General features: G+C 63.6%; 61 protein-coding genes, 2 tRNA genes and 4 pseudogenes (2 of these 67 cut by a window edge). 26 read left to right on the forward strand and 41 right to left on the reverse strand.

Annotation, left to right across the window (positions count from 1 at the left end; all coding sequences use genetic code 11):
• The 4 genes from H1343_RS08685 to H1343_RS08700 all read right to left on the reverse strand — a co-directional run.
• Positions 1–604 carry the 5' portion of a DNA polymerase III subunit delta' gene (locus tag H1343_RS08685; RefSeq protein ID WP_185982544.1) on the reverse strand. It extends 416 nt beyond the left edge of the window, so only the first 604 of its 1020 coding nucleotides appear in the window; it begins with the start codon at positions 602–604; the stop codon falls past the left edge of the window.
• Positions 601–1284: a dTMP kinase gene (gene tmk, locus H1343_RS08690; protein WP_246332880.1), complete on the reverse strand. Its 684-nt coding sequence runs from the start codon at positions 1282–1284 to the stop codon at positions 601–603. Before tmk ends, H1343_RS08685 begins: the two co-directional genes overlap by 4 nt.
• Entirely contained in the window at positions 1266–2414 is a 1149-nt protein-coding gene (locus H1343_RS08695) for a D-alanyl-D-alanine carboxypeptidase family protein (protein WP_425484655.1), read from the reverse strand. The genes tmk and H1343_RS08695 overlap by 19 nt, the downstream gene beginning before the upstream one ends.
• Positions 2415–2559: 145 nt before the next feature.
• Positions 2560–3705, reverse strand: a complete 1146-nt coding sequence (locus tag H1343_RS08700) for a septal ring lytic transglycosylase RlpA family protein (RefSeq protein ID WP_185982545.1) — start codon at positions 3703–3705, stop codon at positions 2560–2562.
• A 285-nt stretch (positions 3706–3990) separates the two neighbouring features.
• Between H1343_RS08700 and H1343_RS08705 the strand changes: the two genes are divergently transcribed.
• The 4 genes from H1343_RS08705 (at position 3991) to ppk2 (ending at position 6864) form a co-directional block, all read left to right on the forward strand.
• Entirely contained in the window at positions 3991–4386 is a 396-nt protein-coding gene (locus tag H1343_RS08705) for a hypothetical protein (RefSeq protein WP_185982546.1), read from the forward strand.
• 98 nt (positions 4387–4484) lie between these two features.
• Positions 4485–5636, forward strand: coding sequence for a Na/Pi symporter (locus H1343_RS08710; protein ID WP_185982547.1), 1152 nt, complete (start codon positions 4485–4487; stop codon positions 5634–5636).
• Positions 5637–5648: 12 nt separating this feature from the next.
• On the forward strand, positions 5649–5879 hold the full coding sequence (locus tag H1343_RS08715; protein ID WP_185982548.1) for a hypothetical protein: 231 nt from the start codon (positions 5649–5651) through the stop codon (positions 5877–5879).
• 70 nt (positions 5880–5949) lie between these two features.
• Complete coding sequence (ppk2, locus tag H1343_RS08720; RefSeq protein WP_185985575.1) at positions 5950–6864, forward strand: polyphosphate kinase 2; 915 nt, start codon at positions 5950–5952, stop codon at positions 6862–6864.
• Positions 6865–6875: 11 nt separating this feature from the next.
• Here ppk2 and H1343_RS08725 read toward each other — a convergent pair whose 3' ends face one another.
• Together H1343_RS08725 and H1343_RS08730 are read right to left on the reverse strand one after the other, a co-directional pair.
• The gene (locus H1343_RS08725; protein WP_185982549.1) at positions 6876–7811 is read right to left on the reverse strand and encodes a pirin family protein; all 936 of its coding nucleotides are present in this window, start codon (positions 7809–7811) and stop codon (positions 6876–6878) included.
• A gap of 167 nt (positions 7812–7978) precedes the next feature.
• Positions 7979–8872, reverse strand: coding sequence for a LysR family transcriptional regulator (locus H1343_RS08730; RefSeq protein ID WP_185982550.1), 894 nt, complete (start codon positions 8870–8872; stop codon positions 7979–7981).
• A 151-nt stretch (positions 8873–9023) separates the two neighbouring features.
• On the opposite strand from H1343_RS08730, the gene H1343_RS08735 reads away from it, so the two are divergent.
• From H1343_RS08735 to H1343_RS08745, 3 genes are all read left to right on the forward strand, one after another.
• Positions 9024–9686: a hydrolase gene (locus H1343_RS08735; protein WP_185982551.1), complete on the forward strand. Its 663-nt coding sequence runs from the start codon at positions 9024–9026 to the stop codon at positions 9684–9686.
• Positions 9687–9792: 106 nt separating this feature from the next.
• Positions 9793–10530 (forward strand): nuclear transport factor 2 family protein, encoded by a 738-nt coding sequence (locus H1343_RS16880; protein ID WP_210270017.1) that lies wholly within the window; start codon positions 9793–9795, stop codon positions 10528–10530.
• Positions 10531–10617: 87 nt separating this feature from the next.
• Positions 10618–11658 (forward strand): Atu2307/SP_0267 family LLM class monooxygenase, encoded by a 1041-nt coding sequence (locus H1343_RS08745; protein ID WP_185982552.1) that lies wholly within the window; start codon positions 10618–10620, stop codon positions 11656–11658.
• Between the two features lie 74 nt (positions 11659–11732).
• On the opposite strand, the gene H1343_RS08750 is transcribed toward H1343_RS08745, so the two are convergent.
• The 3 genes from H1343_RS08750 to H1343_RS08760 all read right to left on the reverse strand — a co-directional run bounded on the left by H1343_RS08750 (position 11733) and on the right by H1343_RS08760 (position 13523).
• Positions 11733–11822 (reverse strand) — tRNA-Ser (locus H1343_RS08750).
• 49 nt (positions 11823–11871) lie between these two features.
• Entirely contained in the window at positions 11872–12846 is a 975-nt protein-coding gene (locus tag H1343_RS08755) for a quinone oxidoreductase family protein (RefSeq protein ID WP_185982553.1), read from the reverse strand.
• Positions 12843–13523 (reverse strand): CDP-alcohol phosphatidyltransferase family protein, encoded by a 681-nt coding sequence (locus tag H1343_RS08760; protein WP_343048866.1) that lies wholly within the window; start codon positions 13521–13523, stop codon positions 12843–12845. Before H1343_RS08760 ends, H1343_RS08755 begins: the two co-directional genes overlap by 4 nt.
• 151 nt (positions 13524–13674) lie before the next feature.
• On the opposite strand from H1343_RS08760, the gene H1343_RS08765 reads away from it, so the two are divergent.
• The 3 genes from H1343_RS08765 (at position 13675) to H1343_RS08775 (ending at position 15568) form a co-directional block, all read left to right on the forward strand.
• Positions 13675–14931 carry a UbiH/UbiF family hydroxylase gene (locus H1343_RS08765; protein WP_425484656.1) on the forward strand — a complete coding sequence of 419 codons (1257 nt, stop codon included), beginning with the start codon at positions 13675–13677 and terminating at the stop codon, positions 14929–14931.
• Between the two features lie 135 nt (positions 14932–15066).
• On the forward strand, positions 15067–15408 hold the full coding sequence (gene hspQ, locus H1343_RS08770; protein ID WP_185982556.1) for a heat shock protein HspQ: 342 nt from the start codon (positions 15067–15069) through the stop codon (positions 15406–15408).
• Between the two features lie 83 nt (positions 15409–15491).
• Positions 15492–15568: transfer RNA gene (locus H1343_RS08775), tRNA-Pro, on the forward strand.
• A gap of 192 nt (positions 15569–15760) precedes the next feature.
• Here the strand turns inward: H1343_RS08775 and H1343_RS08780 are convergent.
• Positions 15761–16840, reverse strand: coding sequence for a restriction endonuclease, SacI family (locus H1343_RS08780; protein WP_185982557.1), 1080 nt, complete (start codon positions 16838–16840; stop codon positions 15761–15763).
• An 82-nt stretch (positions 16841–16922) separates the two neighbouring features.
• Between H1343_RS08780 and H1343_RS08785 the strand changes: the two genes are divergently transcribed.
• Entirely contained in the window at positions 16923–18179 is a 1257-nt protein-coding gene (locus H1343_RS08785) for a DNA cytosine methyltransferase (RefSeq protein ID WP_185982558.1), read from the forward strand.
• Between the two features lie 34 nt (positions 18180–18213).
• Here the strand turns inward: H1343_RS08785 and H1343_RS08790 are convergent, their stop codons facing one another.
• The 4 genes from H1343_RS08790 to H1343_RS08805 all read right to left on the reverse strand — a co-directional run bounded on the left by H1343_RS08790 (position 18214) and on the right by H1343_RS08805 (position 20548).
• Positions 18214–18843: an MAE_28990/MAE_18760 family HEPN-like nuclease gene (locus H1343_RS08790; protein ID WP_185982559.1), complete on the reverse strand. Its 630-nt coding sequence runs from the start codon at positions 18841–18843 to the stop codon at positions 18214–18216.
• Positions 18750–19340, reverse strand: a complete 591-nt coding sequence (locus H1343_RS08795) for a 3'-5' exonuclease family protein (RefSeq protein ID WP_185982560.1) — start codon at positions 19338–19340, stop codon at positions 18750–18752. The genes H1343_RS08790 and H1343_RS08795 overlap by 94 nt, the downstream gene beginning before the upstream one ends.
• Before the next feature lie 177 nt (positions 19341–19517).
• Complete coding sequence (locus H1343_RS08800) at positions 19518–20195, reverse strand: DNA methyltransferase (protein ID WP_185982561.1); 678 nt, start codon at positions 20193–20195, stop codon at positions 19518–19520.
• Positions 20196–20284: 89 nt separating this feature from the next.
• Positions 20285–20548, reverse strand: a complete 264-nt coding sequence (locus H1343_RS08805; RefSeq protein WP_185982562.1) for a hypothetical protein — start codon at positions 20546–20548, stop codon at positions 20285–20287.
• A 303-nt stretch (positions 20549–20851) separates the two neighbouring features.
• On the opposite strand from H1343_RS08805, the gene H1343_RS08810 reads away from it, so the two are divergent.
• Entirely contained in the window at positions 20852–21430 is a 579-nt protein-coding gene (locus tag H1343_RS08810) for a hypothetical protein (protein ID WP_185982563.1), read from the forward strand.
• Here the strand turns inward: H1343_RS08810 and H1343_RS08815 are convergent.
• Complete coding sequence (locus H1343_RS08815; protein WP_185982564.1) at positions 21409–21696, reverse strand: hypothetical protein; 288 nt, start codon at positions 21694–21696, stop codon at positions 21409–21411. The genes H1343_RS08810 and H1343_RS08815 overlap by 22 nt on opposite strands.
• A gap of 240 nt (positions 21697–21936) precedes the next feature.
• On the opposite strand from H1343_RS08815, the gene H1343_RS08820 reads away from it, so the two are divergent.
• Positions 21937–22155, forward strand: coding sequence for a hypothetical protein (locus H1343_RS08820; RefSeq protein ID WP_185982565.1), 219 nt, complete (start codon positions 21937–21939; stop codon positions 22153–22155).
• A 158-nt stretch (positions 22156–22313) separates the two neighbouring features.
• Positions 22314–22970 carry a helix-turn-helix domain-containing protein gene (locus tag H1343_RS08825; protein WP_185982566.1) on the forward strand — a complete coding sequence of 219 codons (657 nt, stop codon included), beginning with the start codon at positions 22314–22316 and terminating at the stop codon, positions 22968–22970.
• A gap of 1 nt (position 22971) precedes the next feature.
• On the opposite strand, the gene H1343_RS08830 is transcribed toward H1343_RS08825, so the two are convergent.
• Both H1343_RS08830 and H1343_RS08835 read right to left on the reverse strand, forming a co-directional pair.
• A complete protein-coding gene (locus H1343_RS08830) occupies positions 22972–23232 on the reverse strand; it encodes a hypothetical protein (protein WP_185982567.1) in 261 nt (86 codons plus the stop codon).
• Positions 23229–25025 (reverse strand): hypothetical protein, encoded by a 1797-nt coding sequence (locus H1343_RS08835; RefSeq protein WP_185982568.1) that lies wholly within the window; start codon positions 25023–25025, stop codon positions 23229–23231. Before H1343_RS08835 ends, H1343_RS08830 begins: the two co-directional genes overlap by 4 nt.
• Before the next feature lie 499 nt (positions 25026–25524).
• Here H1343_RS08835 and H1343_RS08840 point away from each other — a divergent pair, with 499 nt between their 5' ends.
• Together H1343_RS08840 and H1343_RS08845 are read left to right on the forward strand one after the other, a co-directional pair.
• The gene (locus H1343_RS08840) at positions 25525–26319 is read left to right on the forward strand and encodes a hypothetical protein (RefSeq protein WP_185982569.1); all 795 of its coding nucleotides are present in this window, start codon (positions 25525–25527) and stop codon (positions 26317–26319) included.
• A gap of 519 nt (positions 26320–26838) precedes the next feature.
• Positions 26839–27375, forward strand: a complete 537-nt coding sequence (locus tag H1343_RS08845; RefSeq protein WP_185982570.1) for a terminase small subunit — start codon at positions 26839–26841, stop codon at positions 27373–27375.
• A 185-nt stretch (positions 27376–27560) separates the two neighbouring features.
• On the opposite strand, the gene H1343_RS08850 is transcribed toward H1343_RS08845, so the two are convergent.
• Positions 27561–27857, reverse strand: coding sequence for a hypothetical protein (locus H1343_RS08850; protein WP_185982571.1), 297 nt, complete (start codon positions 27855–27857; stop codon positions 27561–27563).
• Positions 27858–27893: 36 nt separating this feature from the next.
• Between H1343_RS08850 and H1343_RS16885 the strand changes: the two genes are divergently transcribed.
• Together H1343_RS16885 and H1343_RS08860 are read left to right on the forward strand one after the other, a co-directional pair.
• On the forward strand, positions 27894–28166 hold the full coding sequence (locus H1343_RS16885; protein WP_210270018.1) for a hypothetical protein: 273 nt from the start codon (positions 27894–27896) through the stop codon (positions 28164–28166).
• A gap of 69 nt (positions 28167–28235) precedes the next feature.
• A complete protein-coding gene (locus tag H1343_RS08860; protein ID WP_185982573.1) occupies positions 28236–28418 on the forward strand; it encodes a hypothetical protein in 183 nt (60 codons plus the stop codon).
• A 53-nt stretch (positions 28419–28471) separates the two neighbouring features.
• Here the strand turns inward: H1343_RS08860 and H1343_RS08865 are convergent, their stop codons facing one another.
• A complete protein-coding gene (locus H1343_RS08865; RefSeq protein WP_185982574.1) occupies positions 28472–29287 on the reverse strand; it encodes a GIY-YIG nuclease family protein in 816 nt (271 codons plus the stop codon).
• Between the two features lie 129 nt (positions 29288–29416).
• On the opposite strand from H1343_RS08865, the gene H1343_RS08870 reads away from it, so the two are divergent.
• Positions 29417–29611: a hypothetical protein gene (locus H1343_RS08870; protein ID WP_185982575.1), complete on the forward strand. Its 195-nt coding sequence runs from the start codon at positions 29417–29419 to the stop codon at positions 29609–29611.
• A gap of 316 nt (positions 29612–29927) precedes the next feature.
• Here the strand turns inward: H1343_RS08870 and H1343_RS08875 are convergent, their stop codons facing one another.
• A complete protein-coding gene (locus H1343_RS08875; RefSeq protein WP_185982576.1) occupies positions 29928–30596 on the reverse strand; it encodes a hypothetical protein in 669 nt (222 codons plus the stop codon).
• Between the two features lie 18 nt (positions 30597–30614).
• Positions 30615–31274, reverse strand: coding sequence for an SOS response-associated peptidase (locus H1343_RS08880; RefSeq protein WP_185982577.1), 660 nt, complete (start codon positions 31272–31274; stop codon positions 30615–30617).
• A 797-nt stretch (positions 31275–32071) separates the two neighbouring features.
• Here H1343_RS08880 and H1343_RS08885 point away from each other — a divergent pair.
• Complete coding sequence (locus tag H1343_RS08885) at positions 32072–32230, forward strand: hypothetical protein (RefSeq protein ID WP_185982578.1); 159 nt, start codon at positions 32072–32074, stop codon at positions 32228–32230.
• Positions 32231–32422: 192 nt separating this feature from the next.
• Here H1343_RS08885 and H1343_RS08890 read toward each other — a convergent pair whose 3' ends face one another.
• The 4 genes from H1343_RS08890 to H1343_RS08905 all read right to left on the reverse strand — a co-directional run bounded on the left by H1343_RS08890 (position 32423) and on the right by H1343_RS08905 (position 35823).
• Complete coding sequence (locus tag H1343_RS08890; RefSeq protein WP_185982579.1) at positions 32423–33463, reverse strand: metallophosphoesterase; 1041 nt, start codon at positions 33461–33463, stop codon at positions 32423–32425.
• A gap of 64 nt (positions 33464–33527) precedes the next feature.
• Positions 33528–34073: a metallophosphoesterase gene (locus H1343_RS08895; RefSeq protein WP_185982580.1), complete on the reverse strand. Its 546-nt coding sequence runs from the start codon at positions 34071–34073 to the stop codon at positions 33528–33530.
• A gap of 161 nt (positions 34074–34234) precedes the next feature.
• Positions 34235–35385 (reverse strand): IS3 family transposase gene (locus H1343_RS08900; protein WP_185982581.1). Its coding sequence is split into 2 segments (ribosomal slippage): positions 34235–35118 and positions 35118–35385, totalling 1152 coding nucleotides; the frame shifts between segments, so codons are not numbered across the junction.
• A 261-nt stretch (positions 35386–35646) separates the two neighbouring features.
• A complete protein-coding gene (locus H1343_RS08905; protein WP_185982582.1) occupies positions 35647–35823 on the reverse strand; it encodes a hypothetical protein in 177 nt (58 codons plus the stop codon).
• Between the two features lie 124 nt (positions 35824–35947).
• Here H1343_RS08905 and H1343_RS16995 point away from each other — a divergent pair.
• Positions 35948–36442 (forward strand): annotated as a pseudogene (locus tag H1343_RS16995) (DDE-type integrase/transposase/recombinase); the annotation flags it as partial.
• Positions 36443–36482: 40 nt separating this feature from the next.
• Here H1343_RS16995 and H1343_RS08910 read toward each other — a convergent pair.
• The 10 genes and pseudogenes from H1343_RS08910 to H1343_RS08955 all read right to left on the reverse strand — a co-directional run bounded on the left by H1343_RS08910 (position 36483) and on the right by H1343_RS08955 (position 46334).
• A pseudogene (locus tag H1343_RS08910) lies at positions 36483–37629 on the reverse strand (IS3 family transposase).
• A gap of 109 nt (positions 37630–37738) precedes the next feature.
• Positions 37739–38728 carry an NAD(P)H-quinone oxidoreductase gene (locus tag H1343_RS08915; protein WP_185982583.1) on the reverse strand — a complete coding sequence of 330 codons (990 nt, stop codon included), beginning with the start codon at positions 38726–38728 and terminating at the stop codon, positions 37739–37741.
• Positions 38729–38738: 10 nt separating this feature from the next.
• Positions 38739–39554: an SDR family NAD(P)-dependent oxidoreductase gene (locus H1343_RS08920; protein ID WP_185982584.1), complete on the reverse strand. Its 816-nt coding sequence runs from the start codon at positions 39552–39554 to the stop codon at positions 38739–38741.
• Positions 39551–41059: a tripartite tricarboxylate transporter permease gene (locus H1343_RS08925; protein ID WP_185985577.1), complete on the reverse strand. Its 1509-nt coding sequence runs from the start codon at positions 41057–41059 to the stop codon at positions 39551–39553. The genes H1343_RS08920 and H1343_RS08925 overlap by 4 nt, the downstream gene beginning before the upstream one ends.
• Positions 41059–41520, reverse strand: coding sequence for a tripartite tricarboxylate transporter TctB family protein (locus H1343_RS08930; RefSeq protein ID WP_185982585.1), 462 nt, complete (start codon positions 41518–41520; stop codon positions 41059–41061). The genes H1343_RS08925 and H1343_RS08930 overlap by 1 nt, the downstream gene beginning before the upstream one ends.
• Before the next feature lie 61 nt (positions 41521–41581).
• Positions 41582–42577: a Bug family tripartite tricarboxylate transporter substrate binding protein gene (locus H1343_RS08935; RefSeq protein WP_246332882.1), complete on the reverse strand. Its 996-nt coding sequence runs from the start codon at positions 42575–42577 to the stop codon at positions 41582–41584.
• Between the two features lie 29 nt (positions 42578–42606).
• On the reverse strand, positions 42607–43320 hold the full coding sequence (locus H1343_RS08940) for an SDR family NAD(P)-dependent oxidoreductase (RefSeq protein WP_185982586.1): 714 nt from the start codon (positions 43318–43320) through the stop codon (positions 42607–42609).
• 2 nt (positions 43321–43322) lie between these two features.
• Positions 43323–44087 carry a citryl-CoA lyase gene (locus H1343_RS08945; protein WP_185982587.1) on the reverse strand — a complete coding sequence of 255 codons (765 nt, stop codon included), beginning with the start codon at positions 44085–44087 and terminating at the stop codon, positions 43323–43325.
• Positions 44084–45592 carry a class I adenylate-forming enzyme family protein gene (locus H1343_RS08950; RefSeq protein WP_185982588.1) on the reverse strand — a complete coding sequence of 503 codons (1509 nt, stop codon included), beginning with the start codon at positions 45590–45592 and terminating at the stop codon, positions 44084–44086. Before H1343_RS08950 ends, H1343_RS08945 begins: the two co-directional genes overlap by 4 nt.
• A 25-nt stretch (positions 45593–45617) precedes the next feature.
• Positions 45618–46334 carry an IclR family transcriptional regulator gene (locus tag H1343_RS08955; protein WP_185982589.1) on the reverse strand — a complete coding sequence of 239 codons (717 nt, stop codon included), beginning with the start codon at positions 46332–46334 and terminating at the stop codon, positions 45618–45620.
• 231 nt (positions 46335–46565) lie between these two features.
• Here H1343_RS08955 and H1343_RS08960 point away from each other — a divergent pair.
• Together H1343_RS08960 and istA are read left to right on the forward strand one after the other, a co-directional pair.
• Positions 46566–46853: pseudogene (locus tag H1343_RS08960) on the forward strand (transposase); the annotation flags it as partial.
• A 111-nt stretch (positions 46854–46964) separates the two neighbouring features.
• Positions 46965–47860 (forward strand): annotated as a pseudogene (istA, locus tag H1343_RS08965) (IS21 family transposase); the annotation flags it as partial.
• 35 nt (positions 47861–47895) lie between these two features.
• Here istA and H1343_RS08970 read toward each other — a convergent pair.
• Together H1343_RS08970 and H1343_RS08975 are read right to left on the reverse strand one after the other, a co-directional pair.
• On the reverse strand, positions 47896–48594 hold the full coding sequence (locus H1343_RS08970; protein ID WP_185982590.1) for a DarT1-associated NADAR antitoxin family protein: 699 nt from the start codon (positions 48592–48594) through the stop codon (positions 47896–47898).
• Positions 48595–48603: 9 nt separating this feature from the next.
• On the reverse strand, positions 48604–49686 hold the full coding sequence (locus tag H1343_RS08975; RefSeq protein WP_185982591.1) for a DarT ssDNA thymidine ADP-ribosyltransferase family protein: 1083 nt from the start codon (positions 49684–49686) through the stop codon (positions 48604–48606).
• 167 nt (positions 49687–49853) lie between these two features.
• On the opposite strand from H1343_RS08975, the gene H1343_RS08980 reads away from it, so the two are divergent.
• The gene (locus H1343_RS08980) at positions 49854–50048 is read left to right on the forward strand and encodes a hypothetical protein (protein ID WP_185982592.1); all 195 of its coding nucleotides are present in this window, start codon (positions 49854–49856) and stop codon (positions 50046–50048) included.
• A 309-nt stretch (positions 50049–50357) separates the two neighbouring features.
• On the opposite strand, the gene H1343_RS08985 is transcribed toward H1343_RS08980, so the two are convergent.
• Positions 50358–50501, reverse strand: coding sequence for a hypothetical protein (locus H1343_RS08985; RefSeq protein WP_185982593.1), 144 nt, complete (start codon positions 50499–50501; stop codon positions 50358–50360).
• Positions 50502–50936: 435 nt separating this feature from the next.
• Here H1343_RS08985 and H1343_RS08990 point away from each other — a divergent pair, with 435 nt between their 5' ends.
• Complete coding sequence (locus H1343_RS08990) at positions 50937–51575, forward strand: thermonuclease family protein (RefSeq protein WP_185982594.1); 639 nt, start codon at positions 50937–50939, stop codon at positions 51573–51575.
• Complete coding sequence (locus tag H1343_RS08995; RefSeq protein WP_185982595.1) at positions 51542–52129, forward strand: hypothetical protein; 588 nt, start codon at positions 51542–51544, stop codon at positions 52127–52129. The genes H1343_RS08990 and H1343_RS08995 overlap by 34 nt, the downstream gene beginning before the upstream one ends.
• Before the next feature lie 232 nt (positions 52130–52361).
• Here H1343_RS08995 and H1343_RS09000 read toward each other — a convergent pair whose 3' ends face one another.
• The 3 genes in view from H1343_RS09000 to H1343_RS09010 are tightly spaced (at most 1 nt apart) and all read right to left on the reverse strand, a layout consistent with a single transcriptional unit that may run on beyond the window.
• Positions 52362–52580: a hypothetical protein gene (locus H1343_RS09000; RefSeq protein WP_185982596.1), complete on the reverse strand. Its 219-nt coding sequence runs from the start codon at positions 52578–52580 to the stop codon at positions 52362–52364.
• 1 nt (position 52581) lies between these two features.
• Positions 52582–53346 carry a metallophosphoesterase gene (locus H1343_RS09005; protein WP_185982597.1) on the reverse strand — a complete coding sequence of 255 codons (765 nt, stop codon included), beginning with the start codon at positions 53344–53346 and terminating at the stop codon, positions 52582–52584.
• Positions 53343–53989, reverse strand: partial view of an abortive infection family protein gene (locus H1343_RS09010; protein ID WP_185982598.1) — the 3' portion only. Its footprint extends 7 nt past the window's final position; only the last 647 of its 654 coding nucleotides appear in the window; the start codon falls outside the window, past its right edge; the stop codon is at positions 53343–53345. The genes H1343_RS09005 and H1343_RS09010 overlap by 4 nt, the downstream gene beginning before the upstream one ends.

Here is a 53989-nt window from a genome sequence, read left to right on the forward strand (position 1 = left end):
CCGGAAGATCGGCCGCGAGGATGTCGGCGACCTCGGTCTCGTCGAGCGCTTCGAAGCGCAGCACCCGGCAGCGAGAGCGGATGGTCGGCAGGAGGCGGCCCGGCAGATGGTTCACGATGAGGAACACGCATCGCGCCGGCGGCTCCTCGAGGATTTTCAGGAGCGCGTTCGCGGCGTTCCGGTTCATGTCCTCTGCCGGGTCGATGATCGCGATCCGCCACCGACCGCCGGCCGTGGTCTGGAAGAAATGGTTGAGACGGCGCACCTCGTCGACCGTGATCTGGGTGCGAAATCCCCCTCTGTCAGCGGGGCCGCGTGCAATGTGCAGAAGGTTCGGATGCGCGCCCTGCGCGATCTGCCGAATGCCGCCAGGATCACCGTTTCCGACGAGGAGAGCGCGGGCAAAGTCGTAGGCGACGCTCGCCTTGCCGATCCCCCGCGGGCCTTGGAGAAGCCAGGCATGGTGAAGCCGTCCGCCCTGCGCTGCCGCAGCCAGTTCCGCCCGCTGCGCTGGATGGCCGACGATGCGCTCCCGTTCGGCTGGCGAGGGAACGCCGTCGATATCGTCGTGCTGGGGGACCGCTTCGCGGATGAAGGCGGTCATGATGCCAGAACGGGAAGGCGTTCCGAAAGTGCGGCTGCAACCCTTGCCGCCACGGTTCCCTCGTCTGCTGCGGCGTCGATGACGACGCAACGTTCTGGCTCGCGCTCGGCGATTTCCAGAAACGCGCGGCGTCGCGCGTCGTGCAGGTCGAGGCCCTCGGCCTCGAAGCGGTCGGCGGCATCTTCGCCTCTGCGAGCAGCGGCGCGCGACAGCCCCTCGCTTGCGGGAAGGTCGAGGATCAGCGTCAGATCGGGGCGCGTTTCCGCGATGGTCGCGTCCTCCAGGAGTGCCAGAAAGGCCGGATCCACACCGTCCGCCAGCCCCTGATAGACCCGCGTGGAATCTAGGAAGCGATCGCACAACACGGCCGCGCCCCTAGCCAGAGCGGGCCGGATCAACGTTTGAAGGTGGTCGGCGCGAGCGGCCGCGAAGAGAACGGCCTCGACATCGGCGCCGAGCGCCTTTGCCCGGCCACCAAGGATGATGCGCCGGATGGCGTCGGCGCCGGGGGAGCCGCCCGGCTCGCGGGTCACGACCACCTCGCGGCCCGTGTCGCGGAGCGCCCGTGCCGCGCGTGCGATCTGCGTCGTCTTCCCGCTGCCCTCGCCCCCTTCGAAGGTGACGAAGAAGCCGGCATGACCCGGCGCACCGTCTCCAGCCATCACAATGCGCGTATCCATCCGAAGGCCAGTTCCTGCGCCGCGCCCAGGGCGCGTTCGGTAAAGGTTCCCGGGACGACGTCCTCCTGCGCGTGCAACTCGTGGACGACGCTCGTCCGCCCGTCGACCCGGATCTCGATCCGCCCCACCTTGTCCCCGGCCGTAATCGGCGCACGGAGAGGCCCTTCGTAGACGAGGGCCGCTTCGACGCTCTCCGGCCTGTCCTTCGGGATGTAGGCCGCGACATCCTTGTCGACGCCGATGGCGACTTCTCCGCTCGCCCCGCCGAAGACGAGCGCGCTTCCCACGCGTTGTCCTGCAGTGAAGAGCGTGCGTGCCTCGAAGCTTTCCTGCGCCCAGTCGAGAAGCCGGCGCGTCTCGCTGGTCCGCTCCCTCTCCGTCTCGAGCCCCGCGAGCGCTGCAATGTTGGTGCGCCCCTCTCGCGTGGCAGAGGCGACGATCGCATAGCCCTGCCCTTCGGCGAAGCCGGTCGCGAGACCCGTGGCTCCGATCTCAAGGCCGAGCAGCGGATTGCGGTTGCGCTGGCGAATGCCGTTCCACTCGAAATCCGGTTGCGCGTAGAGCGCATACTGGTCCGGGTGGCTTGTCTGGATGTGCCGGGCGAGAAGCGCCATATCCCGGGCGGTCACGCTCTGCCCGTCCTGCGGCAGGCCGGTAGCATTGACGAAGGTGCTGCCGGTGAGCCCGAGTTCCTGTGCGCGGCGGTTCATCGCATGGACGAAGGCGTCCTCGCTGCCTTCCAGACCCTCGGCGAGGATCAGCGCCGCGTCGTTTGCCTGCTGGACCATCAGCCCCTGCAGGAGCGCCTCGACCGGAATGTCGGAGCGAACGGCGGCGAACATCGTCGCAGTACGGGAGGGCGCCCCGCCTGTTCGCCACGCGAAATCGCTGACGCGATAGGCCGTCTCGAGCGTCGCGCGCCCCTCGGCCAGCGCCTCCATAACCATTTCCGCCGTCATCAGCTTGGCCAGCGAAGCCGGCAGAAAGCGCTCGTCGGCATTGTGCTCGTAGAGGATGGCGCCTGTGTCAGCGTCCAAGATCAGAGCCTGGTGCGCGCTGGTCGCAAAGCCGTCGTCCTCCTCGGCCGGCTGTGCAACCGCTATGCCGGTCAGAAGCGCGAGTGCTGCCACGGTGTGAAGAAAGAGAGATCCCGCCGCCGTCAATGCGCGTCGCCTCGATGATGCATGTCCCTCGCCGCGATCCTAGCAGATCGCGGCGCATCGCGAAGGGGCGTTCTTCGAAAGATCGCCTCCCGCCTCCGTAAACTTCAACTGATCAGTCGCGAAGCACGAAGGCGTCGCTCACGCCTGCGTTCCAGAGCGCACGCAGGGCATCGTCCGTCTCGACGCCGGCCGAAACGACGAGCGACAGGCCCGCCCCCTCGCCTGCGCCGGCCTCGACAAGCGTTCCGCGCGTCTCGGCCACGGCATGGATGCGCAGCAGAAGATCGAGATCCTCGACCGGTCCGATCGCGATCTCCTCGCGTGCCGGCCCGCGGGTTTCGGACAGCTCGGCCAGCGCCTTGAAGGCGCCGGTCTGCGCCTGCGCAGGTGCGTAGGAAAGCGAGAAGTCACGCAGGGTTGGCATCGGCACGTCACTCACGGGATACAGTGAGCCTGTCGCCGGCTGCCGCGGCGCGAGACCGTCCGAGATGGCGCTCGACGCGCCGATCTGTCGGACGCCGGGAAGCGGCGTGGAACCGTTGAACGAGGCGAGCGTCTGCGCGGGCGAATCGTTGCTGGCTATCATCACGCCCGACGGCAGGCCGTCGTTGATCGGGCTCGCTCCACCCGGCCGGAAAGACGCCATCAACATCGGCCCGTCATCGCCTTCGAGCGGCGCGCGCCCGACATACTCGACCTTCACGTCAGCGACACCGTCGTTCTTGAAATCGAGCACTTCGGCGGCACGTTCGGAGAGATCGACGACGCGGCCATGCGCATAGGGCCCGCGATCGTTGACGCGCACCATGATCGAATGGCCGTTCGCCTCGTTCGTCACGCGTGCATAAGACGGCAGCGGAAAGGTGGGGTGTGCGGCCGACAGATGGTACATATCGTAGATTTCCCCGTTCGCCGTCAGGCGCCCGTGGAAATTCGAGCCGTACCAGGATGCTTTGCCGGAGCGGACATAACCCGGCTCTTCCTTCGGATAGTACCATTTCCCGCGGACCTGATAGGGCTTGCCCACCTGCTCGCGCCCGCCGCCGCGCGGCACGCGCTTCAGATCGGTCACGCGCGGGCTTGCGGCAACGCCGTATTCCGCCTCTGAGAAGATCGGAGATTGGTCGAGAACGGCCAGTTCGTCATCACCACCATGCGTGGACGAACTGGACTGGCAACCGGCGAGGGCAAGGCTGGTGGCAAGAAAGGCGCAAAGCCCACTCGTCCGGCGCGCTGCCGGTCCGATCGCCAAGTCCATCCTGCTGTCCCCTTCGCATATTTCGCAGTCCAGGGGAACGGCCCCTCACCGTCCACCCCTCACCGAAAAATATTACCAACAGGTTAGGCGAGAGATCAACCTTCCAACGGAAAGCCGGCGTCTAACGCGCTGTTCGGCCGCGTAAAATAATAGTCGGCGTGGTGGAACCTTTTCACGAGTGGCGCGATTTGCAGACAATCGCACCGCATTAATCGATTCATATCCCGTCGATCATATGTTGCCCGCCGATCTTGAGGGATCGCGCTCAACTGAGGATACTGTGCCGTGAAGCTCGCCATCAATCGCCGAAACGCGACCGTCGCCAGCGCGCTCGCGTTTGCCATCGGCCTGATGTTCCGCGAAGACTTGGAAGCGATCGCACTCCCCGCGAATCCCGCGGCGGTGGAGGATGCTATCGTTCTTGCCAATGCTGGCCTTCCGGGTCAGCTCGACGATGGCTCCACACTTGAGCACGTCGAGCGCGAAGGAGACAGGGTGATCTACCTGCAGCGGCGCCTTCCCGGCTTCTCCGACCACGAAGCCTATGCGCGCGTTGCTTCGTCGCGTTGTGCAGACTGGCGCGCTCATCTGCGTTCCGGCGCGGTCGACGTCGTTGAAACACGCTATCAGGGCGACGGAACAACCTCTTCCTTCTACATGCGCCGTGCCGAGTGCAGCTAAGCTGACGCAGCGCAGGTGACGTAGGGGGACGGCGCGGACGTCACCGGGCTTTCACGAGCCGATGCTAGCCATCCGGTGCATCCGAGGAGCACCGGCACATGACCCAGGCGCAATCGCTCGAACACACCGGCGCTTCCGGCAACCGCATCCCGCAGTGGCTTGCCGTTTTCGTCCTGATCTATCTCCTGATCAGCGCGGTCGGCCTGATTGGCGATGGATTCAAGGGCGCGACCGGGGGGCAGGCCGAAGTGCTCTTCGCCTTCGCGACCAACCCTTATGTCGGGCTCGTCATCGGCATCGTCGCGACTGCGTTGATCCAATCATCCTCGACCGTCACCTCGCTAATCGTCGGCATGGTCGCAGGCGGGCTGCCGGTGGCGATCGCCGTGCCGATGGTGATGGGGTCGAATGTCGGCACCACTGTAACGAACACGCTGGTCAGCCTTGGCCACATGCGCAGCCGTGAAGAATTTCGCCGGGCCTTCGCAGCGGCCACCGTTCACGACTTCTTCAACCTTCTCGCGGTCCTCATCTTTCTGCCGCTCGAGATCATGTTCGGTCTCCTAGAGCGCTGCGCGGGCGCGATCGCGGGCTTCTTCGTCGGCGATGCGGATCTTTCGCTGTCGGACGTCAACTTCGTCAGCGCGGCGACGGACCCGCTCGTCAATCTCCTGACCGCGGTGGCCGGGGTGTTCCCGGGCGTCTACGCAGGGGTCGCGATGATCGTCATCGGGCTGGCACTGATCTTCTTAGCAATCACCTATATTGGCAAGCTTCTGAAGGTGCTGATGGTAGGCAAGGCGCGCGAGATCATGCATCGCGCCATCGGCAAGGGGCCGATCACCGGCATCTTCTCCGGAACCCTCGTTACGGTCTTCGTGCAGTCTTCCTCGACGACAACGAGCCTGATGGTACCGCTCGCAGGGTCCGGCGCCTTCTCGCTTCGGCAGATCTACCCGTTCATGCTTGGCGCTAATATCGGCACGACGATCACCGCCCTTCTGGCGGCGACGGCGATCAGCGGAGCGCAGGCCGCCCATGCGATGCAGATCGCGCTGGTCCACACCCTCTTCAACGTCTTCGCAGTCATCGCCATCTTCGGATTGCCTTTCCTTCGCAATCTGCCGATCCTCGGAGCGGAGACGCTCGGCGCTCTTGCGGCCGAGCGGAAGATCTATGCGGCGGCCTGGATCCTGGGTGTATTTCTCGTCCTGCCCCTCGCCCTCGTCGCGCTGACGACCCTTTTCTAGAGGAAGGCACCCATGTCCGACGACCTCACCCGCGTCTCCAAGGCCGAACTCACTGCGATCCTCGATGAGGCGGAGGAGCAGATCGCCGCCATCCGCTCCGAAATCACGCGTCGTGAGCAGATGCGGCAGCACAACGCGCTTGATGAACTGGAACTGCCGATCAAGCGCACCGCCGTCGACTGGACGCAGGTTCGTGCCTTCTTCCAGGAAGTGCTCTCCGAACTGCGGGCGCGCGCCGGCTGACCGGACCCATTTTCCGCCCGGGAAGAGACAGGCTTTTCCCGCGCCCCGCAGGAGACGACTGGTGACCACCATGGACGATTCATCGAACGGAGCAGCGGCCTGGCTGCGAGCGGAGATCGAGGATACGCTCGACGAGGAGTACGAGCTGGAGCTGAGTGACTCCATCCTCTCGTCCGAACTCTCGCGCATCTACGACAAGGCACACCCGGAAACGCTCGGTCGGCAGACCTACTTCAAGGAGCTGATCCGGCTGCAGTCGGAGCTCATAAAGCTGCAGGACTGGGTGGCGAGCACCGGACAGAAGATCGTGATCCTCTTCGAAGGGCGCGATTCCGCTGGCAAGGGCGGTGTCATCAAACGCATCACCCAGCGCCTCAACCCGCGCATCGTGCGCGTCGTCGCCCTGCCTGCCCCGAGCGATCGTGAAAAGACCCAGTGGTACTTTCAGCGCTACGTCTCGAACCTGCCGGCGGGCGGAGAAATCGTTCTCTTCGATCGATCCTGGTACAATCGCGCTGGCGTGGAGCGCGTGATGGGGTTTGCCGAGCCCGATCAGGTCGAGGACTTCTTTCGCGATGTTCCGGAGTTCGAGCGAATGCTGCTCCGCTCGGGCATCCGCCTTCTCAAATACTGGTTCTCGATCACCGACGAGGAGCAGCAAATGCGCTTCATGATGCGCATCCGCGATCCGATGAAGCAGTGGAAGCTCTCGCCGATGGACCTCCAGTCGCGCGTGCGCTGGGAACAATACACCAAGGCGAAGGAAGAGATGTTCGCACGAACGAGCATACCGGAAGCTCCTTGGTACATCGTCGAGGGCAACGACAAGAAGCGCGCGCGTTTGAACTGCATCGATCACCTGCTCGGCCAGATCCCCTATGAACCGGTCGCGCATGAGGAGATCACTCTGCCGAACCGCGTCTTCAATCCCGAGTACGAGCGCGCGACCCTTCCGAAAGAGCTCTACGTTCCGCAGAAGTACTGAGCTCGGTCCCGTCAGGCCGGGAGGGGGATATGCTCCTCCCGGTCGTCGACTGGCAGGTCGAAGCGGCCCTCGCCCCATCTTTCGGCCCGCCATTCCTCCTTCGCCGCCTCGATGCGCTCCTTCGAGGACGCGACGAAGTTCCACCAGATGTAGCGGGGGCCGTTCAGCGTGGCGCCGCCGAGGATCATGATCCGCGCCCCGTGCGCTGAGGCCGCGACGGTGATCTTGTCGCCTGGGCGGAAGACCATCATCTGCGGCGCCGAATATTCCTGCCCGGCGATCGAGATCGAGCCTTCGACGATGTAGATGCCGCGGTCCTCGTGATCGTCCGGCAGCGGCAGTCGGGCGCCGGCCTCCAGCTTCACGTCGGCATAGAAGGTTTCTGACAACATTCTGGCCGGCGCGCTTTGTCCGTAGGCGTTGCCGAGGATCAGGCGAAGCGAGATGCCGCCGTCCTCGATCATCGGAAGCGTGTCCTTGCCGTGATGCTCGAAGCTGGGCGCAACGTCCTCGTGGGTCTCTGGAAGCGCAAGCCAGGTCTGGATGCCGAACAGGCTGTTCGGACCTTTTCGCGCCTCCGCAGACGTGCGCTCGGAATGCGTGACGCCGCGTCCGGCGACCATCCAGTTCAGCGCCCCCGGACGGATCGTCTGGTCTGCACCGGTGCTGTCGCGGTGGTGGAAGTCACCGCGGAACAGATAGGTGACGGTTCCGAGGCCGATATGGGGGTGCGGCCTGACGTCGATCCCCTGCCCCGTCAGAAGTTCGGCCGGCCCGGCCTGATCGAAGAAGATGAACGGGCCGACCATCTGGCGCTTGGGCGCTGGCAGGGCACGGCGCACCTCGAAGCCGCCGATGTCCCGTGAGCGCGGGACGATGAGCGTCTCGATCGCGTCGACGCCCACTTCGTCCGGGCAGCCCGGTTCCATCGCAGGGTTCCAGCTCATGCGCGCTCTCCTCTTCCGTCGGGCCGGTGACGATTGCTCCCGTCATCGGATGATGCGTATCGGACGCCCGCTGCCGCCACTAGCGCTGCGCAGCGCCGAGCTGTGTTGCGGTTTCGGGAACGGGGTGTTCTTCGGCCTCGCCGCCCTCACGGGATGCGGGCCGACCTTCATCGCTCGAGCCCCCACAGGTCCGGGTTCTTCTCGAAGGATTCGATCAGCATGTCGATGAGGATCCGCACCTTGCGCGCGGTGTGCTGGCCAGGCGGGCGGACCACATAGGCCGCGCCCGCGACCACCGGGAACTGCGGCATCACCGGGACGAGAGTGCCGGCCAAAATGTGCGCGTGCGTCAGGCAATCCGGGAGGCGAGCGATGCCGAGGCCGGCGGCTGCCGCGCCCACAAGCGCGGTGCCGTTGTCCGCCTTGAATCGTCCCTGCGGCTGCAGGCTGACGGCCTTGTCTCCGTCCATCAGATGCCAGATTTCCCCCATCTGCATCACGGCCTGATGGTCGGCGATGTCCGCCAGCGTCTCGGGAGAACCGTGCGCCGCAATGTAGCCGGGGCTCGCGACGAGCCTGCCCGTGATCGGCCCGACGCGCCGCGCGACGAGGTTGGAATCCTGGAGATAACCGACGCGGATCGCGCAATCGAAGCCTTCCGCGATCAGATCGACGAAGCGGTCACCATAGGCCGTGTGTATGTGCAAATGGGGGTGGTGCGTCGCCATTTCGGCCAGGACGGGTGCGAAGTGCGTTGGACCTAGCGACAGCGGCACAGCGACGCGAAGACGGCCGCGAAGCTCGCCCTCCGGCATGATCGTCTCTCTCGCCAGCTCGATCTCGGAACCGATCCGTGCAGCGTGATCGCGGAACGCTGACCCCGCCTCCGTGAGCGCGGCCCCGCGGGTGGTGCGGGCAAGGAGCTGGACGCCGAGCTCGGCCTCGAGCCGGAAAAGCCGCCGGCTGACGATCGACTTGGAGATGCCGAGCCGGCGCGCGGCCGCCGAGACGCCTCCTGCGTCGGCCACTTCGACGAAGGTCTGCAAGTCCTCGATATCCAAGCGCGGTGTTCCCAGTTTCGCGACACAGCTGGTCGGACCGAAGCGCTAGCCGATACGTGCTCGCCTGGCAATGTTGCCGCGGGGCCGTGCCTTGGATGGCGCGTCTCGAAGATCAACGATCCTTTTCCCGATCACAGCAGAGACCCTGACCATGACCTTTCGCAACGGCCTCGACTCCCTTCTTCGCCCCGAGGATTCCGTCCTCGTCCTCATCGACCATCAGCCCTATCAGCTCGCCAACCTGAACAGCCACGATCCGCATATGGTGGTGAACAACTCCGCAGGCCTGGCAAAGCTCGCCAAGGCCTTTAATGTGCCGACGATTCTGACCAGCGTGGTCGCCGCGCAGGGCGGGGTGATCTTCCCGCACATCACCGACGTCTTCCCGGATCAGGAGGTCATCGACCGGACCTTCATCAACACCTGGGAAGACAAGAAGGTCGTCGACGCCGTCAAGGCCACGGGGCGCAAGCAGCTGATCATCGCCGGCCTCTGGACCGAGGTCTGCGTCGCCATGCCTGTGATCCAGGCGCTCGGCGAAGGCTGGGACGTGACGGTGATCACCGACGCGAGCGGCGGCGTCTCAGTAGAGGGTCACGAAGTGGCCATCCAGCGGATGATCGCGGCGGGCGCGAACATGATGACCTTCGTAGCGCTGATGGGTGAATGGCAGCGTGACTGGGCGCGCACGGCGACGGTCGCCGCGCTCTCCGAAATTGCCAAGTATCACACCGCCGGCAGCGGGATCGCCGGCATCTGGGAGCATCAGCTCCTGAACACGCCGGTCGGAGCCGTCGGGCCCTCCGGCCACTGATCCCGATCGCGATGGCGCGAACCGACCGGGCAAGGCCATGGCCGGTCGGTTCGTGTGCCGCGATGACTTTACCAACACCGCCGTCCCCCTGCCCAGGAACAAGATCATGTCGGACAGTCGCTTTCCCGTCGGCCAGGAGATGGACGTCACCTATCCTGCCTTCAAGGTGAGCCTGACGCTCCTGTCGACCGACAGGCTGCGCTTCGAAATCAAGGAAGGGCCGTTCGCGCGCATCGAGACGGTCGACATCGAGGTCTCGTCCCTCGGCAACGGAATCTTCGCGGTGAGCTGGCAGGAGAAGGACGGGGCCACTGTCGTCAACATTCAGGACTTCGACCGCGGCACGGTCCGCTCCTTCGCCACGCTGCGCGGCGGCCAGTTCCTGCGCATGCATGGCACCTTCGTGGTCACCAGGCCCGCCGACGATGTGTCCGACGACCGTCCGCGCCGCAACAAGGGCCTGGTGCTCGACGCGATGACGTCGCTGTTCCGGCACCATGACGCTGCCTCTGTCGAACGGCTCTACGCGCCTGGCTACATCCAGCACAATCCCGATATCGCACAGGGGCGCGACGCGCTGCGGGCGATCGTCGAACGCCTGCCGGCGGATGTTCACTACGAACCGGGCATGATGATTGCGGAGGGCGACCTCGTCGCCATCCACGGGCGCATCCGCGGCTGGTCGGATGCGCCGCAGGTCGTGGTCGACATCTTCCGGATCGAGAATGGCCGTCTGGCCGAGCACTGGGACGTCCTGCAGAACGAGATGCCTGCCGGGGCGGGAACAGTTGCAATGTTCGATCCGCAGGAAGGCATGCGGGGCGCCAGGCCGAGCGAAATCTGAGGACGCGAGCCCGCAGGGCGCTGCGTAGCTCGCGAGCTACGCAGCGCCCTGCGGGCTCGCGGCGAGGAATCTTGACGAGGACACATCATGGAAATCGGCATCGACAGCTTCGCCGCCATCCTCCCCGATCCGGCGACGGGTAAGCACCCGGCGGCGGTCGAACGAATGGCTCATCTCCTGGATGAGGTGGAGACTGCCGACAGGGTGGGCCTCGACGTCTTCGGCATTGGTGAGCACCACCGCGCCGAGTTTCTCGATTCCGCGCCTGCGGTCATTCTCGCCGCGGCCGCCGCCCGCACCGAGACGATCCGCCTGACGAGCGCGGTGACCGTGCTGAGCGCGGCCGATCCCGTGCGCGTCTTCCAGGAGTTCGCGACGCTTGACCTGATCTCCAAGGGGCGAGCGGAGATGGTCGTCGGCCGCGGCTCTTTCGTCGAGGCCTTCCCCTTGTTCGGCCTCGACACACGCGACTACGACGCCCTTTTCGCCGAGAAGCTCGACCTTCTCCTCGCGCTCGGCGAAACGGACCACCCGCGCTGGGAGGGGCGCTTCCGGCCGGCGCTCGCCGGGGCCGGCGTCTTTCCGCGTCCCCATCAGGCGAAGCTGCCGGTCTGGCTCGGCGTCGGCGGCACGCCGCAGTCCTTCGCCCGCGCCGGCGTTCTTGGGCTGCCCCTGATGGTCGCGATCATCGGCGGGACCTTCGAGCGCTTTCGCCCGCTCGTGGATCTTTACCGCGAGGCCGGTGCGCGAGCGGGCCATGCCCCGGAGGCGCTGAAGGTGGGCATCCATGCGATGGGCTTCGTCGGCGAAAGCGACCTCGCTGCACGCGACGCCTTCTTTCCCGGCTGGGCCCATCTGACGACGACTGTCGGACGCGAGCGCGGCTGGAGCGCGCCCACCCGTCAGCAGTTCGACGCGATGGCGGGCCCCGAGGGCGCCTTCCTGATCGGCGAGCCGAAAACGGTGGCGGAAAAGCTGCTCGAGGCCAGCGAATCGCTCGGTGGCATCCAGCGTGTCACCTTCCAGATGAGCACCGCCTCCCTCGAGACGGCTGCCATGAAGCGCTCGATCGAACTCCTCGGCATGGAAGCGGCACCGATCATCCGTGCTGCGAACGAGGTGGTTTGAGATAGCAGCCCTATGCCCGCACTGCGCACGTCGGCTAAAGGAGACCATGACGTGGGTGGCAAGCGTAACGCTCTTGGCGGAAGGGGTGGGATTCGAACCCACGGTGGGCTTGCACCCACGGCGGTTTTCAAGACCGCTGCCTTAAACCACTCGGCCACCCTTCCTCGCCGACCGCTTAGCCGAGCCGCGCGGGCTCGGCAAGCGAGCCCGAGGTCACACCGTCAGGATCGAGACGCCCGTGGTGCGCCGACCTTCGAGGTCGTCGTGGGCGCGTCGCGCCTCTGCCAGCGGATAGCGCTGGTCGATACGGATCTTCACCGCTCCGGAAAGCACGACATCGAACAACGCCTTCGCGGAAGCTTCCTGCTCCTCCGGGGTCGCGTTGTAGCCGAAGAGGCTCGGACGCGTGGCGAAAAGCGAGCCCTTCTGGTTGAGAAGCGCCAGCTCGAAATTCTCGATCGTTCCGGAGGACTGCCCGAAGGACACGAACAGGCCCTGCCGCCGAAGGCAATCAAGGCTTTTGGGGAACGTGTCGCGGCCGACCGAATCGTAGACGACATCGCATTTGCGCCCGCCGGTGATGGCGGCGACACGCTCGGCGAAATCCTCCGTCCGATAGTTGATCGCGTGATCGCAGCCGTGTGCCAGCGCAAGCTCGCATTTCTCGGGCGAACCCGCCGTTCCGATCACGGTCGCGCCAAGATGCTTTGCCCACTGACACGCGATCAGGCCGACACCGCCGGCCGCCGCGTGGAAGAGGATCGTCGTGTCAGCCCCGACCGCGAAGGTCCGGCGCAGGAGATACTCCGCCGTCATGCCCTTCAGCATGATCGCCGCCGCCAGTTCCTCGTCGAGGTCGTCCGGCAACGGAACGGCCCAGGCGGCATCCACCAGCACCTCCTCGGCATAGGTGCCGGCGGCGTTGCTGTACGCGACGCGGTCACCGACCTTTCGGTCGTTCACTCCCTCGCCCACCGCCACGACCTCGCCGGCGCCTTCCTTGCCCGGCACGAAGGGAAAGCGCGGTGCCTTGTAGGTGCCGTCGCGAAAATAGACGTCGATGAAGTTGAGCCCGGCGGCCTTCTGCCTGACGCGGATCTGCCCGGGGCCGGGCGCGCCGGGGTCGATATCGGTCCATTCCAGAACGTCGGACCCGCCGACGGCCTTCACCAGCATTGCCTTGGTCAAATTCTCTCTCCCTCGTTCCGATCGGTCAGGCGATCCAGCGCCTGCAGGACGACGCCGACGAGGAGCAGGTAGAGGGACGTCACCACGATGCCAGCCGTCACGATCGGTGAAGGTGCGAAGGCGGAGGCGAGCGAGACGAGGCCGAGGACGCTCCACAGCGCGAAGACGGCGAGATTGATCGGGCGCAGCCGCTCGACGCGGACCGGATGCAGGAACTTCAGCGGTGCGAAGGTGGTGATCGCGCAGAAGACCACGACCAGAAGCGCAGCGGTGCTGCCGGGCTGCGTCGCGAAGAGCGCGAACACCACCATGTTCCACGTCACGGGAAAGCCGCGGAAGAAGTTGTCCTTCGTCTTCATGCGCGTGTCGGCGTAGTACACGGCGCTGGTGACGACGATCAGCGCTGCCGCGACGAAGGCGAGCGGCCCCTCGATGATGCCGGCCTCGTAAAGCGCGTAGGCCGGGATGAGCACGTAGGTCGCATAGTCGATCACCGCGTCCAGCGTGTCGCCGGACCAATGCGGCAGGCGCCGACCCACGTCCAGTCGCCGGGCCAGCGGACCATCAATGCCGTCCACGAACAAGGCGAAGCCGAGCCACAGGAACATCGCGACCCAGCGCCCCTCGCCCGCCGCGATCAGGGCCATGAAGGCCCAGAAGGCGCCGCTGGCGGTCAACAGATGGACGCTGAACGCCCTCCACTCTTCGGTCTTTTCGGTCAACGTCGCCTGCGATCTTCTCATTCGATACGCGATACTATGGCGCCTTGCCGGCCATTGTCATCGCCTCGGGGCAACGTATCTGCTTCAATCCAAGGGGAAAAAGGCTATGAGCGGCCGGTATGCAGGGCGAGCGAAGGAAAATGGCGTGAAACGGGAGATCGTCGTCGTCGGAGGGGGCCTCGCAGGTCATGCCGCAGCGTTGGGGTTCGCGCGCGCGGGCTTCGATACACTGCTTCTGGCGCCGGAGCCGCCGGCCGATTCGCGTACGACGGCGTTGATCGGCCCCTCGCTGGACATCCTGGACGAACTCGGCGTCTGGCCTGTCCTGCGCCAGAAGGCACAGGACCTGTGCGTGATGCGTCTCGTCGACGATACGGGCCGCCTCCTGCGCGCTCCGACCGCCGAGTTCCGCGCGAGCGAGATCGGCCTTCACGCCTTCGGGGCGAATGTCGCCAACAGCGATCTCCTCGCCGCGCTGCGCGGCGCCGGCGGCCGCGACGCAGGGCTGGAGACCCTCCCGGATACGCTGGAAACGCTCGAGCCGAAGGGGGGATGCGTGCGCCTTCGCACGCGTGGCGGAACGATCATCGAGGCGGCGCTGGTGGTAGGCGCCGACGGGCGGCGATCCACCGTTCGCGATCAGGCGGGCATCGGGCAGCGCCGGTGGTCGTATCCTCAAGGCGCCGTCGTTCTCAACATGCGGCATGAGGGCGACCATGGCGCTACCTCCACCGAGTTCCATACACGACATGGCCCTTTTACTCAGGTGCCCCTGCCCGGCCGACGGTCCTCATTGGTATGGGTCGATGAGCCGCGCGTCATGGAACTGCTGCCGGACCTCGAACCCGAACGCCTGTCGCGCCTGGTCGAAGAGAGGATGCATTCGATCCTCGGCAGGATCGAGATTGAGCCCGGTATCCAGTCGTTTCCGATGTCTGGCGGACATGCGCACATGCTCGCCGCGTCACGGGTCGCACTTGTCGGCGAGGCCGCGCATCATTTTCCACCGATTGGCGCCCAGGGGCTCAATCTCGGCCTCCGCGACGCGGCGGCGATCGTGGAGGCGGCGAGCGGACATCGGGACGACCCTGGGGCGGACACCGTTCTTGCCGCGTACCGTGCCGCGCGACGGATCGACGTGACCACGCGCAGCAATGGGATCGATCTTCTGAACCGTTCGCTTCTCGCCGATTTCCTGCCCTCGCAATGGGCGCGCGCGGCCGGGCTTTCGGCGCTGACGGCGGTTGGCCCGCTCCGTCGCTTCGCGATGCGCGAAGGCGTCTCGCCCGGCAGCGGGCTGCGAGCACTGCTCCCGGCGGTATTGCAGGGAGATCGCGGCCGGGCTCTCCAGCGTGAGCGTTGAGGGCGCGCGTGTCTTCGATCAGGAAATTCTTTCCGATCTGTCGGTCGATGCTGTAGGTCGTTGAAATCGGGGACGCCCGCAAAGGGCGCTCCGTTCGAAACCCTCGTCGTTCAAGGGGCCGGACCTTTGCATTCCATGACCGCCGCGCAGACCGTACAGACCGCCCGGTTCTCGATCGGCCAGATCGTCCGTCACCGCCTGTTCCCGTTCCGCGGCGTCATCTTCGATGTCGATCCGGAGTTCGACAACACCGAGGAATGGTATCTCTCGATCCCCGAGGAAGCACGGCCGCGCAAGGACCAGCCATTCTACCATCTCCTCGCTGAGAATGCCGAGAACGAGTATGTCGCATACGTCTCGGAGCAGAACCTCGTCCTTGACGAAAACAGCGGTCCGGTCTCGCATCCGCAGGTGAGCGAAATGTTCGAAGGCCCTTTCGACGGCGTCTACCGCCTGAGGGAGAGCCGTCGGCACTGAGCAGTTGTCGGGCGGAAAATTCCCTCGCAGAAGCATGCGTTGCGAGTTGAGTTCGCGCGGACTGCCGACTATAGAGAGCGTGTCGGAGCGTAGCGCAGCCTGGTAGCGCACCTGAATGGGGTTCAGGGGGTCGGAGGTTCGAATCCTCTCGCTCCGACCAATCATAAGCCATTGTTAACGCTGGCTTCCAGCGAAAAAGGCTTGCCTGGGCGAGCCTCGCGCGGAAGGACTTTCGACCCTGTTTTGTCCCTGATGCGCACGGGTCGTCGTCGCACGGCGCCCGTGCAGATCGGTCTCTATCATCATCGTCGAGGCGTCGCCGACCCCGCACCGACCAATCTGAGGCGCGGCGTCAGCCGGCGATTCGCCTGACCCAAGACGCAACGCTTTCCTGAAGGGCTTCCATACTGATCAGACGCTCGCGAATTCTCGTCGCCGACAGCTTGGCCGCATCGTTTGCAGGCATCGGCGACCAGTAGAGCGCGGAGGTGACGAGGTCGGTCCAGTCGTAGAATAGGGACAACGACAACCCGAACCCGTCCGCCCACCGGGCGAGAGCTTCGGCGTCCAGCCGCTCCTGCCTCGATGCGACCATGACGTACGCAGCATCCGTCACCCCCATGTCGACGGCCTTCTTCCCGAAGATCTGGACGTCGTTGAAGGAGACTGGCTTGTCCTTGACCTCGATCGCCTTGTACGGCCGACCGTCAGCCAGCACGCAGACGTCTCCGGGCTTGTCACGTGACGGATCGTTGATGCGCCCAGAGATCACGCTGGCGTGCCCGAACGTCGCGTCGAACAAGCCTGCGACACATGCCTGGGCTCGCTTGCCACCCTCCGAGTTCTCGCCGACGAAGGCGACGATCGCCGCGGCAAGCGAGGTCGGCGTGACATGCAGCTCGCCGGCGTGCTCCGTGTAGCGAGGCTGATATCGACGTCGGACTGTCACGAAGGCTCGGAGCGCATTCCGGCTTTCGTCCGCGCTCATGGCCTTCAATTCCTCCACGAGGCCGCGGAGATAGTCGAACGCCGGACGGCCGGCCTGCGATATCGGTGTGGCGTCGCCGAGGTACGTCATTCGAAAGTACGGCTGGTTGTTGAGCGGCTGCGCGCCCGTCACGCCGATGTGGATCCCGACGTCGGCGGCAACCGGCACGAGCACGTGCTCGGAAAGCGTCCGTGCTGAGAAGGCGAATGGCGCATCGGCAGCGTGCTTCGGCTTTATCCATACGAGGTCCGCACGCGCATCGACCGATTTGGCGAGCAGTGCCGTCCCGAGAAAGGCGATATGCGTCCGGATGTTTCCAACCTCGCAAAGTCTGGATAACTCCTCAATGCGGCCGATCCACCTCTCGTCACCCGAGTCCCGATCCGATAGCTCTGCTTGATCGCGCAGCACGCGCTCGGCAGCCTGTCTGTCGATACGAATCATGCTGGCCACCCTGCCCGACTGTTCGGAGGCAAGAGTGGTTCTTCATGGTTAACGAACCCTCACCAGGAGGTCGGCACGGCGAATGTTCAAGACGATCAGTCTCTACAGCGGTATCGGCGGCCTCGACTTCGGCTTCGAGGAAGCCGGCTTCGAAACCCGCGTCGCCGTCGAACTCGATCGGTTCGCCTGCCGGACGATGCGGCTCAACCGGTCGGCCTGGAGTGTGATCGAAGGCGACATCAACGACGTCACGTCCGAGACCATCCTTGAGAAGGCCGGGCTAGAGGTCGGCGAAGCCGACATGCTGATCGGCGGGCCTCCTTGCCAGCCATTCTCGAAGAGCGGCTACTGGGTGCGCGGAGACACGCTCCGTCTCGACGACCCCCGCTCGAACACCCTCGCCGCCTACGTCCGCGTCCTTCGCGAGACAAAGCCGAAGGCCTTCCTCCTGGAGAACGTCGGTGGTCTCGCCTACGAGGGAAAGGACGAGGGGCTCCAGCTGCTTCTCGACGGCATCCGCCAGGTGAACGTCGAAACCGGGACGAACTATCAGCCGACATGGCGGGTCATCAGATGCGTCGAGTACGGCGTCCCGCAGATCCGCGAGCGCGTTTTCATCATCGCGTCGCGAGACGGACGGCAGTTCCGCTTCCCGGAGCCCACGCACGCTTCGTCGAAGGCCCCGGCCCGCGACCTGTTCGCGCCCGCGATGCTGCCCTTCAAGACGGCCTGGGACGCGTTCGGCGACCTGCCGGAGCCGAACGACCTGGAAGGTCTACGAGTCGGGGGGAAATGGGGCGATCTCCTTCCGTCGATCCCGGAGGGCGAGAATTACCTCTGGCACACGCCACGCGGTGGCGGCATGCCGCTCTTCGGATGGCGGACGCGCTACTGGAGCTTCCTTCTGAAGCTATCGAAGCGGATGCCGTCATGGACGCTCCAGGCGCAGCCGGGCTCGGCGATCGGTCCCTTCCACTGGAACAGCCGCAAGCTGACTTTCCAGGAGATGTGCCGGATACAGACCTTCCCGGATGACCTGCGCGTGGACGTCGGGCGCACCGAGATGCAGCGGATGCTCGGCAATGCAGTCCCATCCCTAATCGCGGAGATCCTGGCCCGGTCCATCCGTACGCAGATCTTCGAGACGCCGATCGACACGCCACTCCGGTTGATGCCGCCGAGGCGCACGCCGGTCGCTCCGGCTGTAAAATTGGCGCCGGTACCCGAGGAGTATCTGGGCATGGTCGGCGACCACGCACCGCATCCTGGGACTGGGAAAGGCCGCGCTGCGCTCGGTCTGCCGACGGCGTTCGACACGAAGGCACGCAGGCAGGCGTAGACTTCTGTCGACGTTCCGTGGTGGTGGATCACCCTCAGTTCGGCATCCGTTCCAGGATTGCAGCCTGAAATTGATCAGCGATAATCAGAAGCAGATTTGACACGAGGTCAGTGTGCTTGGCCACGTCCATAGCTGAAAGGTCAGGCTGGTCACCGTGTGCTATTTGATGCCTCCAAGCGACGATCTCCCGGTCGATCTTCAAACGATGGCGTTGGAGAGGCCCGAGGTCGAAGCTGAGGATGTGGTAGTTCCCCGTCAGCTTCTCAAAATCGAGGTTCGACCGGGCGAGGACCACGTCGAAGCTGAAGCAGCCGTAGTCCTCGTCGACTAGGGACTTCATTTTTTCGATGAACGCCCGGCGTGCGTCACGGGAGTTATGCTTATCGTGAAGTGACTGGAAGCTCGCTGTGAATGCTCCCGCGAGCATCATCCAGTCCTTGTCCCGCATCCTCCCACCTCGCTCCTTCAGGAAGCCTGCGTAGGAGCGAACACAGTCGTTGTAGAAGCCCTCCCAGTGGGCGTAGCTGAGGACGACGACGGCTTTAGAGCCGACCCCCATTGGATCTGCTCCTACCGAGAAACGGTGCTTGATCTCGGATAGCTCGCGGGCCCGACGAGACCGGTTATCGTCGATCTCGTCGAAGAACCGGTCGACGTCAGGCATTGGGCGCGATCTTGCACGTCGTCGGTCTTCCACGGCGCCGCATGGACAGGCCACCAGTGCGGCGGCGTGATGCCGAGAACAAGAGCCCGGCGCCAGAGGAACAAGATGTCGAACGAGCTGATGCAGTGGCCGACGAGCGTCGGCGTGACCTTGAACTCCTCCCGAAGGCGATCGAGTTCGCCGAAGAGCCCGGCGATCAAAGCGCGCTCCACGGCCTCATCGTAGCCGTGCTGCCCGGCACTGGTCGCGGCGACGACCGGCCCGCCGCCGATGGCCCAGGCGATGCTCGCGACCAGACCGTAGCCACCGTCGAGGGCCGTCTTCGCCACCGCCTCGGCAACGGCGGCGGGGCGCTCCTCGGCTTCCCACCTCGCGATCGTCTCAGCCTTCTTCATCGTGGCAGGCGGACGAACCGACGCCTCGATGTCGGCAATGACGTCCGGGTTCGCTGTGGGGAGCGTCTCGATGTCGAAGAAGATGTGCGTCGCAGGGATCATCGAGCAGTCTCCTCCTCCCCGACGATCTCGTCGAACTCGAGGATGCTCTCGGCCTGATCGCAGTCGTCGCAACCGACACTGAACGATCCGCCGTCGTACCGATATGAAAGCGTACGCTTGAGCGCTCGACCGCAGAACCGGCATTCACCGCGATAAATGAACATTGTAGGCTCCTCTTCAGGCCGCGAAGGCGGCGGTGGCAGTGTCGTTGAAAAGCTGACCCTGCCGCGTCTCGCGGACGAGGCGTTCGCAGGCGATCTCGAAGAAGGTCGGATCGATCTCGATGCCTACAAAGCGGCGGCCAGCGCGGTGCGCGGCGATCGCCATCGTCCCCGAGCCGACGAACGGATCGACAACGAGATCGCAGGCATCCGTCAGGCGCTCGACGAGCCATTCTGCGTGTTTGAGCGGACGCGGACACGGATGGCCGACCCTCTTCGCGGACGGCTGCGCTGCGATGGCGCGCCCCGCCATCAGCTTGCGGTTCCGCTGCCAGTAGGGGTGTTCCCCATAGACGTAAGCGACGTCGTTCCCGATCATCACGCGCCCGACAGGCGACGGAATGGCGTACGGCATGTCGATCTGCCGGATGAAAGGCAGACCCTCAGGCACGTGCCGGAGCATCCTAGGGTCGCTGTCCGTCCGCATGACGACGACGAGGCGGCGCGGATCGATGAGGGCAAACATCGTCTCCGCGAATAGATCATCGGGACGGTCGCTGCCGGGGATCAGACCCGCCGGAACATTCGGCCAGACTGGGTCGGTCAGGTAGACCGCGCCGGCCGGCAGCGTCGGCAGGACGTCACGGCAGTCATCAAGGTACAGCGTGGTGGTGCCGTGGGTGAAGGTGTGCATTCGCGGCCTCTTCGCCTGTGAGACATCCGCCTGGCCTACGACGCCGGTACGGGAACATGTTTGGTTTCAGTTCTGGCCGCTTCAGCGGCCTATCTCGATGCTCTCCGGTCGCTGCCGTAGGAGTTGATCGTCCGCGCTTCGATCCCGCGGCGAGCGAGAAACGCCACCGCCACGTCCTCCTTCAGGCCGTATCGCCGGGCGATCCGACGAACGGTCGCGCCCTCGCGAGCCATGGCGAGGATGTTTTCCCGGACAGCGTGCGGGATCGAACGGTCGCCGAGAGCCTCGATGTTGTGAAGTTTCGTCCAGACAGCCGGCACCGAGCGCCCGACTGCGGCGGCGATTTCCGGCACCTTCACGCCCGACAGAAGAGGCGACGCGCCATCGTCACTTCACTCTCTGTCCTGCGTCCGTGATGTTCTCTGCCAGTTCCCATGGTCGCGCGACATGCCCTTCGAATCACTGTTGCTTCTAAATGTGATTCCCAAGTGCACGCTCGTCAAGCGCGAAATCTTTCTTGGTAAACGTGGAAACGTGCGCTTTGTGACTTTCATCTCTCGCCCACATCTTTCCGTCCGGAGTTCGGAGGAGTTTTTCTTATGAATTTCACATTAATTATTTAACCGGACGTGGTCCGGCCAGCGACGGAGTGCGACATGCGAAGGATTTTTAAAGCGATCGGACGGGCCCTCCGGCGGGCGTTCCGGGCCATGCGGCGGTCGGCCCAATCGGTCGGCGCGTTCGGCGTCGGCTTGGTCGATGGCCTGTTTTCCGGGCCGGCGGTGATGGAAGAGGACGACGGTCCCCTCGATGATTACGTGGAGGACCACGAAGCGGAAGCGGCGCTGGAGACACCCCGCCCCCTGCCGTCGGTCTGTATCGCGTCGCTGATCAAGCGGGCTTGCGAATACAGGGCGGCGGGTCGTCCTGCGGCACCCTTATTCGATATCAGCGACGCACGGCAGACGGAAGCTCTCGCCTATGTCGTCGAGATCGATGAAGTGCATCGCCGGCTTCTGGCCAACGCTCCGGTCGCGTCGATCGCCCGGCACATCGACAAGTCGGATCCTTATCGGCTGGGCCGCCTGCCGATCTACGAAGCGCTCCCGGTCAACGCGACAACGCCGGCGACCGCAACGGCGCCGGCGAATGAGAACTCACGGATCTCGATGATGGAAGCTGAGGACGCCCTCGACCTCATGGGGGACGAGCCTCAGACGTTCAGGTTTGGGTGAACGCGCTTCACGATCCGACGAGCAGCCGCGAGTTCTTCCTTAAGCTCGCGGTTCTCTGCTTCGAGAAGGCTGCAGCGGGTCTGCTCGGCACGGTACGCCGCCACCAGTCTGTCGACCGTCGCCTGGGGTGTGAACCGGATACGGCGCACCTGGCGGGCAACGGGACGCCGACCGCCCCCGGACGCGACGTTCGCGATCCCCTGGGCGATCGCGACAGCGGCATGCGTCGCGATCAGGGTCGGGATCAATGCGATCTGAGCGATCATCTGTCTGGCCTCATCGCTGGTGAATTATGTGCATCTAAGGAACACACAATGAGCAACCTGTCAACAATGAGGCCTCGGCAGCGGAGGCGTTTCCGGTCGGATGATGAACGCCGGGTGAAAGACGCCGAGCGGGCCGCGAGGTGGCGTCAGGAAAACCGAGCTCGCGTGCCTCCGACCATCGCGAACCGGGTTCTGACTGACGCGGCACTGCTCTGTATCCGTCCGAACGCACCCAGTGGGATGGAGCTGATGAAGGCAATATCCGACGCCGCAGTAGATGGCCTGATCCTTGCTGGTTTTTCGAAGGTCGAAGCGGTTCGGGCGATCGGCAGGCGGATCGAAGCCTTCCAGGATTCGAAGAGTTCCGAGGTGAAACAGGCCGCAAAGAACCGGAAACTTGGCCGCCCGCCGCAAGGCTTCTTCACGCTTGAGAGGCGGACGCTGTCACAGCCAAACTGACGGCAACGCCCCCGTTACTCCATCAGACGTTATCACGCGGCGAACCCTCGCGATCGTCCAAGATTGTGAGGGTTCTTTTTCGCATATCCCCCGCCGCGATCTTGCGCACATAATGTGCGCGAACTGCCTATAGGAGTGGCCATAGCGGGGTAATGGGCATGCGGATCGACCAACAGACGTTTGCGGAAAAACTCTATGGTCCCCTCAATCTGACTGGGATCGACACGGACGTAGGCGACGGCCGGCGCGTCGTCCGTATCGAGATCGCTCCGGTCGGTGACGGAGTCGGCGCGCACGTGGGCGTTGTCTGCGCTGACGGGCGCGCCGAGCACACGTTGGCATTCCGAGACTTCGACGGTGACGGCCGGGACAGGAGGCTCGACGAGCAGCTGGAGCAGCACCTGGACCGCTATTTCGGTGTCGATCGCATCTACTGGAAGCGTTGGGTCCCGCTTATCCATGCGATCCGCCGAGTCGATCCGAAGAGCGAGAGGCGCAGGGACGAACTCACGGTCATGAAGCGCCATGACGACGAGGTCTTCTCCGCCCGCCTTGCTCACACCGAGAAGCTGCGCAGGCTCATCGACATGTGCGGACTCTCACAGGCCGAAGCGGCAGGCGTTCTCGGGATCTCGCACAACACGATGCGTCAGCGTCTCACCGGTCACCGGCCCTCGCCCGATCCCGCCGCCGAGGTCAGGTTGTTTCTCGAAATCTGGGAAAAAATCGAGGGCCTCCAGCTCGAGGGCCTCCCCGATGGCGCCCGGAAGCGGGCCGAGATCTTGGCTTACGCCCGGACGACGGCCATCCGGTAGATCACCGTCGCGGACGATCCCAAGCGTCGTCAGGAAGCGTCAGGACAGAGGGTTCTGGTGTCTCATACAGGAACGACGGCACCGTTGGCGCAGGACCGCGGGGCTTCGACTGAGTGATCTCTTCGGTCACCGGAGCTGCTGCCTTCTTCTCGACCATCTCGACATCGCTCTCCTCGACGACCTCGAAATACCCATAGTTCGGCTGAGAGAACGTCATCTCGGAGTGTGATGCGGCAGCAGCCTGTTCGACGCTTCGATTCATCGCCTCGAGTTGTGCTGCAGATCGGCTTTCGCTCGATTGCGCTCCGCACGTACGGCCCGACGACGGGAGTTGTTCTCGTCGCGCTGTACCGATTTCTTCGCTGCTCTCCATTCCTCTCGGCTTTCCGCCAACTGGCGAGCTTTCTCGGCTTCGATCTCGAGCGAACGCCGATAGTCAGCCATCCTGTCCTCAACGAAACCCTGGGGCGGCGGTGACAGTTCGACGACGGCCGGCGCTCGCTTGCGCCGATGGCCCTCGAGGCGAGCTACACGCGTTTCAGACGCAAGGCGCTCGATGCGGGAGTAACGAAGCAGGCGTCGAGTGAACTCGTCCGTCAGGTCTGGATCCCACATCTCTTCTGTCACGAAGAGGAGGCACGCCCGGTCGACGCCGAAACTGTCGATCGCAGCGCGAAGGCCAGGACCGCGATATCGGCGCTCATTGAACCGGGCGGACAACGGGACGAGACCGCCCTTCCCTTCTAGGAAAAGCATCTCGTCGATCGCAATATCGAACGCCGTCGAGAGGTCTATCAGTCCGGAAAGCTTCGGGCCGTAGAGTCCCCTGACTTTCGCCCATGTGCTGAGTTTGACACGTAGCTCAGGAACGTCAGGACGGGCAACGAACAGCCGGTCATCGGACGTCAAATTATCTCGCCCGTCGTCCGTGATCCGTCTCGACCGGAGCCGGGAAAGGTCCGGAAGCTGGGTCTCGATGCGGAAGATCACGCGGTCGAGGAAGGCGCCGTCGTCGCCTCTCCATTTCATCGAGATCGTGAACTCGCCGGCGCTCTCGGCGAAGTCGCGAGATGCCGCTTTCAGAACGGCATTCTCGACCTGTCCTCGGATCGACCCCGTCTTCTGAAGGCGAAGGGAGGTTAATTCCGCGATCTCTTCGAAACCCATCGAGAGATCGATCGATCGGGGCTTCTTCGACCACCCGATCCGGTCGGTCAGGTGTCGGAAGAGGCAGATCGTCGGCGCGCCCTTGAAGGCCCGCATCCGCCCGAGATCGAGGTGGATCCACGGGACCCGTCGGACGCCGTCGTCGTAGGAAGACATACGGCGAGTGCGGTCCCGGCGGACGTAAAATCGAAGGTAGGGACAGAGATCGAACGCCAACACGCCGTTCGTGATCGCCCAACGACGAAGGGGCGTCAGCGTCAGTGGTGCATCTGAAGGCGCCAGATCGGCAGGAGTCGTGACGCGGATGGGATCGAGAGCGATCAGAGCTTTGTAATGAGGATGATCGAGGTAGCGTCGGGCGCTCTCCCCCATGCGATAGCGAGGAGCGCTGGCAGGAGCGCCACCTGTGCGTATGCCGGCTCGCTGCGGGAGAGCTGGGATACCCGCTCTAGATACTTCCGAGCGGCTTTCGGCGATTGGCTGGTCGTATCCGGGGCGAATTGGCGCCATTGTCTTCGCCCAAGCGCCCATTGGGACGCGGTCGAGAGCCATTTTCGTGCGCGTCAGGCGGTCGAGAGAAGCCTTCAGGTCTTTTTCGAGCGTCCCGAACGGAAGTAGACTGAGGACTGCCGAAACGGGAACGGAATGCAGTGGACGCCCTCCGCGGGGATCCGACTGACCGCACACGGCGATCAGGATCTCGAGGGTAAGATGATCTCGGTTCGAGAGAGAGCGGAGAGATCCCGTCGGGCCGGTGTAACCGATGAAGCGCGCATTCTGGACGTACGATCGGGGACGGACGGTATGGATCATCGCGTCAGGCGCGATCACTGTCAGATCGAAGCGATCTGTCGCCGTGAAAAGTTCTGTCTGTCGTGCGTCGGTCATCGTGGAACCCCCTCGTCTCAAAACCATATGCTGAGATGGTCGGTAAGGCGGAAGAGCGATCCTCGATTATTTCCTACACTGGACGATCTGTAGGCCCTACCATGCAAGGCGGTCAGAGCCTCTTAATAGTAAGAAAGCGCGGTCTCTGGGGCGGCCACTGAGCCAGCTTCTGACAGGTCGGGACGTGCCACGACCGATCGGCGGTAATTTTCTACAGAGCGGGCGCTGTAGACCAGAGAGGATCGGGCGGTCAGCGCCCCTTAATAGTAAGATAGTGATGCAGAAACGTCGGGAGATCGACCGTCCAGACGGTCTGGGACGTGTCCCGGGAGACGCCGCACTTCCTTACTATTAAGGGGTCCGTCCATTTTCTGAAACCACTGCGTATCAACCGTTTCAGAAACGCCGCTGTAGGAAATAATTTGAAGCCGTCGCTTTTGAAACGCAGTAGCGACGACAGTGCGTCCGTCGCGATACGGTTCTGAGAACGGAGGTGCCCATGTCACGTGGTTCAGTTCAGGTCCAAGGTCTCGACCAGCTCGCCAAGCGGTTCGACTTTCTCGGAGACGCCCTACCGCAGGCAATGCAGGCGGCCCTCGACGACGTCGCAGAAGCGGCGGTGAAGGCCATGGCCACGAAATTCAACGGATCGATCGAAGGCGGACCGGCGCCGTTCACGAAGATCGTCCCGGGATCGAAGCGGTCGTCCGTTGTCACGTCCAAGCGCCGGAAAGGTGGAGACGGAGAACCGGAGGCATCCATTCGCTTCCAGCGGATTCAGTCGGCGTATCTGAAATTTCATCTCGACGACGACCGAGGTCGACGTGAGACCGAACGTGACGCCGGTGACGTCGGCGCTGCGTCCGCATACAACCTCACACCGATCCGCAAGAATCTGTCGAGATGGCAGGGGATCAGTGTCAACGCTCAAGGCAACCTCCCCCGTGGCGCCGTTCGAAAACTCGTCAGGCGTTCGAGAACGAGCCAACAAGTTTTGAAGGACAACGAGGATCGAAACAGGAGGGGAGTCGCCAAGAAGCTTGGCTTGCCTGAGGACGATCCTCAGGTCGCCGCGATCATGGCGACGAAGAAGATCAGGGGGAAGAAGCGCTCCCCCCGGCGGTCGAGACGATGCATTCTGGGGCGTCCCCCGTGGTCGTCCGGCGTCCAAAATCGGTTTCTGGCAGCGTCCGGTCGATTCATCGTTCAAACTCATTTCGCTCGTTCACGCCCAACAGAAGACCAAATATCCGGCGTCAGGACGCCTGGAACGACGGGATCGAGAAGGCGATGACGCAGGGCGCCGACCTGGCGATGAAGAGGATCGGTCAGGCCGTGGAGAAAGCGGCAGGCAGTGGAGGTGGTGGCGACCTCCCGGCGTTCCTGCGGTCCTAGAGGCCTCCAGACTGACCGTGGAGCGGTCGAAAACGAAAATGAATCGTCGGGGGACCCCATCGATATTCGTGGTTAGATGGAGGTTTGCGCCCCGGCGCTTGTCTGCACTTATAGAGAAACTGGAATCAACTCCCCCGCTTCCCCGGGTTTTTCGCTCCCTCATTGCCTTCGTTCGCGCCGACCGACTGCGATAAGCTCGGAAATTTTTCGAGCTTCTACGGCCATTTAAACGGACGTTTTCTCTTCGGTTCGGCGTCCCGATGCGTCAACGAGCGGCTCTCTAACCGGGGGAATTCGCAGTATCGCATCCTACTGAGCACCACCCGTACGACTGCCGTCATCAGGCACGGTGGATGGCGAGCGAATGCCCCGGAAGAAACCCGCAGGAACCGAAGACCGATCGTCCCACCTCGTCGGCATGACCCAGCTCGCCGAGATGATCGGCAAGGATCGCGGGACGCTGTCCGAATGGGTGAACAAAGGTTGCCCTGTTGTGAAGCAGGGATCTACCGGCGCCCGGACACTCTTCGATCCCCGTGACGTGTTCGCCTGGCGTGAGCAATTCGCCCGTTCCGACGAGGCCCGGAAGTTCGCCCGTCGCGCCGAGGAAGCCGGCGAGAACCCGATGACGGTCGCGGAGCTGAACAAGCTCGAGGACATCAAGCTCAAGCGCCAGAAGCTCGCGATGACGGCGAAGATCCTGATCCACCGGGACCCGCTCGGGATGGCGATCCGACAGGCGAACGGCCTCGGGCGTCAGACCATCATGTCCATCCCGGAGGAGCTCGTCAGGAAGGTTGGCGGAGCGGTCTCCCGCGAGAAGGCGCTGGAGATCAAGGACGTCGCTTGGGACCTATGCGCCGCCGGCCTTGAGTCGTGGGCGACCGAGGTCAACGAGGCGATGAGGATCGCGGTCGAGCGGCTGATCTCCTTCGACGATGTCCGTCGCGAGTAAGATCTTCCATCTCCGGTCGCAGCGCGTCTACCACGTGTTCGATCCGATCACGGGTTCGCCTCGCGGCGAGGTCCTGCTCGCTTCGGGTTTCCGTTGCACCGGAAACTGGCGGCAGATGTCCGCGACTACCAGAGTTCGGTGGTCGCCGTCTTGGCGATCGTCGTCGCGACCGCGCCGGGTAGCCTTTAGGATTTACGCTGCGACCTTCGCTTCCGGCCCGGCTTCCGCTCCGCGATCCCATCGACGCCGCGGAGAATACGGAGCGCGGTTGCCATCTCGGCGGCGCCTTCAGGCAGGCCATCAGTGTCCCCGGTTCGGATCCGATGCCAGAGCGCCGATAGGGCCTTCGCGTCACCAGGGGTCATTTCCCGGACGCCCTGCGATTTCTTGCCGACCGCCGACCGGGACTGGCCTAAAACAACGACCGCGTCATCCAGCGAGAGGCCACAGGCCGCAAGGCAGTGAGCGAAGATCGTTTTCATGAGCAGCCCTCGATCATGTGCTTTCAATAGACACACATGTCGTTGGGAATCGCAAATGTCGAGCGCTACAGAAGTGCACTTGAAAAGCACATTTACTTGTGTACTTTGGATGCACACAATCTAGGAGAAAACGTGTTCACGCGCGTTCCCGACTTCTCGTTCACCGACGTCTCGTCGGATTTCTATGTGGACTGCTCTTACCTGCCGAAGACCGATGAGGCCGCGATCAAGCAGTACCTGATCCAATACAGATCCCCAGACGAAGCGGCGTCCGCCGATCGGCGGCATCGTGACGATCCATCGGGGTGAGAAGCGCCGGGACTACTCGGTGATCGGTCCGGAGATCGCCGAGGAGATCGTGCCGGACGAGGTCCGCTGATGCACCGCTTCCGTGTCCAGTCGTCGTACGCCGACGACAAGATCATCGTCGCTTCCACGCCGGACGTGGCGATCCGGCACTACGCTCAGGCGCATCACCTGAACACCGGATCGCCAGCGCCTGCATCGGCGATCTACAAGGTGCATGGCGGGCAGCCCGGCGGGGAGCCGACGCTGCATTAAGGCGCGCTACGAGATGCCGATGAACAAAGGATCGCGATCCTACCTTCAGCCTCTCAGTTACTGTTGTAGCCCCAGTCACCTCTAGTGAGCAGGGCTTCCTTCCAAAACGACTCGCGTTTGATAATCACCACGTCTTCTGTCCGGAAGGGCCAAGCCTCAAGCAGCGTGAGGCGGAAGTTTTCACGGGCATAGGCGACGGACTGGTCCTTATCGAGTGGAATGAGCTGTTTGTTGAAGCCGTGGCCCGTTGCGACGTAAGAACCCCACCGCGACCAAATGCCGGTCTCTCCGTAGGCGGAGCCGACGTACTTCTTCCCGGTCTTTCGATCGACGATCAGGTAGACGCCTTTCATATTGGCGAGCGCCGTCTTCCAGTCCAGCCGCTGCCGCAGGACCAGCGTCTCGAGCATCGCGAACTCAAGCGAGACGTTGTCGTATCCCGAGAACGTCTGCCCGGTATACCGCTCCTTCAAAACCTCAACGATCTCGATCTTGTCGATCTGGTTTTCCAACAGGAAGGACCGTCCGCGAGAGAGGTTGAGGGACACCTTCAGGCGCCCGACGAGAGGTTTCGCTTCGTCGAGCTCGCGGATGTCATAGGTGTGACCGTGTTCCGGGCGGCGGGTCAGGACCTCGAACGCTCCCCCGAACAGCCAGACGGCCCCTTCGGGATAGAAGTGAATTAGTGAAAGGATGTAGCGCCGGTTGAAGTCGTCCTTCGTGCCGCGCCAGGTATTCCAGCGCTGCCATTCCTCAGGGTCCCGTGCGTAGACATCCAGAGGGTTTTCGTCGCCATTCCACCGGGCGGCATGTAGCTTGAACTGCGAGGCATCTGCGATGCCGAGGATGGTGCTAACATCGAAACCCAACGATTCCTCCCATGAGCATCCACAATCAACGGTCTAGATCACGATCACAATAGAGAATAAAATAGGAAAATCGTCTTCCTTCCCGGCACTTCCGATGCCATTCGCGCGTCGAACCTGGAGACGATTCCTATGTCCGCCCTCGCCGACCGCACCATCGACCTCCCCCTCCACGATGATCTCGATGCCGCCGTGGAGGGCGCTGTCCGGACCTGCGGGCGCGATCCCCGCGTCGCCGTCAGGGCGCTGATCCTCGGGCAGCGCCCGCTCCTCGAGCAGCTCGCCGGCGCCGTATCTACAGGTTACGTGCGCGGCTCGATCCGGTGACATCGTGGTTTCGACGCTCGGCGATCTGATCGACGACGGTGGGGGCCTTAACGCCTACTGCGCGAAGTGCGGACGGAGCCTCGACTGCGACGTCTACGATCTGACGATATGGCTCGGGCGTCGGCAGCGATACATCCGAACGCGGCTGCCGCTTCGCTGCCAACGCTGCGGGTCTGTAGAGATCCACTATACGGTCTCGGCGGAGACGCGTCCGTTGCCAGATGCCCGGAAGCTGGCGCCGACGAACTTCCGGTCGACGCGGACGGTGGGGGAGCGGACGGCGCTGGTGGTGGTGTTCCCTCGAAAACTTTAGCGGTCACCCCTTCCACCTCTCATGCCAGCCCCTCACCCTTGGCCTTTCGGCTTGGTCCATCAAGCTACGGATCCTTCCGTGCCACTTCCTCGTATCAAAGCCCGGCCAGGACGGATGCTGGATCCGTCCGTACAGGGACGTGCCGTCATCGAAGAAGAGGATGTCCCGGCTTGATTCGAGGATGCCGATCGTTGGAGCCAGATAGCGCCAAGTTTCCAGACCGCAGATGATGACGACGTGCGGCTCGAAACGGCGGCGGATTTCACGGAAGGGTTCTGCGCCGCGTCGGAACATCTCCTCGCTCGGGCGCCGTCTCGCTCCACCGTCCGCGAACGACCTCCCATCGACCAGCTCGCGAACGTAATTGTAGAAGACGACGGAGTGCCAGAACGCGGCACGGTCGGCAGCGGTCTGGTCGCGACGGGGTTCGCCGGTGACGATCTCCTGCACCTTTCCGAAGAACTGGTGCCGCTTCTTGAGCGCGAGGTAGTCGACAACTCCGGTCGTGAAGCCTTCCGGGGCTGTACCGGCCTCGCTCGGATCCTTCGAGTAGTGGGACTCGCCCACGATCATGAGCTGTCGTCCGCGAAGGGCGTTTTCCGGGTCGCCGTAGTCTCTTTCAAGCCAGGGTTCGAACATGGATTTCTCCAAAAGGTTGTCGTGGAGGAGCACCGTTCGACCACTCAGAATCTACTCTTTTTCGCCGCCGTCCTGTTTCTCGCCCTTCGCGACGACCATCAACGTGCCGTCCGGGAGCGGCCTCTGAAGGGCCTTCGCCTCGCTCCAATCGGCCCGGAGCCAGACGTAGATCTCGTCGGCGTCACGCAGGATCACGGGCATCGCCTTCGGATGAATCGCTCCGACCTCGGCGTTCGCGTCAGTCGTCTGGAAGCCGTAGAGGTCCGCCGTCACCTCGCCCTCGGCCTTCTTCCGGGTGCTCGTCCACGTCGTCCAGATTCCGGCGAAGAACGCGAGCGGACGGCTCTCGTCGAGCGCGAACCACGCCGGGACCTTCCTGCCCTCGACGGTGTCGTATTCCGAGAACGAGGTGAACGGGACGAGGCAGCGGTTCGCTGGCCCGAGCCATCGGCGCCAGTGCGGCGACGTCGTGTTGCGGATGTTCGTGACGCCGCTGTCGACGGTGCGACCTTTCAGGACGAACTGCGGCGACGGCATTCCCCAACGCGCCATCGTCAGCTCACGCTCGCCCGTGACCGTCCGGACGATCGGCGCGCTCATGTCGGGGAAGATGCCCGGGAGCAGCGGCAGGTTGCCCGTCTTGTCGACCATGGAGCGAGTGGCCTCAAGGATCGCGGATTGGCCCTTGGTGTGGGAGTAGAGATTGCACATGCGGAAAGCCTACCGATCAATCAGCTCGCGAACCACCTGCCCGCTGCGAACGCCGCCAGGCAGGCTGCAGTAAGGAGCGCCGTCGATATCCCTGCAGCGGCAATCGCACCATTCAACTGTAGCTCGCTCCGGTATCCTCGCGAGCTCCATAACAAATCGCCTGGCCGATCATTCCTGCTGCTGCCGGGAACCACCAAAACTCGAGCGCCTGCGTCGTCATCCCGAGAATGCCGGAGAGCACTATGAGCAACGCATTCTCACTGTGATTTTGACCTCGTCTTCACGCATGGCGTGTACCCTATCCAGATGAACGATCGCCGTCGATCCTCCGGTTTCGCACGCAACGTCAGCCCGATCATGGCCGCCAGACAGTCCCGCCCCTATCGTCCTCGCCGGCGCCGGTTCTGGACGTCCTATCGGCTTCTCCGGGACTTCGCGATCGCCGCGGGTCTCGGCTTCGGCATGCTCTGCTTCTCCCTGATCGAACGCGACGGACCAGGCTGGCTGCGAACCGCCGACGCCTGGGTGCGCGACTGGCAATACCGGACACCCGCCGTTCCGCATCGCGGTCCGTCACCCGCGTCTCGTCATCCACTCCGACCGCTCGCCACCTGCCTATCTGCTCCGGCTCCGTCCGCGTCACCTGCATCGTCGATGGCGATACCGGCTGGCACGACGGCCAGAAATGGAGGCTCGTCGCGTCGTCCGGCGGTGTCGATGCCCCCGAGATCTCGCGTCCGGAATGCTCGGCGGAGCGCCAGGCAGGCGACAGGGCAACGCGGCGGCTCCAGGAGCCGATGTCGGGCGGCTACACGCTCTCCGGCGGCGACTACGACCGATACGACCGGCGACTGGTGGAGATCACGGTCGCGGACGGACGCGATGCCGGGAGCGTCCTCCTAGAAGAAGGACTGGCGCAGCCGTGGCCGAACTCCGGGAACCCATGGTGCCGGTAACTTAAGCGCGGGAGCGGGGTGAAGCGAACGTTAGAAGAATAGCGTTCGCTTTCCATGCATCGTCCCGGATGTCGTCAACTGACAACATTTCCGGCTCTCCGGACGCAGGCGACGGCGAATGTTGTCACTCGACTACTCGATCGCGTTGAACTTCGGATCAGACTTTCCCGAAGGCCGAGGCGATCCGAAGTTTCACCCTGCCGGCTCCGGTTTTTCACCCGCATCGATCGCACGGATCGCCGCCGCGTTCGCGAACATCTGCTGCACGAGCTCATCGCGCTTCGCCCAGCGCCGTCGCTCTACTTCCTCCCGTTCGATCTCATCGAGCGCCGCATCCAGAGGGCCGATGGGAATGCCGTCCATCGTCAAAAACCCCTCCTCGACTTGGTATCCCGCCGGGATCGACCTCGGACGGCGCTGCGCGTCGATGACGAGCGCCTCGTCAAAGCCTTCGTGCTCCGCATCGACCGCCCCGGTGCCGAACCGCTTCCGCCAAGAGACATACCCTCTCGGATTGCAGATCACCCGAGTGTCGCCGATCGCGTAATCGAGCCGGTGATGCACGTGGCCGTGGATCCACATTTCGGGACGTCCCTTCAGGATGAGGTCTTCGAGGTCGCTTGCATAAGCCGCATCGAGCGGCTCCCGGACCGCGCCGGTCCTCAGTGACTTCGGGCTCGGAGCGTGGTGCGTCACGACCACGGTCGGACCAGCGAACGGAACCGCAAGTGTCTGACGGATCGCCTCGCGATGGCGGAGGTGGATTGCCAGAAGATCGACGGGACGTGCCTGCGGTCGGTCATTTCCCGTGCCCTTCCGCAGATAGTGGAAATCATTCAACGCCGTCCTGGCGACTTGCATGGCGATCGTCGCGTCGCCGCCGACCGCGTAGTCGGTCCAGAGAGTCCCACCCACAAAGCGGATGCCTTCCACAAGGACGCTGTCGCCGTCGAGGAGATGGATGCCCGACGTCTGAAGCCGCTCCCGGAAACGAGGAATTTCCCTATCGACCGATCCGCGCCAGAAATCGTGGTTCCCGGGGACGAACACGATCGGCTTTCCGAGCCTGTGATGTTGCGCTTCGAGCCAATCCCGCCCCATCGTGCTCATCTTCCCGGCTACGTCTCCAGCGACGACGACGATGTCAGCGTCGGTCTCGGGGATCTGCCAGTTGCCCAAATGCGTCCGTGAAAAATCGTCGTGGATGTCACTGAGGATGTGCAGCTTCGTCATGAAGACCTCCGTCCACCGCCATCATGGCGGGCAACGTGATCGTTGTCCGAGTGTGTGAAAGTAACTAACGCCGGCGGCTGTTGGGGAGCGGAGCATCTTCCGGGCGGAGCGCTTCGAGCCTGCGCATGATTTCAGGCATCTGAATCGGCACGAAGCCAACGGCATCGACGCCGACATCGAGGCTGTTGGGCATGCCCGGGCGGCTACCGTGAACGTGCCCAAATAGGTGGACCGCGCCCCGATGATAGCCGGGCCACTCAAGGACGGGATAGTGGCACAAGAAGATGCGCTGCGAATCGACGGAGATCTCGGCCATCTGCTGAACCGAGGCCCAAGGTAGGTTGCGCGTCGGTTCCCCGTCGTGGTTGCCGACGATCAGGTGTTTGATGCCGTGGAGCTTGTGAAAATACGTCTCCGGGCCATTCTTGGATCGGTATGCGAAATCGCCCAGGTGCCAAACAGTGTCTTCGGGCCTGACAACGGAATTCCAACATGCCGTCATCGCTGCGTTCATTTCGTGAACGTCAGCGTATGGACGCCCAGACAGTTCGATAATTCGTTCGTGCCCGAAGTGCGTATCGGAAACGAAGAATGTCTTGCTCTTGCTCATCATCGGCCTCCGTCGCCGTCAGATGCGGCGGGCCTGACGTTCGCCCGCCGGAATGAAAGTCACTACTCGCGCCCGGACGTACCCCCAGCTTGACCGATTTGCTGCTCGACGCGGCGGTCGATCTTGGACTTGTCGCATGAAAGTGGAGAGCGGTTTCGATGTTATGCGGCCTGCCTCTCGAATTGAAGCGGGCTGATGAAGTCGAGCGCCGAATGGCGCCGGACGGGATTGTAGAAGCCGTCGATGTAGCGGCCGATTGCGGCGGTGGCCTGGGCGCGGCCCTGGAAGACGGTGCGCCAGACGAGTTCGGTTTTCAGCGTCTTGAAGAAGGTCTCGACCATGGCGTTATCAAAGCAGTTCCCCTTGCCCGACATTGAGATCCGTACGCCGTGTCGACGCAACTCGGCCTGATAGTCCATGGAGCAGTACTGGCTGCCGCGGTCGGCGTGGTGGATCAGCCCCGCCGGCGGACGCCGCACGGCGATGGCTTGGCGTAGCGCCGACAGGGCCAGTTCCTTATGCAGGCGGTCACTGGTGGCCCAGCCGACAACGCGCCGGGCGAACAGATCGATCACGACGGCCAGATACAGCCAACCCTCTCGCGTCCAGACGTAGGAGATGTCCGCGCCCCATTTCTGGTTCGGCCCGGTTGCTGCAAAATCCTGATCCAACAGGTTCGGAGCGACTGGGAAGGCATGCAGGCTGTCGGTCGTGCGCCTGAACCTACGCTTCTGCCGCGCCTTCATCCCGTTCTCGCGCATCAGACGAGCAACGCGCCGGCGCCCGATCAACAGGCCTTTGTCGCGCAACTCGTGCACCATGCGCGGGCTGCCATAGGTCTCGTTCGATAGGGCAAAGGCCGAGCGAACATGCGCGAGCAGCATCAGGTCGGCACGCTGACGAAGACAGGCCGGGCGGTTCTGCCATGCGAAGTAACCGCTCGGGCTGACGTTGAGGACCTTGCACAGGCGCTGGACAGGGAACTCCTTCTTCGCCGCATCGATGAGACGGAACCTCATCGACTTCCCTCTTTGGCGAAAAAAGTCGCGGCCCTCTTCAGGATCTCGCGCTCCTGGCGAAGGATCTCGTTCTCTCGCCGCAGCCGCTTCAGCTCGGCCGCCATGTCCTCCTGGCGCTCGGGAGGCGGCGCCTCCAGATCGCGCTCCCGACGCTTGTCGAGCCAACGGCGCAGCGTCGATAGCCCGATGCCAAGATCCTCGGAGATCTCACGTTGCGTGCGCCCGCTCGTCTCAACCAGACGAACGGCCTCCGCCTCAAACTCCTTGCCGAACCGGCGCTGCGGCTTGCCCATGAAATGCTCCTCTTTCCGTCAGAAGAGCTCTCCACTTTCCCGGGACAAGTCCATCTCATCTCGATCGCGAGGGCCGCAGCGGCGATCAGGGCTTCCAGTTTCCAGTCCGCGAAGTCCGGAAGATGGGTTTGCAAGCGCGGGCACCGGTCACGCAAGCGGTCGAGGAAGGCGTCGACTTCAGAGTTCACCGACGCCTCCAATGTTACGTATACGGACCCTTATCGGCCGTAGTGCTCCCTATACGGACCATCACGTTGTAGGCTAGATCCGCTTGAGCGCCATGGACATCGCGGCCAGGCCGATCGCCCGCCGCCCATCACGATCGAGCATCACCCACAACTCGACGGCCTGGTGCACCAGTTCGATTGCCGGGGTTCTCTCCGCCGCCTCTATTTCAGTGAGGCGGCGGAGGACGTGCGGCTTGAACGAGACGATCACGACCGCACCTCAAGGCCTGACGCCTGCGCGAACTCAATCAACGCTCGCTTTCCGAGGACGCGCTTCTCCTTCGCGAGATCCGCAAGGGCTTCCACCGAGCCGCGATGTTCGCCTTTGAGCGCAATCGACGGTCAACGCCAAGCGAGTGTTGCGATCATGCAGCATCACGGTCTGACGCTCGAACGCCACACGGCCTCGCGGCCCGGTCGAACCCACGACGGCATCGTCATCGCTGCGCTCGAACATCCGCTGGTGCATGGACCATCTGGAGATCCACGCCCGCAACCGCGAGGTCGTGCGCATCCTTTTCATGCTGGGCGCCTGCGACCGGGAGGTCATTGCCTGGTCTGCCGTCGCCAATGCCGGCATCTCCGGCGAGATGGTTCGCGATCTTATGGTGACGGCCGTCGAACGTCGCTTCAGCACCACCAAGGTCCGGCACGCCGTCGAATGGCTATCGGACAACGGCAGCGCCTACATCGCCAGGGACACCACCGACACAGCCCGAGCCCTCGGCCTGACGCTGCTCTTCACGCCCGTCCGCAGCCCGGAGTCGAAAGGCATGTCGGAAGCCTTCGTCGAAACCCTGAGGCGGGACTATGCCCGCATCACCATTCTTTCCCGACGCCTGGCCTGCTGCCGGTTTTTCGGACACCGGGTTAGGCTAGCCTCGCTTTCTCCTCGAACTCCACGGGGCTCAGATAGCCCAGTGTCGAATGCCGTCGCCGAGGGTTGTAGAAGCGCTCGATGTAGTCGAACACGTCTGCCCTGGCGTTATCCCTCGTCCTGTAGACCTTGCGGGCGGTCCGTTCGGTCTTGAGCGACGAGAAGAAGCTCTCCATCGCAGCATCGACCCAGACGTTGCCCGACCGGCTCATCGAGCAGGTGATGCCGTGGTCGGCCATCAGGCGCTGGAACTGCTCGCTGGTGTATTGGCTGCCTTGGTCGCTGTGGTGCAGCAGGCTGTCGGGCTTGCCTCTGCGCCAGATACCCATGATGAGGGCGTCGGTGACGAGTTGAGCTGTCATCTCGGCCTTCATTGCCCAGCCGACGACACGGCGAGAGAACAGATCAACGACGGCGGCAACGTAGAGCCAACCTTCAGCGGTCCAGATGTAGGTGAAGTCGGCGATCCACTTCTGGTTCGGGGCCGATGCATCGAAGGCGCGGTCGAGGAGGTTGTCCGATACTGCTGATCGCTCACCAGTGTCCTTCGGCAGCCCACGGCGGCGCGGCCGGGCACGCAGCCCGTTCTCCCGCATGAGCTGTTCGACGCGGGCAGACCGCAGGAAAGACCCTCGGCCAGTACGTCGTGCCAGACCCGCCGAGTGCCATAGGTGCGGTCGCTGCTCTTGAAGCTGCGATCGATCGCCGTCACCAGAACCTCATCTTGACGAGACCGGACGCGGGGGCTGCGGTTGAGCCAGGCATGGAAGCCCGAACGGGAGACATCCAGCGCGTCGCATAGCCATGCCACCGGCCAGATGCCCCGGTGCCCCGCGATGAAAGCGAACCTCATATCGCTTCCCTCGCGAAGAAGGCTGCGGCCTTTTTTAGGATGTCGCGCTCCGCCTTCAGCTTCGAGACTTCCTTGCGCAGCCGGTCGATCTCCAACTGCTCCGGCTTCATCTGGCCGTGGCCCGGAAAGGCATGCTGCGGATCGGCAGCGAGCACCCGGATCCATTCGCGCAGCACATTCTCATGCAGATCCAGATCGCGAGCCGCCTGCGCCACCGCAACGCCCCGATCCTTGACCAGTCTTACCGCCTTCAGCTTGAACTCGCGGCTGAACTTCCTTCTTCCCATTCCCACTCTCCAGTTCCGACAAACACCTTATCTCGGTGTCCACGAAACCAGCAGCAGGCCACCCGTCGTGTCCCGTTCACTGGGGACGCAAGCGTTGATAGACAGAATCTTATGTGACGAGCACGATTTTGCCCACGTGACCTCCGGCTTCTAGCTCCGCATGCGCGCTCGAGGCGTCGCGCATTGGATGGGTAGACTGGATGACCGGACGGACCTTCCCGTCCTTAATCCAGGGCCAGACGATCTCGCGGAGATCCGTCGCGATCGCGCCCTTCTCGGCCGGCGTTTGCGGCCTGAGCGTACTTCCCGTGATCGTCTGGCGCCGTCGCACCACCTTCTCAAGGTCGACCATCGCCTGTCCGCCACCAAGGAAAGCGATGATGACGAGGCGTCCGCCGACCGCGAGGCAAGACAGGTTGCGTTCCGTATAGTCGGCGCAGACGAGGTCAAGGATGACGTCGACGCCACGCCCCCCGGTTTCGTCGAGGATGCGCCGCGAGAAATCTTCCGACTTGTAGTCGATCGCGACATCCGCTCCAATCGAGCGGCAGGCATCCACCTTTCTCGCGCCGCCGGCCGTCGCGATGACCCGTGCGCCATGCGCCTTCGCGAGCTGGATGGCCGTGGTCCCGATCCCGCTCGCACCCCCATGGACGAGGACCGTTTCCTTTGGAGCGAGACGTCCGATCCTGAAGAGGTTCGTCCAGACGGTGAAGAACGTCTCCGGAAGCGCCGCCGCCTCTATCATCGACAGCCCCGATGGAACCGACAGGACCTGCTCTTCGGGCGCCACGGCATACTGTGCGTAGCCCCCGCCCGCCAGCAGGGCGCATACGCCCTCCCCGATCCGAGACCGGTCGACGCCCCGACCGACATCGACGATCGTTCCGGCAATTTCGAGCCCGATGATGTCCACTATGCCCGGCGGCGGCGGATAGTGCCCGAGCCTCTGACGCAGATCCGGACGGTTGACGCCAGCCGCCGCGACCTCGATCAGGACCTCTCCGGGCGCGGGCGACGGTTTCGGACGATCTTCGAGGACGAGCACCTCCGGCCCTCCGGGACGCGTCGCCACGATCGCCTTCATCGTCTCGGTCATCTTCTTCCTCTCAGTCGTAGGGTGATCGGTTCACGGTGTTCGACAGACCGCCGTCGACGACGAGCTCGGTGCCCGTGACGTAGGAGGCCTTGTCCGAAGCGAGGAAGACCGCGGCGCTCGCCACGTCGAAGGCGTCGGCCATGCGTCCGAGCGGCACCTGCAAGGCCCTTGCCTGCTTCATCTCCTCTAAGCTTCTCGTCCCGTAGGAGGACGCGAGCGTCTTCTCGATCCGGGGCGTGTCGACGAGGCCGGCGACGATCGTGTTGGCGCGGATCCCGTATCTGGCGTTCTCCGTCGCCAGAAGGCGCATGAAGTGGACCGCCGCGGCCTTCGTGGCACCGTAGGCAAGATGCGGAAAGCCCACGTCGCGAATGCCCGCGATGGAGGAGGTGGCGAGGATCACCCCGCGACCTCGATCACGCATCGACGGCAACGCCGCCAGGCAGGCGACATGCAGCGACGTCAGGTTTGCGTCGGCGAAGCGTCTCCACTCGGCCGCGGTCGTCTCCATCGAGGGACCGGCCTTTCCGAGCCCGACGTTGCAATAGAGGATGTCGATGGAACCTCGCGTCCTAACGACGTCTTCGACGACGCTCTCGATCGACGCGTCCGACATGACGTCGCACTCGACGGCGTCACCGGTGCCGCCGGCCTCGCGGATCAACCGGAGGGTCTCGTTCGCCGACTGGAGATCCCGGTCCGCGACGACGACGTGCGCACCCTCCTCGGCGTAGGCGAAGGAGATGGCCTTGCCGATCCCCCACCCCGGTCCGATCGATCCCCCGCCGAGGACAATCGCCGTCCTTCCCTCGAACTGCCTCGTCACGCCTCTTCCTCCACGAAGGCTTCCTTCCTACGTCGCCGTAGCGCCGGCAGCAGCATGGCCGCGAGCGTCAGGGCTAGGGCGACGAGGATCGTCAAGCTGATTGGGCGCTCGAGAAAGATCATCGGATCACCCCGGGACAGAAGCATCGCCCGGCGGACGTTCTCCTCGAGCATTGGCCCGAGGACAAAGCCGAGGAGCAGCGGTGCGGGTTCGCAGCCCAGCTTCATGAATAGGTAGCCGACGAGACCGAAGCCGATCATCACGAAGATGTCGAAGGCTGAATTGTTCAGGCTGTAGGCGCCGATCGCGCAGAACATGAGGATCGCGGGGAACAGGAAGTCGTACCTGATGCTGAGGAGCCTCACCCACACGCCGATCAGCGGAAGGTTGATGACGACCAGCATCAAGTTGCCGATCCACATTGACGCGATCAGTCCCCAGAAGAGGTTCGGCTGTTGCTGGAGCATCATCGGGCCCGGTTGGACGCCCTGGATGATGAATGCGCCGACGAGCAGCGCCATCACGGCGTTCGTCGGGAGGCCCAACGTCAGGAGCGGGATGAACGAGGTCTGGGCCGCGGCGTTGTTCGCGGACTCCGGACCCGCGACACCCTCCACCGCTCCCTTTCCGAATCGGGACGGGTCGGCGTTGACCTTCTTCTCGAGGCTGTAGGAGGCGAAGGAAGACAGGGTCGCGCCCCCGCCGGGCAGGACGCCGAGCAGGCTGCCGAGCCCGGTGCCGCGAAGCACGGCCGGCCAGGACCGATGAAAGTCGTCTCCCGTGGGCCACAGCCGCGAGATCTTCTCGACGGTCGCATGCAGGGTGCCGCGGTTCTCGAGGTTGCGGACGATCTCGGCGATGCCGAAGATGCCCATCGCGAGCGGCACGAAATCGATCCCGTCGGCGAGCTCGATCATCCCGAAGGTGAAGCGGAACTGACCTGTCGTGATATCGACGCCGATCACGCCGATGGCGACGCCGAGCACGACCATCGCGATCGACTTGAGAACGGAGCCGCTGGCGAGGACCACAGAGACCAACAGGCCGAACAGGATGAGGGACGTGTACTCGGGCGACTGGAAGGACAGTGCGACCGAGGCCATCGGAGCAGCGAACGCGGCGAGAAACAGCGTCGCGATCGAACCGGCAAAGAGCGACCCGAGGGCGGCGATCGCCAGGGCGGAACCGGCCCTTCCCTGTCGCGCCATCTGGTGACCGTCGAGGACCGTGACGACGCTCGACGTCTCGCCCGGCAGGTTGAGCAGGATCGCCGTCGTCGAGCCGCCGTACTGCGCGCCGTAGTAGATGCCGGCGAGCATGATGACGGACGCTTCCACCGGCAACCCGAACGTCATCGGGAGCAGGAGCGCCATCGTCGCGGTCGGTCCGATCCCGGGAAGGACACCGATCAGCGTCCCGAGGAGCGCGCCGATGAAGGCGAAGAGGAGATTGGTGGGCTGGAAGGCGACGCCGAATCCGAGCGCGATGTTGCTCCAGAGATCGATCATCGCACGAACTCCGGCCAGGTCGGGACGAGCATGCCCAGCCCGTAGACGAAGATCGCCCAGGACAGGGCGGTAATGCAGGCGGCGAGGAGCAGTCGGGTCGCGAGACCCATCGACGTTCCCACGCTGGTCGAGACGAGGATCATGCCCATCGACGCGACGACAAAGCCCAGCCAGTCGATGGCGTAGGCGAAGAGAAGCACCGACCCGAGAATGACGAGAAGCGGCATGACCGCCCAGCCCTCGAGGCGCTCCGCATCGATGCCAGCGAGGATCGCTTTCGTGGCGATGACGAGCCCGAGGGCGAGAAGCAGGCCGAAGACGAGAGCGGGAAAGTAGCCCGGGCCCATCTGCTGGGCGGTCCCCATCGGATAGGAGAAGCTCCACCAGGCCCCCATGGCGCCGATGACGGAGAACAGGATCCCGGACGCGAGATCCTTCGTGGCGAGACGTAACTGCATTGATTTCCTCCCGGGAACGAACGTGCCGGACCGGACCTCCCTACGGACCGGCACGTGGCTATTACTGCTTGGGAACGCCGGCCTCCTCGATGACCTGGCCCCACTTGGCGAGCTCTGCCGTCACGTGATCCGCGAGATCCTGCGGCGTGCCGCCCCCGGGTGTTCCGCCCCCGTCCCGCATGAACTCGATCATCGACGGCTTCTCGAGAATGCGGTTGGTCGCCTCGTTGACCGCCGTGATCACCTCCTGCGGCGTTCCCGAGGGTGCGAACAGCGCGAACCAGGACGCCGCCTCGAACCCCGAGAGATCGACGACGGTCGAGGCTTCGGCGACCGTCGGAACGTCGGGCGCGGCCGGCGAACGCTCCGCCGAGGTCACGGCAAGCGCCCGCATGTTGCCGCTGCGCACGTGCGGGTAGGCGGAGGGCATGTTGTCGAAGGTCACCTGCGTCTCGCCGGACATGACGGCCGTCACCGCCTGCGCGCTGCCTGGGAACGGGATGTGGGTCATCTCCGTGTCCGTCCTCGACTTGAACATCTCGCCCGAGAGATGCGTGGAGGCGCCGGTTCCGGAGGACGCGAAATTGAGTGCGCCGGGGTTCTCCCTCGCGTATTCGATCAGCTCGTCGAGCGTCGTCACCGGGAGGTCGTTGTTCACTACGACGAGGTTCGGGATGCTCTCGAGCATGACGATCGGCTCGAAGTCCTCGACCGCGTCGTACTGGAGCGTGGTGTAGAGGTTCGGGGCAATGCCGTGCGACGAGACCTGACCGAGGAAGAGCGTGTAGCCGTCCGGCCTCGCCTGTGCCGCCAGGGTGGTTCCAAGCGTCGCGCCCGCTCCAGGGCGGTTGTCGACGATAAAGGTCCGACCCAGCTCGCCCGTCAGCTCCTCGGCGACCTTGCGCGCCAGAATGTCGGTGGCGCCGCCCGCCGAATAGGGGACGATGATCGTGACATTGCGGGCCGGCCAGGCACCCTGAGCGAACGCGGAGCCGGTCATGACTGCGGTCGCGGCCAGGGCGGCGGCGACGGCGACGATCTTCAGACGAATGCGCATTTACTTCCTCCCTATTGCGTCTTTGAAACCTATCCCGCCGCGCCGACGGTCATGCCGCCGCAGACGTAGATGACCTGACCGGTCACGAAGCCCGCCCTCTCGGACGAGAGGAACGAGACCGCGTCCGCGACGTCGTCCGGCGTTCCCATGCGCCTGACGGGTATCGCGTCGACGACCGCCTTTGTCCTCGGATCCCCCGACGGGTTCACCTGGTCGAACAGGCTCGTCCTGATCGGACCGGGTCCGATGGCGTTCGCCGTGATCCCGAACCGACCGAGCTCGAGAGCCCAGGTCTTCGTCATCCCGTGCAGGCCGGCCTTGCTGGCCGCGTAGGCGGTCCTGAGTTCCTTGCCGAGCGCGACGCGACTGGAGACGTTGACAACCCTCCCCATGCCCGCCGCCCTCATCGTCGGCAGGACCGACTGGAGACAGATGACCGGGGCGACGACGTTGACTGCGTGAACCCTCGCCATGTCCGCTGGATCGGTCTCGTCGACCGCGGCGGGCAGGACGATCCCAGCGTTGTTGACGAGACGGGTGACCGGGAACGTCGATACGATCTCTCCCAGTCGTCTCCTCAGCCCATCGACCTCCGTCAGGTCCTGGTCGATGAACGAGACGAACGCGTCGTGCTCGGGCTCGACCCTGTCGAGGATCACGACACCGAGACCGTCCTCCGTCAGCCGGCGGGCGATCGCGGCTCCGATGTTCCGGCTACCGCCGGTGACGAGCGCGTACTCCATCCCTACGCCTCGTAGGGGATCGTCTTGTCGACGAGATCCCAGATGAACCGGCCCGACGGGCGCTGCTGCTCCTCAGCGACGTGCGCGACGAGCCCTGCCGTCCGTCCGATGACGCAGAAGCCCCGCATTAGCGCGACTGGAACGCTCATAGAACCGAGCAGCGCCGACGTCGCCCCGGTCGCGTTGATCGTCAGGTGCTTCCGCGCCCGCTCGTCGACGACCTCGGACAGGAGCCGGAGGGCGGCGACGTGCTCGCTGCCGATGTCGTTCTCCTCGCCGATCTGCAGGAGGCGGACCGATCTCGGGTCCTCCGGGAAGTGCAGGTGATGGCCGAAACCGGGAACGTGCGCCTTACGACTGCGGTGATCGTCCACGATGCCTTCCGCAATGACACGACGCTTCTCCTCCGGAGCCTCCAGGATCGTCGCCAGTATCCGGGAGTTGTTCTCCACGGTTCCGACGAACTGGCTTCCCACGGCCATGAGACCGGCGGCAACGGCGCCCTGCAGGTTCTCGGGAGCGCTCATGTAGACGGAACGCGTCGCGATGGCGCTCGGGGTCATCCCGTGTTCCATCATCGTGATGAGAATTGCGTTCATGACCCGGCGTTCCGCCGGCGATACGGCGCGTCCGAGGATGTGCTCCATCATGACAGTGGTGAAGTCGGGATCGCTGCCCGGCGCCAGGATGTCCTCGACGAGATTGCGCTCGCGGTAGAAGACCGCGTCCGGGCGATGATGGCTGAGGGCCGTCGTGGGGGTCTTCAAGGGGCAGTCCTCCTCTTCAGATGATCCTCGACGAGATCCTGCTTCTGCAGCTTCCCGTAGGCGTTGCGCGGCAGCCGGTCGTAGACGATGACGCTCTTGGGCGTCTTCACCGAGCCGAGCCTCTCCTTCACGAACCGGACGATCTCGTCGCCGTCCGCGCTTGCCCCGTCACGGAGCTGTACGGCCGCGTGGACGGCCTCTCCCCACTTGTCGTCGGGGACGCCGAAGACCGCGCAGTCGGCGACCGAGGGATGCTCCGCGACGACCGGCTCGACATCGATCGGATAGACGTTAAAGCCGCCCGTGATGATCACGTCCTTCGCCCGCCCCTTGATGAACAGGAAGCCCTCATCGTCGAAAGCCCCGAGATCCCCCGTGTGGAGCCAGCCGTCCACGATGGTTTCGGCGGTCTTCTCAGTCTGGTTCCAGTATCCCGTCATGACGAGATCGCCGCGAATGACGATCTCGCCCTCCTCTCCCGGAGCGACGAGACCGCCTTCCGGATCCATGACCGCGACCCGCGTGAGGAACGTCTCGCGACCGACGGACGCCCTCTTCTCCTCGCGGGCGAGATCCCGGGCGGAGATCATCGTGGCGATCTGCGGCGCCTCGGTCTGCCCGTAGGTCGAGGCGATGCAAGGGCCGAAGATCGACTGCGCTTCCTGGATCGCCTCGGAACGCATCGGCGCCGAGCCGTAGACGAGGTTGCGCAAGACCGGGTACTCGCTCCTGCGGGCCGCCCCGAGCTGCATCATCATGTAGATGACCGTGGGAGGCACGAAGGCGGTCGTGATGCCCTCGTCCTGGATCATCCGCAGGGTCTCTTCCGGACGCGGCTGATCCGCGAGGACGATCGTGCCGCCGGTCGCGAGCGTCGGGAGGATGTAGGTCGAGGTCCCGTGCGTGATCGGCGCCGAGGCGAGATACCGGTCTCCACGGCGCATTCCCCACGACATGATCTGCGTCGCGACGCTCGCGTTCCAGGAGCGATAGGGCTGCATCACGCCCTTCGGAGCTCCGGTTGTCCCGCCGGTGAACTTGATGGCCTGGGTCGCGTGCAGCGGGAGGAGATGCTCGATGGGCTTCCTGCCGAGACTGGCGCGGACGAGGCTGGACACGGATCCCGTTCCGGTCCCGCCGGCTCGCAGGATCTTCGCGGATGAGCCTTCCACCAGATGCGCGACGCTCTCGTCGACGACCACGATCGACATGCCCGTGAACTCGATGGACCGGAGCGTCTCGGCTTCCTTGTTCTTCGGATATAGCGGAACCCAGGTCTTTCCGGCGGCCAGCACGCCCAGCCAGCAGACGAGATGCTCGACGTGGTTCAAGCAGCAGATGCCGACGCGGGAGCCGGGCTCCGGATCGATGTCCTGCAGGGCCGCGGCGAACGCGGACGATCTCGCGAGAAGCCATCCGTAGGAAACGGCGCTGTCGCGATGGATACAGGCGACGACGTCCGGCTCGAGGGCCGCCTGCCTGTGAAAGAGATCTATCGGCTGCATTCTTCCTCCCTTGCCTCCGGTTTCGTCAGGTAGCCTGCGTCACAGCCTCCTCGATCGTGGCGACGATCCGCTTCATCCGCTCCGGCGTCATGCGGGCCTCGATCGCGGCGACGCTGATCGCCACGCCCGGAGATGCTCCACCCGTCCGAAGAGGCACTCCGAGACCCCACACGCCCTCGAGTATCCTGCCGTCGTTGATCGAGTAGCCGCGTTTCGCGGCGGCCTCGGCCATCTCGAGGACGACCTCCGGCGCCAGGCCGAAGGAGCCGTAACGCGCCTGGTTCGCGGAGACGATCCGCTCGCGTTCGCCCGCGTCGAGAGACGAGAGAAGCGCCAAAGAGCCGGCGCCGACGCCGAGCGGGCGAACGCTCCCTTCCTCGAGGGACATCGTCCTGATGTGATACCGGCCCGTCCTCGCCATGACGCAGATCGCGTCCGAGCGACGTCGGATCGACAGGAAGACCGTGTCCTCGACCTCCTCCGCAATTCGCTCGACGACGCCGCCGTAGCGACTTCTTTCCATCCGTCCGACGTCGACCCTCCCGGCCATCCGGAGGATCTCCGGGCCGATCGAGTAGGTCTTGTCGGGAGCACCGATCAGGAAGCCGTCCTCGGCGAGCGTCCGCAGGAGACGATGCGCGGTGGCGGTGTTGAGCTCGCAGGCACGGGCGACGTCGGTCAGCCGGACGCTGCTTCCCTCGGAGTCGGCGACCATCCGCAAGATGCCCAGCGCTCTCTTCAAACTTTGCGTTCCAGCCTGTTGCGCATCCTCCCTCATCGCTGGCCCTCCGAACACCCCACTCGACCCGACGGTCTCATCGATCTCATTGTTTGTCAAATTACGAAATCTGTTATCACAATATGAAAAATTGCTGATGACTTCTTCGGCTCTCGCTGCTGCTCGGGATCAATTGGAACACACCCCTTTTTGACCGGACAGGTGGCATAGCCAATAAGGCATAGGCATCCGCCTATGAGTACGACTATGTCGAAAGCTCCTGACGGCCCGTTCTCGCGGGTCGAAGTGATCACCTCGGTGCAGCGCCGGCGCCGCTGGTCGACGGCTGAGAAGGTCCGGCTCGTCGAGGAGGCGATGCAGCCGGGCATGAGCGTGTCCTTCAAGGCGCGTCAGGCGGGCGTCTCACCCTCGCAGCTCTTCGCCTGGAAGCGCCGGATGCTGGAGGGCGGCCATGCTGCCGTCCAGACCGACGAGGACGTCGTCGGCTCGTCGAGGGTCCGTGATCTGGAGAAGCGCGTTCGCGCGTGTGTAGGGCGGTGACAAAGCAGGCCATTAGAGCGCCGTCATGATGGCGAGCACGTCGGAGTAAAATCCGGCCAGTGGTTAGGCTGTTTTCCTTTGGGGGCGGCCGGGATGTTTGCCGTGGAAGTCTACGCCGCCGTTCGGCATTTCGTGATGATCGAGAAGAACAGCCAGCGCGATGCGGCGCGTGTGTTCGGGTTGAGCCGAGAGACGATCTCGAAGATGTGCCGGTTCTCGGCTCCACCGGGCTACACGCGGGTGAAGCCGGTGGCCAAGCCGAAGCTGGGGGGGCGCTTCTGCCAGTGATCGAGGCGATCCTGGAGGCGGACGGGTCGGCGCCGGTCAAGCAGCGTCACACGGCCAAGCGGATCTTCGAGCGGTTGCGCGACGAGCACGGCTATGCCGGCGGCCTGACGGTGGTGAAGGATCACGTGCGGATTGCCCGGGGGCGTCTGCGCGAGACCTTCGTTCCGCTGGCGCATCCGCCGGGGCATGCCCAGGTGGACTTCGGCGAGGCCATGGGCGTGATCGGCGGGGTCCGGCAGAAGATCCACTTCTTCTGCATGGACGTGCCGCAGTCGGACGCGCCGTTCGTGAAGGCCTATCCGAAGGAGACGACGGAGGCCTTTCTCGACGGGCACGTGTCGGCCTTTGCCTTCTTCGGCGGCGTGCCGCTGTCGATCCTCTACGACAACACGAAGATCGCGGCGGAGAAGATCTGCGGCGATGGCAAGCGGGAACGCACGAGGGCCTTTACCGAACTCCAGAGCCATTACCTGTTCCGGGATCGCTTCGGACGCCCCGGCAAGGGGAACGACAAGGGCAAGGTCGAGGGGCTGGTGAAGTATGCCCGGTCGAACTTCATGACGCCGATCCCGCAGGCGGCCAGCTTCGCAGATCTGAACGCCATGCTGGAGGATCGCTGCCGACAACGGCAGGGCGAGATCGCCGGACGCCACGGCGAGACGATCGCAGAGCGCCTCGTCGCCGATCCTGCCGCCTTCCGGGAGGGTATCCAGTTTCGACAGCGGTTCACTGACGATCAGAATAGAGATCCTTGAACCTCACCCTGCTGACGAGCATTGCTGACTGGTCGCCGGTCGATCAGCTGCAGGAACGCATCGCGGGATAGCGTTTCGGAGCCAAGCAAGCCTCGTCGACGAAGGGAGACGTAGAGTGCCGCGGAATAGGCCTGGCAGTTGATCGACTTCTCCGGGTTGAACTCGATGTCCGTGAACGCATCAAACGCCATTAGCTCGTCCCCCAACTGTCGGCTTTGCCCCATAGCCGAGACATAGAGCCAGTCGTAGAACGCAGTCTGGGGATCGATAGCCCAGTCGACACCCGCAAGTCTAAAGGCAGTTAAGCGACCCGATGATCGCAGGCGCTCGTCGCGCTTCGCGTCTCTCGGACCAGCCGTATACAGGTCGGTGAATGGGCCACCTTTCTGAAAAACCTTGCTGCCCTGGAATGCGCATTCGACGATCATCGCCGGATGACTTCCTACGGCGACCGCGAGATTAAACGCGCTTGCGGCAACGCCGTAGGGAACGCTCGACTTACTTGAGATCTCAAGCGCATTCTCGACGCCGAGCTGCTCGCGAGCCGACGCGTGTAGCGAAGCAATCGACTTCTGCTTCTGGCTGATCGAGAGACCAGGATACCACTGGAAATCCGCAACTCTTGTCAGCACCAGCGAGGGCCCTGTGAAGCGGGGGATATACACGGGGCGCTGTGCCATTCGCTGCTCTCAGCTTTTTGCTTCACGCACGTACGACCGGGCAGCGAAGACGCCTTTCCTCGGGTGGCCTATCTCCGTCTTCTCATCTTCGACATAGCCAGCCATGAAGTAGCCGTTGGTGTCAGGGAACACGACCTTATTTATATACTCCGGGGATATCGGCTCGAGGAACATGACCTCCGCCTGCGGGTCGGTTGGATCGCAGCTATGAAGATTCTGCTCATCGCGAGATGGAAGGCCCTCAATGGAGGAGAACATGGCCTCGAACGCGGTCAGCGACTGGAGGTCGTCGATATTCAGGAGCCTCATTCGATGGTCTGCAGCATTTCGGGGGAAGAAGGCACAGCTCTTGGTCCAGAGTAAGGAGGGCGAAAGAAGCAACACGACCCACTCACTGCCCTTCTGAGCCTCACGGTATTTGTAGAACATTCGATGGTTTGGATGTGAGATAGAGACCGAAATTCCGTCTCGTCCGTCGATGCGTTGCAGATCGTTCCTGATCGCTTGGATCGACCAATTCTCGATTTGGCTTACCGGTAGCAGCCCGTGCTCCATTATCGATCGCAGATTCTCGAAGCGGGTAAAATGCACAAGTTGCTCGATTTCTCGGGCATACGACACGAACATGATCCCGGACTTCGACCCAAGTTGGCTCGCCTTCGGGAGCCAATCATCGTATAGATTTGATTTGGCCGACGACTTAAGTACTGTGGATTGGCTTGCAGTTTTAATTCTAATTCCACCTGTCTCGAATACAACAGACTCGACAGGTGGCTCTTTCTTTGGGTCGAGGCCCTGCCTTTCAGCTAAAGGCGTGGCAAGCGATCGTATTTCAGAATGCTCTGAGCTACTGCGCTTTAATTTGTTGCTCGACGTTTTGCGTGCTTCCGATCCAGACTTCTCGGGAGGTGCGAGCGCCGAATATGTGCCCCAGATGACTACCAACTGCAGGATGACGAGCGGAGGCCAGAAGAGGTTGAAGACCGTGAACCCTGTCCAGACAACGGCAACGAGAGCGAGGTGCGTGGGAGCAGCAAGACGCGTAACGACTAGGCTGATCGCGATGAATGCCTGGTACGCGAGAATCTCCACGACACTCTCCCTGATTGAAAATCGCATACGGAAAAGACGTCAGAGCGGCAAGCGTCGTGATCGTTGGACGCTTCATCCACTTGCCATTCTACGAACAAACGAGGAACATCGTCTTCCCTACCGACGTTTCCGGTGGCATCCTACTCGGAACCAAGGAGATGATTCCCATGTCCGCCCTCACGGATCGCATCATCGGCCTCCCCCTTCGTGACGACCTCGACGCCGCCGTGGACGACGCCGTGAAGACCTGCGGTGGCGATCCCCGCGTTGCCGTTCGGGCGCTGATCTTCGGGCAGCGGCAGCTCATGGAGCAGCTCGCAGGCGCCGTCTCTACAGGCTATGTGCGCGGGTCGATATGGTGAGATGGTTTCGACGCTCGGAGACCTTATCGACGACGGGGGCGGGCTGAACGCCTACTGCTCGAAGTGTGGGCGAAGCCTGGAATGCGACGTCTACGATCTAGTTGTCTGGCTCGGCCGGCGGCAGCGGTACATCCGGACGCGCCTGCCGCTCCGGTGTCAGCGGTGCGGATCGGCCGAGATCCACTATACGGTGTCGGCGGAGACCCGGCCCCTACCAGACGCGAGAAAGCTCAAACCGACAAACTTCAGGTCGACGCGGTCGGAGGATGAGCGAAAGGCGCTGATGGTGATTTTTCCGCGGCGGCGGGACTAGAAGTAGAGCCCGGAGAAGAAGCCGGTGACGATGACGCCGATTCCCAGCGCGACGTAGAGGGCGTCGTTCATCGCGAGCTGGAAGAGAAGCGTGTTCTCTTCTCGTTGGCGTCGAATCCATCGATCGAGGGTCGCGATCACTAGCTGCTCACAAGTGCTAGGATCCCAATGACGACGAACGCAACTGCCTGGAACGCGAACTTCAACACGTAGAAGGGGATCATGATCCAGAAGAGGAGAAATCGACCAAGACCGGACCCGGATCCCTTCGAGGAATGCGCGCTCAATCCCGTACCCCTCGCAGCGATCGTGGTGCCTCGTTTGCTGTTGGCCGTGAGCCCAAGTCCGGTCTTGTTCGTCGTGCCGACGGACCAGGAGTGTGAGAGGCCATTCTGCTCACAATGAGAGACATTGAGCCTGACAGGCCCACTGCCGACTCTCTTTCGAAAACGCGTCTTCATGAGTCTCCACCTTCCCCAAGGCGAGCACACGTTATCCGAGAATGCGTCGAAGTATAGTGAGATTCTAGCGAGCTGGCGGGCGCTTTCGTTCATCTCTCGCGTGTAGGCTATTGGAATGTCATCGCCTTGGTCCACCCGCTCTCCTCGCCATCGCGCCTCCAGCTTTGGACGCAACGTCCAGTCGATCCGAGCCGCCCGTCAGGCTCGTCATGAGCGCCCTGCCCCGCGCCGGCGCCCGCCCTTCCTTGGCTTCCTCGCGCTCGCGATGCTCGGGGCCTTCGCTGTGCCGATCGCGATCCAGTCGACCGGGCTCGTCAACATCGTCGCGATCCCCGGGTTCGGGATTTCGGCGCAGCTCGGCGCCCAGGTTGCCGACCGTCCCGTCGCTCGTCACATCCCGCTCTGCTCCGGGGGCAACCGAGCCGAACGCCGGCTCACCTGCATCGTCGACGGCGACACAGGCTGGGAGAACGGCGTGAAGTGGCGCCTGACGTCTCGCTCGGGCGGCGTCGACGCGCCTGAGATTTCGAAGCCGGAATGCCAGGCCGAGCGGACCGCCGGCGAGAGGGCGACGAGGCGGTTGCAGACACTCATGGGCGGCGACTATGAGCTGGTGGTAGAGGGCTCGGATCGGTACGGTCGGCAGCTCGTCGTCGTCGAGCTCGCCGATGGGCGGGATGCGGGCGCCGTGCTGATCGACGAGGGGGGGCTGGCTCAGGAGTGGCCGAACTCAAGAAACCCGTGGTGCTCATGAAATTGATCTCGACCTGCGCGCTTTTCTTCATGTCTCTTGCTACGCCGGGCTACGCTTCGGGCGTCGATTGGCAAAACGCCAAGAATGTTCCTTTCGAGGTTCAAAGCGATATCGAGATCGCTCGGAATCACACCGGTAGTCCGGCCGCAGCATTTAATCTCGTCTGTAGCGTGAAAGGCAGCCTCCACTTCGTGCTTCTCACACGCCTTCCGGTTCCGGAAGAAGTCCGCGACATAGTTAAAATCAACCGCGTGGAGGAAGCTTCCATCTTTATTGGCCCAGGTTCGGACAGGCAGGTAAAAGTGCGGGCAGAGGTAGTCGCGAAGGGGCGGGATAGAGAGCTTTCTATTAGCGACTGGTTTTTTGGGGTAGACGACCCGGATACGATCGTTACCGCCGAACTTACATCGGAACAGATTGCTGATTCGGAAACTTGGTTCGATAGCTCACCGCTTGGAAGAGTGTCCGTCGTCGGACTCTTTGAGACGGCAGTGAGTATGGTCGCAGTGACCGACAGTAGCTCAATCCGGGCGATGCGGCAGAACTGCGTATAGCTTCGCACGGCGGCGATCCGTTGCCGAGCGTGGTCTATTACACGGTCTACGAAGAGGGGTCCGAGGGATACCCGGTTTCGCGGGCGGTTCACTGATCGTCACGATGACATAAGGGGCCTCGAAGCGAACGATATCGCAATAGCGTTCGCTTTCCGATCATCAGCTTGACGTGTCGCCAGGTAGCGACATCCCGGCGTTTTGGGCGTCAGAACCGGCAGATGTCGGTACCTGACTACACGCTCTCGCCCTTGATCCTCTCGACCCAGTCGCCGCCGTCGTGCCCTTCGCCGACGAGCTTCCTGATCCGTTCGACGGCGTCCTTCGCGTCAGCGTGGCCGTCTCGCCAGGGGTTATAGACGTCTTCCGGACCGACACCGGCATCCGGGATCGTCCGATCGAGGCCCTTGCGAGCGATCTGACGGCGGAGCCTAGGGTCGGGTTCGAGAGCCATCTTACACCTCGACGACAAGCGCCGGATCGAAGCTGCGGTTCTCGACGTCGTTTCGAGAATAGTAGCCCCGCGGATTGCAGATCACCCGCGTCTCACCGATCACGTAGTCGCTCGGATCGTGCATGTGGCCGTGGATCCAGAGGGACGGCTGGCGCTCCTCGATCATCCAGTCCAGCTCGCTCGCGAACGCCGGCGTTAGGGGATCGCCCTTGAATCGGTCGTGTACGCTTCGATCCGACGGCGCGTGATGTGTCACGACCACACTCGGCCCGTCGAATGGATTCGAGAGCGCGATGTCGATAAACTGAAGGCTCTCGATGTGGCGGTTTCGGAGCTCCTCCGGGGTCAATGCTTGGCCGTCGAAACCGATGATTGTCCGGTGATCGAGCATGCCGAGACGGGCGCTCTTCATTCTCGTCTCGGGCCAGTCGTAGAGCGAATAGTCCGTCCACAAGGTCGCGCCGACGAAGCGGACGCCGCCGACCACGACGCAGGCGTTCTCGAGGAAGTGGACGTGCGGACTAATCCGCATGTCCTGAGCTTCACCGAGCGAGCTGTCGATCTGGCGTCCGTAAAATTCGTGATTCCCGGCGACCAGGATCGTCGGCTTCCCGAACTGAGCCGCCCACGCGACCGAGCGACTGGGCGGCGACCAGATATCGCCGGCCAGGACCGCGATGTCTGCGTCGTCCGGCATGACGAATTCCGGGCGCCGGGGCTCGTGACGGTTTTCCAGATGGAGGTCGCTGAGGATCCATAATTTCATCGATCAGGCTCTTCGCCGTCGAGATCGTCCGGCGACCGAGCGGCAAGGATCATCCGCATCTCTTCGTCCGTCAGATCGCCGACCATCCGAGATACGCGACCGTTCGCTCGGATCTGCTCGGCCAGCTGTCGCTCACGCTCCGCATCCTCGCGTTCGAGCTCGTCGAGTGCTTCGTCGAGGCGACCGATCGGGATGCCATTCTGCGTCAGATAGCCTTCCTCGACCTCGAACCCGGCAGGGATCGGACGCAGACGGCGAACGACCTCGACAACAAGCTCTGGATCGAACGCCGCGACTTCGATCTCGGGCGAACGAGAGTTCATGTGATAGCCCACGTAACCTCGCGGATTGCACAGGATGCGCGTCTCAACGGCTTTCACGAACCGGAGAACCGCAACGACCGAATCGAATACGAAACGCGCTTCCGCCTGCCGCAGAAGCGCGTTGTCGTGTGCGAGCGTCCAGTTGTTTCGGACGTCGTTGAACCGGTCGAACAGGGCGATCGAGTTCCGGACTATCTGCCGCGCCATCTCATGCGTCGGCATCTCCTCATCGAGAGCCCTCCGGTACTTGCCGACGCGGCTATGAAGTGGCTCGTCGCGGGTCCAGTCGATGCCACGCTGGTCGAGCAGATGCCCGAACT

The sequence above is a fragment of the Aureimonas mangrovi genome, from assembly GCF_014058705.1.
In the GTDB taxonomy this organism is placed as follows: domain Bacteria; phylum Pseudomonadota; class Alphaproteobacteria; order Rhizobiales; family Rhizobiaceae; genus Aureimonas; species Aureimonas mangrovi.

Coding starts and splice junctions, on each gene's coding strand:
- tmk (WP_246332880.1), bottom strand. CDS start 1,284: ATGGATACGCGCATTGTGATGGCTGGAGACGGTGCGCCGGGTCATGCC.
- H1343_RS08700 (WP_185982545.1), bottom strand. CDS start 3,705: ATGGACTTGGCGATCGGACCGGCAGCGCGCCGGACGAGTGGGCTTTGC.
- H1343_RS08710 (WP_185982547.1), top strand. CDS start 4,485: ATGACCCAGGCGCAATCGCTCGAACACACCGGCGCTTCCGGCAACCGC.
- H1343_RS08715 (WP_185982548.1), top strand. CDS start 5,649: ATGTCCGACGACCTCACCCGCGTCTCCAAGGCCGAACTCACTGCGATC.
- ppk2 (WP_185985575.1), top strand. CDS start 5,950: ATGGACGATTCATCGAACGGAGCAGCGGCCTGGCTGCGAGCGGAGATC.
- H1343_RS08725 (WP_185982549.1), bottom strand. CDS start 7,811: ATGAGCTGGAACCCTGCGATGGAACCGGGCTGCCCGGACGAAGTGGGC.
- H1343_RS08735 (WP_185982551.1), top strand. CDS start 9,024: ATGACCTTTCGCAACGGCCTCGACTCCCTTCTTCGCCCCGAGGATTCC.
- H1343_RS16880 (WP_210270017.1), top strand. CDS start 9,793: ATGTCGGACAGTCGCTTTCCCGTCGGCCAGGAGATGGACGTCACCTAT.
- H1343_RS08745 (WP_185982552.1), top strand. CDS start 10,618: ATGGAAATCGGCATCGACAGCTTCGCCGCCATCCTCCCCGATCCGGCG.
- H1343_RS08765 (WP_425484656.1), top strand. CDS start 13,675: ATGAGCGGCCGGTATGCAGGGCGAGCGAAGGAAAATGGCGTGAAACGG.
- hspQ (WP_185982556.1), top strand. CDS start 15,067: ATGACCGCCGCGCAGACCGTACAGACCGCCCGGTTCTCGATCGGCCAG.
- H1343_RS08780 (WP_185982557.1), bottom strand. CDS start 16,840: ATGATTCGTATCGACAGACAGGCTGCCGAGCGCGTGCTGCGCGATCAA.
- H1343_RS08785 (WP_185982558.1), top strand. CDS start 16,923: ATGTTCAAGACGATCAGTCTCTACAGCGGTATCGGCGGCCTCGACTTC.
- H1343_RS08790 (WP_185982559.1), bottom strand. CDS start 18,843: ATGCCTGACGTCGACCGGTTCTTCGACGAGATCGACGATAACCGGTCT.
- H1343_RS08795 (WP_185982560.1), bottom strand. CDS start 19,340: ATGATCCCTGCGACGCACATCTTCTTCGACATCGAGACGCTCCCCACA.
- H1343_RS08800 (WP_185982561.1), bottom strand. CDS start 20,195: ATGCACACCTTCACCCACGGCACCACCACGCTGTACCTTGATGACTGC.
- H1343_RS08810 (WP_185982563.1), top strand. CDS start 20,852: ATGCGAAGGATTTTTAAAGCGATCGGACGGGCCCTCCGGCGGGCGTTC.
- H1343_RS08815 (WP_185982564.1), bottom strand. CDS start 21,696: ATGATCGCTCAGATCGCATTGATCCCGACCCTGATCGCGACGCATGCC.
- H1343_RS08820 (WP_185982565.1), top strand. CDS start 21,937: ATGGAGCTGATGAAGGCAATATCCGACGCCGCAGTAGATGGCCTGATC.
- H1343_RS08825 (WP_185982566.1), top strand. CDS start 22,314: ATGCGGATCGACCAACAGACGTTTGCGGAAAAACTCTATGGTCCCCTC.
- H1343_RS08830 (WP_185982567.1), bottom strand. CDS start 23,232: ATGAATCGAAGCGTCGAACAGGCTGCTGCCGCATCACACTCCGAGATG.
- H1343_RS08835 (WP_185982568.1), bottom strand. CDS start 25,025: ATGACCGACGCACGACAGACAGAACTTTTCACGGCGACAGATCGCTTC.
- H1343_RS08840 (WP_185982569.1), top strand. CDS start 25,525: ATGTCACGTGGTTCAGTTCAGGTCCAAGGTCTCGACCAGCTCGCCAAG.
- H1343_RS08845 (WP_185982570.1), top strand. CDS start 26,839: ATGACCCAGCTCGCCGAGATGATCGGCAAGGATCGCGGGACGCTGTCC.
- H1343_RS08850 (WP_185982571.1), bottom strand. CDS start 27,857: ATGAAAACGATCTTCGCTCACTGCCTTGCGGCCTGTGGCCTCTCGCTG.
- H1343_RS16885 (WP_210270018.1), top strand. CDS start 27,894: ATGTCGTTGGGAATCGCAAATGTCGAGCGCTACAGAAGTGCACTTGAA.
- H1343_RS08860 (WP_185982573.1), top strand. CDS start 28,236: ATGCACCGCTTCCGTGTCCAGTCGTCGTACGCCGACGACAAGATCATC.
- H1343_RS08870 (WP_185982575.1), top strand. CDS start 29,417: ATGTCCGCCCTCGCCGACCGCACCATCGACCTCCCCCTCCACGATGAT.
- H1343_RS08880 (WP_185982577.1), bottom strand. CDS start 31,274: ATGTGCAATCTCTACTCCCACACCAAGGGCCAATCCGCGATCCTTGAG.
- H1343_RS08885 (WP_185982578.1), top strand. CDS start 32,072: ATGTCGGGCGGCTACACGCTCTCCGGCGGCGACTACGACCGATACGAC.
- H1343_RS08890 (WP_185982579.1), bottom strand. CDS start 33,463: ATGACGAAGCTGCACATCCTCAGTGACATCCACGACGATTTTTCACGG.
- H1343_RS08895 (WP_185982580.1), bottom strand. CDS start 34,073: ATGAGCAAGAGCAAGACATTCTTCGTTTCCGATACGCACTTCGGGCAC.
- H1343_RS08915 (WP_185982583.1), bottom strand. CDS start 38,728: ATGACCGAGACGATGAAGGCGATCGTGGCGACGCGTCCCGGAGGGCCG.
- H1343_RS08930 (WP_185982585.1), bottom strand. CDS start 41,520: ATGCAGTTACGTCTCGCCACGAAGGATCTCGCGTCCGGGATCCTGTTC.
- H1343_RS08935 (WP_246332882.1), bottom strand. CDS start 42,577: ATGCGCATTCGTCTGAAGATCGTCGCCGTCGCCGCCGCCCTGGCCGCG.
- H1343_RS08940 (WP_185982586.1), bottom strand. CDS start 43,320: ATGGAGTACGCGCTCGTCACCGGCGGTAGCCGGAACATCGGAGCCGCG.
- H1343_RS08950 (WP_185982588.1), bottom strand. CDS start 45,592: ATGCAGCCGATAGATCTCTTTCACAGGCAGGCGGCCCTCGAGCCGGAC.
- H1343_RS08970 (WP_185982590.1), bottom strand. CDS start 48,594: ATGGCACAGCGCCCCGTGTATATCCCCCGCTTCACAGGGCCCTCGCTG.
- H1343_RS08980 (WP_185982592.1), top strand. CDS start 49,854: ATGTCCGCCCTCACGGATCGCATCATCGGCCTCCCCCTTCGTGACGAC.
- H1343_RS08990 (WP_185982594.1), top strand. CDS start 50,937: ATGTCATCGCCTTGGTCCACCCGCTCTCCTCGCCATCGCGCCTCCAGC.
- H1343_RS09000 (WP_185982596.1), bottom strand. CDS start 52,580: ATGGCTCTCGAACCCGACCCTAGGCTCCGCCGTCAGATCGCTCGCAAG.
- H1343_RS09005 (WP_185982597.1), bottom strand. CDS start 53,346: ATGAAATTATGGATCCTCAGCGACCTCCATCTGGAAAACCGTCACGAG.